Source organism: Parasediminibacterium paludis (assembly GCF_042651445.1).
Classification (GTDB): Bacteria; Bacteroidota; Bacteroidia; order Chitinophagales; family Chitinophagaceae; genus Parasediminibacterium; species Parasediminibacterium paludis.
This window is the reverse complement of sequence record NZ_JBHSDC010000031.1, coordinates 57,672-98,466: the sequence shown is the minus strand read 5'-3', so window position 1 is coordinate 98,466 and position 40,795 is coordinate 57,672. Positions and strand designations below refer to the sequence as shown.

At 36.0% G+C, this 40,795-nt stretch carries 34 protein-coding genes, 1 tRNA gene and 1 riboswitch (1 of these 36 running past the window's edge); of the genes, 19 read left to right on the top strand and 16 right to left on the bottom strand.

Annotated features, from left to right (window positions below; genetic code table 11):
- Window positions 1-136: 136 nt before the first annotated feature.
- The 11 genes from ACFOW1_RS16900 to ACFOW1_RS16850 all read right to left on the bottom strand — a co-directional run bounded on the left by ACFOW1_RS16900 (window position 137) and on the right by ACFOW1_RS16850 (window position 11,931).
- Window positions 137-208: transfer RNA gene (locus ACFOW1_RS16900), tRNA-Arg, on the bottom strand.
- A 24-nt stretch (window positions 209-232) separates the two neighbouring features.
- The gene (locus tag ACFOW1_RS16895; protein ID WP_379015929.1) at window positions 233-811 is read right to left on the bottom strand and encodes a MarC family protein; all 579 of its coding nucleotides are present in this window, start codon (window positions 809-811) and stop codon (window positions 233-235) included.
- Window positions 812-865: 54 nt separating this feature from the next.
- On the bottom strand, window positions 866-1,474 hold the full coding sequence (gene cobC, locus ACFOW1_RS16890) for an alpha-ribazole phosphatase (RefSeq protein WP_379015928.1): 609 nt from the start codon (window positions 1,472-1,474) through the stop codon (window positions 866-868).
- A 49-nt stretch (window positions 1,475-1,523) separates the two neighbouring features.
- Entirely contained in the window at window positions 1,524-2,234 is a 711-nt protein-coding gene (locus ACFOW1_RS16885) for a Dph6-related ATP pyrophosphatase (RefSeq protein ID WP_379015926.1), read from the bottom strand.
- Between the two features lie 150 nt (window positions 2,235-2,384).
- Window positions 2,385-3,548: a glycosyltransferase gene (locus ACFOW1_RS16880; RefSeq protein WP_379015925.1), complete on the bottom strand. Its 1,164-nt coding sequence runs from the start codon at window positions 3,546-3,548 to the stop codon at window positions 2,385-2,387.
- Window positions 3,549-3,581: 33 nt separating this feature from the next.
- A complete protein-coding gene (locus ACFOW1_RS16875) occupies window positions 3,582-4,166 on the bottom strand; it encodes a DedA family protein (protein ID WP_379015924.1) in 585 nt (194 codons plus the stop codon).
- 94 nt (window positions 4,167-4,260) lie between these two features.
- The gene (locus tag ACFOW1_RS16870) at window positions 4,261-5,475 is read right to left on the bottom strand and encodes a hypothetical protein (RefSeq protein ID WP_379015923.1); all 1,215 of its coding nucleotides are present in this window, start codon (window positions 5,473-5,475) and stop codon (window positions 4,261-4,263) included.
- A 420-nt stretch (window positions 5,476-5,895) separates the two neighbouring features.
- Entirely contained in the window at window positions 5,896-7,821 is a 1,926-nt protein-coding gene (locus ACFOW1_RS16865) for a TonB-dependent receptor plug domain-containing protein (protein WP_379015922.1), read from the bottom strand.
- A 118-nt stretch (window positions 7,822-7,939) separates the two neighbouring features.
- Window positions 7,940-8,157, bottom strand: a riboswitch (cobalamin riboswitch).
- Between the two features lie 286 nt (window positions 8,158-8,443).
- Window positions 8,444-8,902 (bottom strand): DUF983 domain-containing protein, encoded by a 459-nt coding sequence (locus tag ACFOW1_RS16860; RefSeq protein ID WP_379015920.1) that lies wholly within the window; start codon window positions 8,900-8,902, stop codon window positions 8,444-8,446.
- 72 nt (window positions 8,903-8,974) lie between these two features.
- The gene (locus ACFOW1_RS16855) at window positions 8,975-10,249 is read right to left on the bottom strand and encodes a UDP-N-acetylmuramoyl-tripeptide--D-alanyl-D-alanine ligase (RefSeq protein ID WP_379015918.1); all 1,275 of its coding nucleotides are present in this window, start codon (window positions 10,247-10,249) and stop codon (window positions 8,975-8,977) included.
- A gap of 128 nt (window positions 10,250-10,377) precedes the next feature.
- A complete protein-coding gene (locus ACFOW1_RS16850) occupies window positions 10,378-11,931 on the bottom strand; it encodes an SUMF1/EgtB/PvdO family nonheme iron enzyme (RefSeq protein WP_379015917.1) in 1,554 nt (517 codons plus the stop codon).
- A 176-nt stretch (window positions 11,932-12,107) separates the two neighbouring features.
- Between ACFOW1_RS16850 and porU the strand changes: the two genes are divergently transcribed.
- From porU to ACFOW1_RS16815, 7 genes are all read left to right on the top strand, one after another.
- A complete protein-coding gene (porU, locus tag ACFOW1_RS16845; protein ID WP_379015916.1) occupies window positions 12,108-15,536 on the top strand; it encodes a type IX secretion system sortase PorU in 3,429 nt (1,142 codons plus the stop codon).
- Window positions 15,537-15,643: 107 nt separating this feature from the next.
- On the top strand, window positions 15,644-16,807 hold the full coding sequence (gene porV / locus ACFOW1_RS16840; RefSeq protein WP_379015915.1) for a type IX secretion system outer membrane channel protein PorV: 1,164 nt from the start codon (window positions 15,644-15,646) through the stop codon (window positions 16,805-16,807).
- An 88-nt stretch (window positions 16,808-16,895) separates the two neighbouring features.
- Window positions 16,896-17,369 carry a 2-C-methyl-D-erythritol 2,4-cyclodiphosphate synthase gene (gene ispF / locus ACFOW1_RS16835; RefSeq protein WP_379015913.1) on the top strand — a complete coding sequence of 158 codons (474 nt, stop codon included), beginning with the start codon at window positions 16,896-16,898 and terminating at the stop codon, window positions 17,367-17,369.
- Window positions 17,370-17,599: 230 nt separating this feature from the next.
- Window positions 17,600-18,325, top strand: a complete 726-nt coding sequence (locus ACFOW1_RS16830) for a sugar transferase (protein WP_379015912.1) — start codon at window positions 17,600-17,602, stop codon at window positions 18,323-18,325.
- A gap of 274 nt (window positions 18,326-18,599) precedes the next feature.
- Window positions 18,600-19,040 (top strand): dUTP diphosphatase, encoded by a 441-nt coding sequence (gene dut / locus ACFOW1_RS16825; RefSeq protein ID WP_379015911.1) that lies wholly within the window; start codon window positions 18,600-18,602, stop codon window positions 19,038-19,040.
- Window positions 19,041-19,046: 6 nt separating this feature from the next.
- Window positions 19,047-19,868, top strand: a complete 822-nt coding sequence (locus ACFOW1_RS16820; RefSeq protein ID WP_379015910.1) for a DUF4292 domain-containing protein — start codon at window positions 19,047-19,049, stop codon at window positions 19,866-19,868.
- A gap of 63 nt (window positions 19,869-19,931) precedes the next feature.
- Window positions 19,932-21,299, top strand: coding sequence for a murein hydrolase activator EnvC family protein (locus tag ACFOW1_RS16815; RefSeq protein WP_379015908.1), 1,368 nt, complete (start codon window positions 19,932-19,934; stop codon window positions 21,297-21,299).
- Window positions 21,300-21,377: 78 nt separating this feature from the next.
- On the opposite strand, the gene ACFOW1_RS16810 is transcribed toward ACFOW1_RS16815, so the two are convergent.
- Complete coding sequence (locus tag ACFOW1_RS16810; RefSeq protein WP_379015906.1) at window positions 21,378-22,277, bottom strand: nucleotidyltransferase family protein; 900 nt, start codon at window positions 22,275-22,277, stop codon at window positions 21,378-21,380.
- A gap of 76 nt (window positions 22,278-22,353) precedes the next feature.
- On the opposite strand from ACFOW1_RS16810, the gene ACFOW1_RS16805 reads away from it, so the two are divergent.
- Together ACFOW1_RS16805 and ACFOW1_RS16800 are read left to right on the top strand one after the other, a co-directional pair.
- Window positions 22,354-23,250, top strand: a complete 897-nt coding sequence (locus ACFOW1_RS16805; protein ID WP_379015905.1) for a 1-aminocyclopropane-1-carboxylate deaminase/D-cysteine desulfhydrase — start codon at window positions 22,354-22,356, stop codon at window positions 23,248-23,250.
- A 25-nt stretch (window positions 23,251-23,275) separates the two neighbouring features.
- A complete protein-coding gene (locus ACFOW1_RS16800) occupies window positions 23,276-24,100 on the top strand; it encodes a hypothetical protein (RefSeq protein ID WP_379015904.1) in 825 nt (274 codons plus the stop codon).
- Between the two features lie 105 nt (window positions 24,101-24,205).
- Here the strand turns inward: ACFOW1_RS16800 and ACFOW1_RS16795 are convergent, their stop codons facing one another.
- Window positions 24,206-25,411 (bottom strand): class I SAM-dependent rRNA methyltransferase, encoded by a 1,206-nt coding sequence (locus ACFOW1_RS16795; protein ID WP_379015903.1) that lies wholly within the window; start codon window positions 25,409-25,411, stop codon window positions 24,206-24,208.
- A gap of 810 nt (window positions 25,412-26,221) precedes the next feature.
- On the opposite strand from ACFOW1_RS16795, the gene yidC reads away from it, so the two are divergent.
- The 10 genes from yidC (at window position 26,222) to ACFOW1_RS16745 (ending at window position 38,693) form a co-directional block, all read left to right on the top strand.
- Entirely contained in the window at window positions 26,222-28,078 is a 1,857-nt protein-coding gene (yidC, locus tag ACFOW1_RS16790; protein WP_379015901.1) for a membrane protein insertase YidC, read from the top strand.
- A gap of 396 nt (window positions 28,079-28,474) precedes the next feature.
- A complete protein-coding gene (locus tag ACFOW1_RS16785) occupies window positions 28,475-28,801 on the top strand; it encodes a hypothetical protein (RefSeq protein WP_379015900.1) in 327 nt (108 codons plus the stop codon).
- Window positions 28,802-28,948: 147 nt separating this feature from the next.
- The gene (locus ACFOW1_RS16780; protein ID WP_379015899.1) at window positions 28,949-29,293 is read left to right on the top strand and encodes a hypothetical protein; all 345 of its coding nucleotides are present in this window, start codon (window positions 28,949-28,951) and stop codon (window positions 29,291-29,293) included.
- A gap of 41 nt (window positions 29,294-29,334) precedes the next feature.
- On the top strand, window positions 29,335-30,465 hold the full coding sequence (locus ACFOW1_RS16775) for a glutathionylspermidine synthase family protein (protein ID WP_379015898.1): 1,131 nt from the start codon (window positions 29,335-29,337) through the stop codon (window positions 30,463-30,465).
- A gap of 227 nt (window positions 30,466-30,692) precedes the next feature.
- Complete coding sequence (locus tag ACFOW1_RS16770; protein WP_379015897.1) at window positions 30,693-32,606, top strand: SPFH domain-containing protein; 1,914 nt, start codon at window positions 30,693-30,695, stop codon at window positions 32,604-32,606.
- 190 nt (window positions 32,607-32,796) lie between these two features.
- Window positions 32,797-33,333: a hypothetical protein gene (locus ACFOW1_RS16765; protein WP_379015896.1), complete on the top strand. Its 537-nt coding sequence runs from the start codon at window positions 32,797-32,799 to the stop codon at window positions 33,331-33,333.
- A gap of 700 nt (window positions 33,334-34,033) precedes the next feature.
- Complete coding sequence (locus ACFOW1_RS16760; protein WP_379015894.1) at window positions 34,034-34,795, top strand: SDR family NAD(P)-dependent oxidoreductase; 762 nt, start codon at window positions 34,034-34,036, stop codon at window positions 34,793-34,795.
- Between the two features lie 526 nt (window positions 34,796-35,321).
- The gene (locus tag ACFOW1_RS16755) at window positions 35,322-35,885 is read left to right on the top strand and encodes a helix-turn-helix domain-containing protein (RefSeq protein ID WP_379015892.1); all 564 of its coding nucleotides are present in this window, start codon (window positions 35,322-35,324) and stop codon (window positions 35,883-35,885) included.
- A gap of 48 nt (window positions 35,886-35,933) precedes the next feature.
- Window positions 35,934-36,293 carry a cupin domain-containing protein gene (locus tag ACFOW1_RS16750; RefSeq protein ID WP_379015890.1) on the top strand — a complete coding sequence of 120 codons (360 nt, stop codon included), beginning with the start codon at window positions 35,934-35,936 and terminating at the stop codon, window positions 36,291-36,293.
- 1,053 nt (window positions 36,294-37,346) lie between these two features.
- Entirely contained in the window at window positions 37,347-38,693 is a 1,347-nt protein-coding gene (locus ACFOW1_RS16745) for an APC family permease (protein ID WP_379015888.1), read from the top strand.
- Window positions 38,694-38,733: 40 nt separating this feature from the next.
- On the opposite strand, the gene ACFOW1_RS16740 is transcribed toward ACFOW1_RS16745, so the two are convergent.
- The 3 genes in view from ACFOW1_RS16740 to ACFOW1_RS16730 are tightly spaced (at most 1 nt apart) and all read right to left on the bottom strand, a layout consistent with a single transcriptional unit that may run on beyond the window.
- Window positions 38,734-39,396 carry a response regulator gene (locus tag ACFOW1_RS16740; protein ID WP_379015886.1) on the bottom strand — a complete coding sequence of 221 codons (663 nt, stop codon included), beginning with the start codon at window positions 39,394-39,396 and terminating at the stop codon, window positions 38,734-38,736.
- 1 nt (window position 39,397) lies between these two features.
- Complete coding sequence (locus tag ACFOW1_RS16735; protein ID WP_379015885.1) at window positions 39,398-40,225, bottom strand: sensor histidine kinase; 828 nt, start codon at window positions 40,223-40,225, stop codon at window positions 39,398-39,400.
- Window positions 40,198-40,795, bottom strand: partial view of a hypothetical protein gene (locus ACFOW1_RS16730; RefSeq protein ID WP_379015884.1) — the 3' portion only. It continues 50 nt past the right edge of the window; the window shows 598 of its 648 coding nt (coding positions 51-648); its start codon lies off the right edge, out of view; it ends in the stop codon at window positions 40,198-40,200. The genes ACFOW1_RS16735 and ACFOW1_RS16730 overlap by 28 nt, the downstream gene beginning before the upstream one ends.

Below are 40,795 nucleotides of genomic sequence, written 5' to 3'. Positions count from 1 at the left end.
ATGTATAACAAAGAAAATAGTGTGGTTCGAACTTCTAAAACTAATAGTTTATTCTCTGCAATCCCAATGGTAGTAATGGATACAACGGAAAATAAAAATGGCGATTCTTCAACGAATCGCCATCAATCTAGCAAAGTGGCCATGCCAAGAATCGAACTTGGATCTGGAGCTTCGGAAACTCTTATACTATCCATTGTACTACACAGCCATTACTGCAAATATAAACCGAACCTTATTTGCCAAATGCAGAAATATTACTACTAAATATTTTTACAGAAATTGCCAGCAGTATTACACCAAAAAACTTTCTTACCGCTAACAAACCTGCCTCACCTAGTACGCGCTCTATAAAATTTAGACTCCGCAACCCGATATAAATAACTATCAGATTTAATAAAATACCTATAACGATTACTATTTCATCGTAGTTGGCTTTTAAACTCATAACGGTGGTAAGTGTACCACTACCCGCTATCACAGGAAAAGCAATAGGCACTACGGTACCTGCTTTACTGTCTTTATCTGCTTTAAATATTTCGTGGCCAAGCACCATTTCTAAGCCAATTAAAAATATAACGATGGAACCGCCCACGGCAAACGAACGTTTATCTAAACCTAATATACGCAAGAAGCTTTCGCCAAAAAAAAGAAATAATATCATTAAACCACCAGAAACCAAAGTAGCTTTAAAAGAGTTAATACCACCCATTTTTTCACGTAATGTAATAAGCAATGGTATTGAACCAACTATATCTATCACGGCAAATAAGGTAAAAGTTACCGTCAATAATTCGTTAATGGTAAAGCTCATACTGACAAATTTTTATAAAGATAATGGGCAAAACTACAATTCTTATTGCTTAATCTACAATACAGATGGTTTATGTTGCTCTGGCTGGAGCGGCAACACATTATGTAATATTTGGTATGTTAGCCCCTCATTGTTATCGGTCATTATCTTTACTACACAGCCATAATACAGCTTAAATACATTAAAAGCTTCAATTAAAGGCGTATTCGTAATATGCGATAAAATACTTCTAATAACACCCCCGTGTGCTACAATAGCTATTGGTTTGGGCTGCTTTGTAATCTGATTAAAGCAGGCTGTAACTCTATTGTAGAGATCAATATAACTTTCGCCGCTAGGCATAGCAACGTTTACGAAATCTGCTAAGAAAGGTTGAAGCGCTTGCTTTGGAATTTCATCCCAATGTTGCATTTCCCAGTCCCCACAATTAATTTCCTGTAAATGTGCATGATAAGTAATAGTATGTGTAGGAAATAACACATTTGCCAGCTTGCTACAACGTTGTAATGGGCTACTATAAACCGTTGTAATGGTAGCTGGTAAGTGCGGCTTTATTTGTTCAACTTCCTGAAAAAAAGTGTCAATCACATCAAGGTCCGTTTGTCCATAGCAAAGCCCTTTTACAATATCGGGAGTCGTATGTCTAATGAGGTATATTTCCATAGCGCGAATTTGTGATATTTAGACCAAGAAACTATTGCACCTTATTGTACTAAATTGGTAAGATATCGCATTGCCAAAAACCAACTGTAGTTATATCGCCGTGTGCATCCATCTTTGGAGCTTTGTAAGTTGTCAGTTCAGTTTGCCCAAGTGTATAAGATAATGGCTGTTTAAAAATGGGTCCATCAACCACAAACGTATGAAACTCACCATTTTCACCACAAGGGTCTACGTTTTTTGGCAAATCGTTCAGAAAGCTAGCATCTAAATATCTACCCACAAAGCTTTTATCAAGTAATTCACTATTGACACAGCAAACGATGGCTCTAAAACCGAGGTTAATAAATTCATGCACCAATTCTGTTGTGTTTTTTTGCCAAAGTGGGAAATGTGCTGTAAGACCAATTGTAGATAGCTGCGCTTCTCGATACTGACGTAAATCCGCTAAAAATATATCACCATAAACCGCATGCGTAAAGCCACGCAACTTCAAATCTTGCATGGTAGTTGTCATCGCATCGTTATAATCATCCATTGAAGGTTGATCATCTAATTGCAATTCTTGTAAAGGCAATCCAATAGCTTCAGCCTGTTGATGCAATAATTCAACTCTAATACCATGCATAGCTACACGATTATATGTATGATTAATGCTGGTTAATAATTGCGCTACGGTATATAGTTTGTTTTGTAATAAATAGTATAATGCTAATGCACAATCTTTACCACCGCTCCAATTAAGCACCGTTTTATTAACCATAAATTACTTTTACATCAACTTATTATATTAACATCCCTTTGAAAGCCCTGCATTTTAAATAATGCAACGCACTTAAAAAAATAAGTACACAAGCAAAAGTCTAGAATTGTATTTATTTTAATTGAAATGTTTTATTGATTTTTTACTATTTTATAATGCAGCCTGCGTTATATATAAATTCTCAAAAGCGCTCAGTGTCGCATTAATATCATGCTTTTGAATACGTTCTAAACTCACACTTCGCATTTGTGCATAAGCATTATCGTCTGTACAAATAGCTGTTATTGCATTAACAATAGCTGGTATATCGCCTTCGTTGTACAAATACCCATTACCGTCAACGAGTTCTACCAAAGCACCTGCATTTACAGCAATAATGGGAAGGCCAGAGGCCATAGCTTGTAGGGTTACTAGGCTCAGTAATTCGGCAATACTAGCAATGATAAAGCAGCGACTTAGCTTGTACATAAATGGTAAATCTTCGTCAGGTACAAAACCAGTGAATATAACATGTTGTGCTATGCCAAGGCTCACCGATTTTTGCTCTAGTTCTTGCTTTTTTGTGCCCTTTCCTACAATTAAAAATGTAAAATTCACCTTTTTAATTGCTACTGACACTGCCTCTAATATTTCATCAATCCGTTTTTCTGGATCAAGCCTACCTACATATAGTAGTATAGGCCTATCTGTAGGTATTTCGTACTTTTCTATAATAGGTTGCACATCGCCATGTGGATTAAATAAACCTAAATCTATCCCACTAGATATAGCTATTGTTTTTACCGCTGGCTTAAGATGCGGCCGCATAATGTTTACACCCGTTTCGGTAGGCGTGGTTACAAGCGGCACTTGGTTGTACACTTTAGTAAACTGACGCCAAAGCCAATTTTCTACCTTCGTTTTTAATCCGTTGCCTTTTACCAGCACAGATATATTCTCAGGCATAAAATGGTTAGTAGCAACCATTGGAATACCAATGGATTTATTTACTGCAATTACAGCTTTACTAATAGCAAAGTGGTCTTGTAGATGTATAATGTCGGGCTTAAATTCTGCTATTATTTTCCTAATTCTTGACTGCATTAATACAGGAAACGGGACACGGATTAATGGATATAATACAGTAGATACCGAAGGCAAACCATATACATCTAGCTCATCAATTTTTTTAAGAGTGGATGACGTTGTAGGCGACGGAGCTATTACGGCTATTTGATGTCCTTTGTTTTGTAACATAGGTCCTACACGACAAACAAAATAATACACACCGTTGATGTGAGGATAATATGTATCTGATACAAATAGAATTCTCATATTGCTGATAATTTAGGGTTAACGACACTGCCATTATTCTTGTATAGTAGCAGCTTTATTTTTAAGTTTTGATTTGATAAATAGCCATAACAATACAGCCAGTGCAGCAAGTATTATTAAAGTGGAGGCCACATCTAAGTATCGACTTATTTGCATATAAGCACTGCCAAATAATAAGCCAATAGTAAGATAGAAGATATATTGTAAGGCCGATGTAGCAAAGCAAACGATGATAAATTTTTTGTACGGAATTTTGGCATTGCCAGCCAAATAGATACCCGCCACACCAATACCAAGTGTAATTTTTGATAAGGAAATGGTTTTTATTGGATTTGTATCAAAATAGCTTCTAACAACCACAATTTTTTCTGGTTTAAACCCCAGTTTTAAGGCTATTTTCTTGATAAAATTAGGTACGCCAAAGCGTCCAAAAAGATAACATAAAGAATCACCAGTAATATCGCCAGCTACGATAATTGGGTAAACCAAAGAAATATTAAGGATTTGATTTGAACATAACAAGCCTGCTATAACAGCCACTATCGGCCCTTCTACTATTGCCAAAGGAAATAATATGAGATATTGATATCGCGACAATAAATGTAAAATATGTTCCAACCTTTTATATTATAACGCTTTTATTTAAGATAAGCGGAAAAGTGAAATAAAGACTTTCATGTTACCTTACTGTTAACTTATGATACAATAGCACTTAAAATACTTCACCAAGATTACCCGAGTAACCCTTAGAACCACCCGTTCCTATACCATAATCGATAGCAATATTTGTCTTCGAAAACTTATTAAATTTAACTCTTAACCCCGCACCAATAGCTGGCGCTAACTTTTCAAATCGGTTACTTGCTAGCTCTGATAGCGTAGTTGTATTTGCAAATATGACACCCCCAAATAAGCCATTTTTAGACAAGTTAAAACGCCACTCAGTTTCTAAAGCTAACATATTTTTTCCAACAAATCTACCTTGTTGATAGCCTCTACTAGTATTATTATAGCTATCTAAACCAGCACCTGCAAGATCTAAATAAGGCGGATTTCCATTTAATGTAAATACACCATAACACCAAAAACCTAATAATGTATGCCAAGGCATTTTAATGTATCTTCTTAAATCTAAAGTAAGCGTTGAATAATTGCTATTAGCACCTAACCATGTGGCATCTTTTAACAACTGAATACTAGCAAATATATTTCCAACCACAGGATTAATAGGATTTTGTCTTGTATCGTACAGCAAAGTAAAAGTAGCGCCAGAAGAAGTTGAAGAATTAGCAAAACCATATTTCTGATAATCTGATACGGTGCCTACAGGCAATCCTTTTTCTGAAATATTCCAATGATAATCTAGTTGATAGCCCAAACCCGCGTACCAATTGTTGCCAATATTTTTCAATACAGTCTCGTAAAACCTGAGGTATTTGTAGTCAATGGTATATTGGTCGGAAAGTTTGGTATAAGTACCATATCCAAAAGCATCTTGTGGAAAATTGAGATAACGCCAATCGCCTATAATTGCAAAAGTGTTTCCAGGTAACCAAATGGTAGATTGTATAGGAAAAAGCAATTGTTTTTTAGTGGTATATTTTAGTGCACCTAGAAATGTAGAGGTATTGGTAGGTAATGAATTACTTGTATTAAAAGCAGCAATGGCATCTACCCCAAATACAAAGTCGGTAGCAACTGTATATTCTATAAGAGGCGCCGGAGATACATAAAGTTTAGTAGTTTGTTTATAGCCTGAGTCGGCTCTAACTGGCGGATTTTTGTACAAAATGCTATGTAAAATATCAATTAAATCCTTTTGCGGTATGGTAGTGTTGGGCGTTATTTGCCTGCCGATACTATCTTGCGAAAATGCCGAGGCACAGCTAAATAGTATCCAAATGAATAAACCACTTTTGTAAAGCATTGATTTAAATGTTTAAAATAAATAATATTTTAGCCAATATACCATTACAACACTACACCCTTTTTCTTAATTAACCTTTATGTTTTTACATTGTAAAACATAATTTAATGCATTCAGTTACGCCATTTTAAGGTTAATATAAATGATATCTTTATTTTGAGTATTAGTTGAAATTAATTAATAAACAAAAAAGCGATACATAGCTAATAAATAATACATTTCTTGCGTATTGTCGACATGTGATGTTTTTAATTATTTAACGAAAACTTTAGTACAAAAGTTTGCTAAAACATCGCAATACTGTGCCAAATATTTGATAAAAACCAAATTCAATTTTTGTTGTAACAAAACATTTATGATATTTCGATAAAGGCGTATGCGTTTTGAAACGCATACGCCTTTATCGAAATGTAAAGTAATTTACCAGTTTACACTAACTCCCACGTTAAACAATGCAGGCAATGTATTATAGCCACGTACATCAAAAAACTGCTTATTGGTAATATTCTGTGCATCAGCAAATAGCTTTACTAGCTTGTTTACTTCATAAGAAGCTGTAGCAGCCATGATAAAATACGCATCTAAGCCTACATCAGCTTTTGCGTAGCCACCTACATCTTTACGATTGCTGACATATTTTCCTGTAACGCTCACATACAACTTGGATAAGGGTTGTACACCAAAAGTTAAGTTAGCAACATGTTTTGGGCGGCGTAATAAATAATCATATGTGACTGTGTCTTGGTTAGTTACACGGTTTTGTGAAGTTTCTTGCCCTATTAGTAATGTGTAATTGGCAGTAACGGTAAGCTTTTCAACTGGTTTTACGGTAAGTTCGTACTCTATGCCATTTACTTGTTGTTTGATATAATTGAAGTATTTAAACGTAATATAGTTATAGTCTATGCCATTATCTATCTTACGATTAAAGTAAACTATACGTGTATTTATATGCTTATTTTGATATTGAACACCTGCTTCATAATTAATAGATTCTTCAGGTAATAATTTCGAATTAATACTTAATTGATACAAACCTGGCGCTTTAAAACCAGTAGCAATGCTGCCGAAAGCTCGCCAATTATCGTTGAAATTATACGCTGGATTAAACGTGTAAGTGTAATTGAAATTATAGCGACTATGCGTATTTAATCTACCACCAAGTTCTACCGATAAATGTTTTTTCGCATCGATAAAACTCAACGATGCATACATACTTGTTTGGCTTACAGATGTATCTCTAAAAGTGCTGTTATAGGGGCCAAAAGATGAGACACTTTTATAATCATTATTGTAACTTCCATATCTATAATCAGCACCACTTAATAAAGTAAAACCTGCACCCAACTTGACATTAGAGTATAGCTCAGCAAACTGACTTATTGCATTGTAAGCATTTAAAGAAAAATATGGCGCACCAGCGGTATAATTGTCGTCGTAAACGCGCTTTAATTTTGTATATTGGTAATTACCTACAAGCGTTACAATATCATTTTTAAAGTTAAAGCCTGCACCACTGATAGCACTTTTGTTATTAATAAAATAAGCTGTTTTATCTACAAAAGGACCAGCATCAATATCCGACCTGTATTGGCTAAACATAGTAAATGCTTTAACGCTCAATTGCTTACTAGCTTGAAATTGCATCGTTGCATTGGCCACATTACCATCATAACCGTCTTTGTCAAAGTTCTTTGTACCAGTACTATCATAAGCACTACTTACACCACTTGTAGTTAATTTAGCATAGCGAGCTGTATAGGTAAATTTATCAAGCTTACCATATAATTGTATGTTAGCTTTATAAGTGTTTAAGCCACCAGCACTAAGGGTTGCTTTTCCTTCAAAAGGCTTGGTAACATTACTTTTCACTGTGATAATATTAATAACACCTGCCACCGCATCGCTACCATATAAAGTGCTTTGTGCACCTTTACAAATTTCTATGCGCTCTACATCGTTAATAGAAAATAAGTTAAGGTCATAATCGTTGGTAATGGTGCTTGGTTCATTTAAAGGAATGCCATCCATCAATATTAAAGTTCTACCAGCACTCGCACCCCGCATGTACACGGTTTGTACACTACCGGTATTATTTAGTGCACCATTCACCACAAGACCAGCTTGTTCGTTGAGCACTTGCGCTACAGATTTGCCAGCGCTTTTTTCAATCTGCTCTTTTGTAATTACGCTTACTACTTTGCCCGTAGTATTTTGTTTTTGCGCCACTTTATTGGCGGTTACAATGACATCGTCTAGCTGTTTGGTAGCCAGCGTGTCTTGCTGTGCAAGCAATCCTGTTGCACATAGCAGTGTTGTTGAAAGGAGCGTTAATTTTCTGCTCATTGTCTTTTAATTTTTTAAAAGTGTAACAATGAGCTTTCAGGACAATAAAAAAACGGAGAAACATAAACGGCTGTCTGCAGCTAGCCCTTTACATTCCATGCTTTTCACCCGAAAGCCGTGAATGATGTTGTAAAAGGCAGGTCTTCTGACTCAGCGTTTATAACTTCACCTTCCCGCTATTAACAGTGGTTTTATTGAAGTCACCTCTTTTCAAGCCCGCCTTTGGAGGGGTTTGGGGGAGGCCGCTTTACAGCTACGGGGATAGTTTTGGGTTTTCACCAAATTCCCTTTTAATCTTTGGGTAATTATTTTATAACCAGCAGTAGTAATACAATGTAGCTTCGTTGCGTCGCACACTTGTAGGCTAAGTACTGTGTTCAGCTATTATCAAAGCGTAGTAATATTTACAATGCCTAAGGCTATAAAATCATTCCTTTAGAACCAAATACAATACAAATGTGATAGTAAGTTACTTAATATACAAATAAGGTTTTCAACAGAGCACATTACTTTTATAAAAACTCAATTTTAAATAGTTCAAAAAGTTTTTAGAAAATAGGATAGTCTATTTACATTAAAAAAGCCCCAAATTGAGGCTTTCCATCTTCGTTCATATTTATTTTTACCAATTATTCATGTGTTCTTTTACCACACGCTCTGCGTCTTTTGGTTTAGAGTGTTGCCAGTTAGCATCGTATTTTACAAACCAACTTAGCCACATACTTCTAGATAAGCGCATGAGTAATGGCTGCATGGCAAGCATTAAAAACGAATTAATACCTAACCACCAAAACAGTCTATTATCATCGATAGAGACACCGATAAGCACCCACCAAGCTACAAATGTAGCTACTGAGAAGGCCACTGTTAACCCATAACTTACATAAGCCGTACCATAGTAAAAGCCTACTTCTATCTCAGTTAATTGCCCACAAGTAGGGCAATGTTCATTCATTTTGGTATTATTCTTAAAATCGTAGGCATTTTTTGTGGTAAACAAATAGCCTTCTCTGCAACGTGGACATTTGTTTTGCAAAACGCTTAGAATGTAATTTGGAGTATTTATTCGTTGATCTGCCATGTGTTATAAGTTGGATGCAAGGTAGCTACATTTGAACATTGCATTTGTAACAATAGTTACTTACTGATTAGCTTATTGTAAAATTTTTTCCATGGCCATGCTTCTAGAGCCTTTGATTAATAAATAAGCATTATTAAAGCCTTGTTCGGCAAACCACCCTTTAGCGTCGGTAGCATTATTAAAGTAAACAAAAGGATGCTCAATGTTACCAAAATCGCCACCTACCAATACCACATTACTCCATTGGTGCTGCTTAATAAGCGAAATAATAGCGGCATGTTCTGCAATACTCTCTTCACCGAGCTCCATCATACCTCCAAGCATTAATACTTTATTAGTTGATGGAAATTTTGCGAAGTTCTCTATAGCTGCTTTCATGCTTGTAGGATTAGCGTTATAAGCATCTAGTATGATGTGGTTGCCATTTTGTTCGATCATTTGCGAGCGACTATTGCTAGGCACATAGTTTTCTATAGCAGCAATAATTTTTTCGTCTGGTACTTTAAAATATTTACCAATAGCTACTGCACAGAGTACATTAGGTAAGTTATAATCGCCAACAAGCTGTGTAACAATGCTAGCCTGCAAGCCTTTGGTCATTAGAACTTTTAAGTAAGGCTCACTTTGCAACGCAATACCTATGATATCACCATTATTGGTGCTGTATGTGTAGCGTTTAGCAATGCCTTTACTCATATCAAGTAAGTAGTCGTAATCGTTACATATAAACGCAAGACCATTATTGTGGCGAATAAAATCATATAACTCACCTTTACCTTTTCTCACGCCCTCTATACCACCAAAGCCCTCTAAATGTGCTTTACCACAATTGGTAATAAGCCCATAATTTGGCAAGGTATAAGTGCAATAACTAGCTATTTCTTTTTGGTGATTGGCACCCATCTCAATAACTGCCATTTCCGCATCTTTACCAACACTTAAAATGGTTAATGGTACACCAATGTGGTTATTTAAATTGCCTTGCGTAGTATAAGTTCTATAGTGCGAAGCCAAGACTGAACTCACCAATTCTTTTGTGGTAGTTTTTCCGTTGCTACCAGTAATAGCTATATATGGTATTGTAAATTGTTGTCTATGGTATTTTGCCAAAGCTTGTAAGGTTTTCAATGCATCTTCTACCAATATTAATTTATCGTTACTATCGCCTACCTGTTCATCAATTACTGCATAAGCGGCACCAAGTTCAAGTGCCTTTTTTGCAAATAGGTTACCATTGAAATTAGGTCCTTTTAATGCAAAAAAAATATCCCCAACTTTTAGCTTTCTAGTATCTGTTTGTATAGATGGATGTAGAAGATATAGTTGATATAATTGTTCTATTGTCATACTTAAAAATTAATTGTACAAAGTAAAGAATTGCAGCAATTACATGCATATAAAAAAACCACCCAAACTAAATTGAGTGGCTTTCATTTTTCCCAATACATTGGGATTACGCTCTATATATCTAAACCTTATCTTCTCGGTTTTCTTTCTGGAAAGCTATTACCAGTTTTTATTTTAGCTTTTGTACCTTCTGGTGCACCTGCATGGCTCATAGCGCAGCGGAAGCCGATTGTGCTACTGCTTTGATCCTCTTCTAAAAAGCGTCTTGTACCTGGGCTTAACCAATATGGTCTATCATTCCAGCTACCACCTTTAACTACTCTTGATTTATCAGAGATTAAAGTCGTTACACCGTAGCCATAAGTTACACCACTTAAGCTATCACCATCTAGATAGTTTAGCGCATAAGCTTTCTGGTAGTTTCTACGATTTTGCAAAATTGAATCGTTTTCCAATTTCATTTTAATTCTACCAAGGCTATCTCTCAAATTACCTTCGCCACCGCTTTTATCTACTGTTTTAAACACGTTACCACGAAATGGATTGAAGTCATCGCCTTCTAAACTTGTTAATGGTCGGTATACATCGGCAACCCACTCACTTACGTTACCGCTCATATTATAGATACCAAATGCATTTGGTAAAAAGGTAGTCACTTCACCTGGTATAGCAGCATTGTCATTTAAACCACCTGCAACACCCATATTATCACCACTACCGCGCTTAAAGTTAGCTAAGAATGCACCTTGATAGCTACCTGGTTTTGTAGAACGCAAATTATCGAAGCCATCGTTTTTCCAAGCATAAATTTGCTTATTTGCTACCACTTCTTCTCCTCTAGTTTTTGCGCTAGCTTTCCTCTGAGGATTTTCCATCACATAGCCATATGCTGCGTATTCCCATTCTGCTTCAGTTGGTAAGCGATAATCACCAAATAAAATACCATCTTCAAAGCGTACAGTTGTTCTTGGTCTACCTTGTGCATCTTTCAATGGATTGCTTTTAGAAGTTGCAAGTTTACCAGGTTGTGCCTGATACTCACCCATCAAATAAGCTTTTGTATTAAAATTTTCTTGACCACCGCCGTTCTCCTCTGTTTTGATGGCATTTGCGTTTAAGTAACCCTTGTTAATTAATTCTAATTGGTTTACACGGTCAGTTCTCCAAATACAATAATCAGTAGCTTGTTTCCAATTAACGCCTACCACTGGATAATAATTATAAGAAGGATGACGGAAATAATATTCTACATAAGGTTCGTTATAAGCCAGTTCGCTTCTCCAAACTAGTGTGTCAGGCAAAGCGCCTTCCAATACTTTTTTATATTGCTCGTCGCTAAATGTATTTTCTAGCCAGTATAAATATTCTCGATAGTGCACATTTGCCACTTCAGTTCTATCAATAAAAAATGAGTTGACTGTCACTCGTTTAGGCGTATTATTAAATTCAGCCATAACATCTTCTTGCGTAGCACCCATTGTAAACGTACCGCCCTGCACAAAAACAAGACCTGGGGCAGTTTTTACGTCCTTAGGTTTCGGCACCGAAAAGCTACCTTGTTTTTTGTCATTATAATTCCAACCAGTAGCAGTAGATTTTTCTTGCTTTGGTTTGCAAGATGCAAAAGCACCTATGGTTGCTGCCAATAAAACACAACTTCTTACTCCTGTTAGCATGTTCATGAGTGATAATTTAGATTCTGTCAATAAAAAATTTGGGGTAGAATTATATGTTCTATGCGAATATAGGAGATTTTAGATAAAATGTAAATTTACAGTTTTCATATAATTGTTATCAAATCCCTAATTTTAGGGTTGTTAGCTTCTTTCGATGATAAAAGAACATCATTTTTGGCAAAATGCGTACTGTAATTTTATTTTTTTTCGTTTTTAACATTTTGTCTGCTGAAAAAACGGCCGCGCAGCGTATATATTCAACAAATTCTATATTGCAAACTGGTAATTTCTTAAAAATTGGTGTAACCCAAGCGGGGATTTATAAAGTAGACGTTGCGTATTTAAATAATAATGGATTTCCTGGTATAACCATTTCTTCAGCCGCAATTAGATTGTATGGCAATGGTGGGCAAATGTTGAGCGAGAAAAATAATAGCTATTATAACGATGACTTAGTTGAGAACGCCATTGAGGTAGTTGATGGTGGTGATGGCTTATTCAATAACAATGACTATTTTCTATTTTATGCACCCGGACCAAATAGATGGCTAGCTGATAGCACCAATAAATCATTTACCTATCAAAAAAATATCTATAGCGATACGGCCTATTATTTTATTACAATCGGTGGTACTGGTAAACGCATTAATACCAATAGTTTTTCGGGTATAGCTACCCAAACAGTTACCACTTACAACGACCACTACCATTACGAAAACGATTTGGTAAATTTTTTAAACAGTGGTAAAGAATGGTACGGTGAAGAATTTAGTAATATCAACGGTAATAATTTATCTAGAAGCTTTACTATTGATTTAAATGGCTTGCTACAATCAGAACCGATTAATGTAATAACCAGTTTTGCAGGCAGAAGTGTAAATAGTACTAGCACATTAGTTGTAAAAGCTAATGGTAGCAATCTTTCTACCCTAACCATACCAGTAAATTCGGGTAATTTCTTAGATGTTTTTGCGGCCAATGTTACTTCCCAAAATAGTTTTTTATCAACTACACCAAATCTCAATCTGACCATCAATTTTACGCCAGCCAACTCAGCTGCGCAAGCTTGGCTAAATTGGTTTGAGGTATATAGCAGAAGGGGCATCATTATGCCATCAACTGGACAATTGCTTTTTAGAGATTGGCAAAGTGTAGGCGCTAGTAATGTAGCTGCTTTTACCATTAGCAACGCCAATAATGCAACTAGCGTTTGGGATGTATCTAACATTTACCAACCACAAAAAATGACAACGCTTTATGCCAATAATCAACTCACGTTTACCAATACAAGTGCTACTTTAAAAGAGTATATTGCTTTTAACAACACATCTTATTTTACGCCTACAGCTATCGGTAAAATAGATAATCAAAATCTACATAATAGCAGCCCAGTTGATTACTTAATTGTTACACATCCTACACTAATTAGCGAAGCTAAAAGACTAGCGCTTTTTCACACACAACAAGATGGCTACAAAGTAATGGTAGCAAGTACTGCTCAAATTTTTAATGAATTTGCAAGTGGCGCAAGTGACCCCACAGCAATTCGCGATTTTGTAAAAATGTATTACGACAAAGCTGGAAACGATTCTACTAAAAGACCAAAATATTTGCTACTATTTGGTAGTGCTTCTTTTGACTATAAAAATCGATTGGCAAATAATACCAACTTAGTGCCTTGTTACGAAAACAACAATTCTATAGATCCTCTGTCTACGTATACATCCGACGATTTTTTTGGCTTACTTAATGATGCAGATGACATTGCCAATACAAATCCTGTAAGCCTATTAGATATAGGTATTGGTAGAATACCAGCGAGCAATATTAACGATGCCAAAACAATGGTAGATAAAATCATCAATTATAAGAGTAAACAATCGCTTGGCCCTTGGCGCAATATGGCCACATTTGTAGCCGATGATAAAGACAACGACACACACTTAAACGATGCTGAATTTATTTCAGCAAATGCTAGTGCAATTGATGGAAATCTTAATAAAAATAAAATTTATTTAGATGCTTTTAATGTTGTAAGTAGTAGCAGCGGCGCTAGATACCCAGACGTTAATACAGCCATTATTAACCAGCTTTTTAGTGGCACATTATTGTTTAATTATACTGGTCATGGAGGCTACCAGCGATTAGCAGATGAAGCCATTTTTGACCAAGATGTTTTAAACAAAATATCAAACCCCAATAAACTCCCTTTATTCATTACGGCTACTTGCGATTTCGCGCCATACGATGACCCAACAAAAACATCTATTGGTGGTGAATTATTAACCCAAACAAACAATGGTGCTATTGCATTAATGACCACCACACGTATTGTATTTGCATATAGCAATAAAATAATTAATAATAATTACCTAACAATTGCACTACAGCCCGATGCAAGTGGCAAATATTTAACATTAGGCGAAGCCGTAAAACGTGCCAAAAACTATACTTATCAAACTTTTGCCGATATTACAAATAATAGAAAATTCACATTACTTGGCGACCCCGCCTTGCGACTAGCATTTCCAGAAAATAAATTACAAATTACAACTATTAACAACCTACCCACTTCTAACGCTGACACATTAAAAGCACTTGGAAAATATACATTTGGTGGTTTAATTACCGATGCTACCGGCAATGCTTTAAGTAATTTTAACGGAACGGTAAATGCCATTGTTTTTGATAAACCACAAACGATTACTACAAAAGGCAACGACCCCGCTAGTCCAATTACAAGTTTTAGCCAACAAACCAATTTTTTGTACAAGGGCAAGGCAACGGTTACAAACGGTAATTTCAGTTTTTCGTGCATTATACCTAAAGACATTAATTACCAAGTAGGGCAAGGCAAAATAAGCTTGTACGCAGATGATGGCAATGCAAAAGATGCAGCTGGCTACAACACAAATTTTTTTATTGGTGGTAGTAGCAATGGCACATTTAGCGATAAAGAAGGCCCCAACATAAAAGCCTACTTAAACGACGATAAATTTGTAAATGGTGGCTTGACGAATGAAACACCCATTTTGATACTAAAACTCACAGACTCTTCTGGCATTAATACCGTTGGTACGGGTATTGGTCATGATATAACGGCTATTTTAGATGGCGACGAGAAAAATATTATTAAACTAAATGACTATTATGAAGCAGCTTTAAATAGTTTTCAAGAGGGGCAAATTAGATACCAACTTGCTACGCTTAGCGAAGGCTTACATACACTCAAAATCAAAGCTTGGGATGTGTATAACAACTCAAGCGAAATAATTATAGAATTTACTGTTGCTAAAAAACAACAATTACAGATAAGCCACGTTTATAATTATCCAAATCCTTTTACGAGTAAAACAACCTTTTGGTTTGAACACAACCAACCAGGTGAAAATTTAAACGTTCTAATCAATATTTTTAGCGTTACAGGTAAATTGGTACATCAAATAAAACGCACAGTGAATACAGCGGGAAATAGAAGCGCAGAAATAGAATGGGACGGAAAAGATAATTATAGCAGCGAAAAAATTGGTAGAGGTGTCTATATCTATCGTATTATTGTAACTTCAAACAGTGGTAAAGCTGAATCAACCCAAAAATTATATCTACTTTAAATAGCATTAATGGCGTAATTTCTACCTAATTTGATTACATTTTTCGAGTAATATTGATTATATGTAATTGTTTTCTTTCTTTTGTGAATATAAATTTAATCAATTAGATGAAAAATTCATCACTATCAAAAGTGCTATTTACTTTAATAGCATCTAGCGTTGCCATAGTTGCGAAAGCCCAAACTAGCGATTTAAACGTAGTTACATCTGCTGTGCCTTTTTTACGTATCTCGCCAGATGCGAGAGCAGGCGGTATGGGTGATGTAGGTATTGCCACCACGCCAGATGCCAATGCTGGTTATTGGAACTTAGCGAAAACGCCGTTTAATAAAGCCAAATCTGGCGTAAGCTTTACATATACACCTTGGCTGAAAGACCTTGGCCTTAACGATGTATACCTAGCTAGTGGTACAGGCTATTATAAATTAGACGAGGATCAATCATTATCAGCCACATTACGATATTTTAGTCTTGGTAATATAGAATTTACCGATTTTGCTGGTAATACTTTAAACAGTTTTCGCCCAAGAGAACTTGGTTTTGATGTGGGGTATTCTAGAAAATTAAAAGAAAATTTAAGTTTAGGTGTTGCATTGAGGTATATCAGTAGCAGTCTTGCAAATGGCACTTACAGCGGTGTTACTTACAAAACTGGTACTGCTGTTGCAGGCGATATTTCATTATTTCACGATGGCACCAATAAAGAAGGCGCTGGATTTAATTATGGTATCGTATTATCGAACCTTGGTTCCAAAATTGGCTATACCAACGATGCTAACAATAAAGATTATATACCTGCAAATTTAGGCATCGGTATCGCCTACACAACAGTATTTGACGAAACCAATAAACTAAGTTTTGCACTAGATGCAAACAGGCTGCTGGTTCCAACGCCACCATTAGCCACAGGCAACACAAGTACCGATTCTGCATCGCTAGCAGGTTACAGAAACAAGAGTGTTATCAGTAGTTATTTTTCATCGTTTGGTGATGCTGGTGGTTTTGGCAATGAACTAAAAAAGTTTCAAGTATCGCTTGGTGCCGAATACATTTACAGCGATCAATTCGCTGTTCGTGCAGGATATTTTTACGAAGATGTAAGCCAAGGTAATCGAAAATATTTCACATTTGGTGCAGGTTTAAAATACAATGTCATTGGCATTAACTTCTCGTACTTAGTACCTTCTGGCCAAGGTATTACACGTAATCCGTTATCAAATACATTACGTTTTGGCATCACTTTCGATCTTGATGGCAATTCTGAAAAATAAGCGTTTGTAAAAAAATTTTCCTCATTAAACCAATTGGCTGTTTCATGCTCAAAGGCAAGTAACAGCCAATTTTTATTAAAACAATATTATGAGAATAGGTTTTGGTGTAGATTTTCATCAACTAGTAGAGGGCAGAGATTTATGGATTGGCGGCATTAAAATACCGCATACCAAAGGCGCACTTGGTCATAGCGATGCAGATGTATTGCTACATGCTATTTGTGATGCGATGCTTGGTGCAGCCTGCTTAGGAGATATAGGTGTTCATTTTCCAGATACATCCCAAGATTTTAAAAATATTGACAGCAAAATTTTATTGAAGAAAAGTTACGATTTAATAACCGCTGAAGGGTATACCGTTGTAAATATTGATGCGTCTCTTTGCTTAGAAGCACCAAAAATAAAACCATACGTTGCGCAAATGCAGGCAACAATTGCTGGTATTCTGAATCTTACTGTAAAAGATGTATCAATTAAAGCAACAACTACTGAAAAAATGGGATTTGTTGGAAGAGCAGAAGGCTTAGTTGCTTATGCAACTATTTTATTAAAAAATATTTAATTATGTAATACTCCAGAGTGATGTTAACAACTTTGAAATATTTATAATGAACTAGCGGAGATTTGGCACATTATTTTCTTTTTCTATTATTGACTTTCATAGAAAAAAAGAGATTTTCGGTATTATTTTTGAGTAAATTAGTGAAATTAAGACAACTCAATTGAAAAAAAATTCGTACATTTGAATGGATTGATACTATTTCTAGTTATTAATTTAAAAATGCATCCTATATGTTAACAAGAATTTTACCCAGTAAAATAGCTGAAAGACAGATAGTTAGAATCACTGGTTCTACCTTTGAAACACCAATTGATTTTGATTTTCTAGAAAATAGAAGTCAAGCCATCAATTCTAACATTGCAAAGAGAGCCTTCGATTTAGCAATTGCATCGTTTGCCATCTTGTTTATATTTAGTTGGTTGTTTCCTATTATTGCTGCCGTTATCAAATTAACATCTAAAGGACCTGTTTTCTTTTTGCAAGAAAGACATGGTGTAGGTAATAAGGTTTTTAAATGTATCAAGTTTCGTACGATGAAAACTGATAGTGAACATTTGGATGAAAATGGAAAGTTCAAGCAAGCATCTTTAAATGATGAACGTATTACTAAAATTGGTTCTTTTTTAAGAAAAACAAGTTTAGACGAATTACCGCAATTTATCAATGTTTTAAAAGGCGAAATGTCAATTGTTGGGCCGCGACCTCATGCAGTTTTGATGAATGCAGAAGTTGAACAACATATTGAAGAATATAATCTTAGACATCTTGTAAGACCAGGCATAACAGGTTTAGCGCAAGTCAATGGCCATAGAGGTGAAACCAAAGAAATTGAAATGTTACAAACAAGAGTTGATAATGATCTTAGATATATTGAGGTTTGGAATAATGCGCTTGATTTTCACATTGTAGTTAAAACTGCAAAAAATATGATAGTTGGAGAAGAGAATGCTTTTTAAGCGTTCTTTTTTTTAAAATGGTATAAATTATTAGTACCAATACATAAATAGTTGGGCTAAAAAGCACTACTATAATAATAAGACTAGAAATTGTCCCTAATGATACTACATAAGATTTAAAGCTTCCTCAAAGCTGGCGATGACAGAACAAAGCGCAATGCCTATATCGCATAATAAATGTCTTATGGCAATTTCCTCGTAAACCACACAAGCCATATTATTTTAATCTCATCAAAGTAAAGCGTTCAATGGGTTTCGAACTTATTTTTGCCAAATGCAACTTAAAGTTCCTATTATCAATAACTCTAGTAACGCACTACCTACCTATGCTACAAATGGCTCATCTGGCATGGATATCAGGGCATATATTCAAGCGCCAATACAACTTGCACCTCTAGAAAGAACCTTAGTACCTACTGGCTTATTTTTAGAAATTCCCGAAGGCTACGAAGCACAAATAAGACCAAGAAGTGGTCTTGCCATTAAACAAGGTATTACTTGCTTAAATACACCTGGCACAATAGATGCTGACTATCGAGGTGAAATAAAAGTGATTCTTATCAATCTTTCTAATGAAATACAAACCATTACTAATGGCGACAGAGTTGCCCAAATGGTTTTTCAAAAAGTTGAGCAAGTAGAACTTGTTGCAGTTGAAAATATTAACGAAACAGTAAGAGGTGCTGGCGGTTTTGGCAGTACTGGAAAACAATAACTTCGCATGATGAAATATATAATAGCAATAGGCACTATTGCCACCTTTGCGTTTGCATGTAAACCTGTAAAAAAAGTGCAAATAATCAATGCAGCTATCAGCAAAAAAGATACTGTACAAACGATTGTTATAAAAGAAGCTGAAAAAGTAGATTCTTCAGCAATTGTAAGAGACATCATGAGTAAGGTTGTAAAGAAGAAAATAGACTTTACCACGTTTAATGCCAAAATAAAAGTAGACTACGAAGGACAAGAAACTAGCCAACATGCAACTGCATATCTAAGCATGAAAAAGGATAGTATTATACTTATTAAAGTTGTTGGTCCGTTAGGCGTAGTGGCATTACAAGTTCAAATCACGAAAGATAGCGTGGTTGTCATGAACAAGTTAGATAAATCCGTTCGCTTACGTTCTATCAGTTATTTGCAAGAAGCTTCACAAATACCATTTGACTTTTCTACACTTCAGGACGTCATTATTGGTAACCCCGTATTTATTACAAATAATATTCTTTCATACAAATCTTATAATGATCAGTTTTTAGTATTTATGACTGGTAAATTATTCAAACACTTAATTACATTGGATAACACAGACTTCAAACCATTGCATAGCAAGCTAGACGACATCGACCCCTTACAAAATAGAACTTGTGACATTACTTTTAGCAATTATGAAACAAAAGGTAATTTAAATTTTGCTACTTACAGAAGTATTTCTGTTTCCCAAAAATCTAAATTGGATATTTACTTAGATTTTAAAGATTATAAGTTTAACGAACCGTTAAACTATCAGTTTTCAGTACCCAAAAATTACAAGCGTCTATAATTTATTAGCATCTTTATCGTTATATAGTTTGACCCTTGTTTTACGCTTTAAATGTTTAATTGCATGTTACAGAAACTGTTGTTGGCTTTGGGATGTATTGTTTTCGCATTTAGTACACTAAATGCGCAAACGCGTGATGAATTACAAAAGCAACAACAACAGATTCAACGTGAAATTAACGACCTTAACAATGAACTAGCATCTATTAAAGGTAATAAAAAAGCCGCCCTTCGTGCTTATCAAGCGGTACAGAGTAAAATAAGAGCTCGTGAAAACCTTATCAATAATATTAGAAAAGACGTTAAACTACTTGATGAAACAGTCTTTAGAAACGAACGTGAAATTTATAGACTTAACAAAGAGTTAGATACATTAAAAATGAATTATGGCAAAAGCATTGTCTTTGCTTACAAAAACCGCGGCAGTAACGAGTATTTAAACTTCCTCTTCTCAGCCGATAATTTTAATGATGCTATTAAACGTATGGCTTATTTAAAAAGCTATCGTCAAAATAGGGAAACACAAGCGCAAACCATTACCAAAACGCAAGATTTACTAAAACAAACCACAATTACACTTGCAAATAATAGAAAGGAAAAAGCTGGTGCCTTACAAAGTGAAAGCAGCCAATTGCAAGTATTAGAAGCAGATAAAAAAGAAAAAGACCAAGTTGTTACACAACTTAAAGACCAAGAGAAAGATATTACTGCTCAAATTGCCAAACGCCAAAAAGAAAACCAAAAATTAGCTGCAGCAGTAAAAGCCGCAATTAGAAGAGACATTGAGGAAGCACAACGCAAAGAAAAAGAGCGCTTAGCAAAATTAAAAGCTGCAAGCATTGAGGAGCAAAAGCGTGAAAAAGAGCGTCTAGACAAAGAAAGACAAGATGTATTGGCCAAAAACAGTGCTAAAAGTACTGCTAATAAACCAAAACCTACCGATGCTACAACTGGCGTAACAGCGGCAAAACCAATTGAAAGAAGCGAAAGTGTATTTGAGTCTACCAAAGAAGGTTTAACCATGAGTTTAAACTTTGAAAATAACAAAGGCAAACTACCATGGCCAATAGATGGCGGGAAAGTAACAGGTGAATTTGGCATACAAACGATACCCGGTACACTTTTAAAAGCAGATAATCAAGGCATATTTATTGTTTCAAATGTAGGTGCAAATATCAAGTGCGTTGCCGACGGAGAAGTGAGTACTATTTTAGATGTAGACGATTACCAAGCCGTTATTGTAAAACATGGTAAATATTATACGGTTTACAACCGATTATCTTCCGTTAATGTAACGAAAGGGCAGACCGTTAAAGCTGGCACATTAATAGGTAAAGTTGGCGCAAATCTTCAAAATGAAGGCGAGTTCGAGTTTCAAGTAATGAATGAGAAAACACAATACCAAAATCCACGTAACTGGTTAAAAAGATAATGATAGCTATAGCTATCAAGAAAAAGGGTTTCAATAATTGAAACCCTTTTCTGTTTATGATAAGCTTTAAAAACAATTTTAACCCCAAAGGCTTACTGGATATTCGCCAGCATCTACCAAAGCATGTACACTTGCTTTTACACCTTCTGCATCTTCTTTGTAAGTAACGCCAAACCACTTAGCAGCGGTACCAATTACTTCTACTTTACCTCTACCGCTTTTAATAAATTCATCTGCTATTTTAGGTATGTAGAACTCAGATTTTGGCACAGCAATTTGTGTATCAAGAAATACTTCGAACAATTCTTCGGCTAAAGCAATAAAGCTTTTGCCAAAACAGAAAAAATTCATACTTACGTTTGTTTCTGGAGCCAATGTTTTTGTACCACCTTCAATATCGGCCACTATTTCACCGTCTTTTTTATAAATAGCAGTTGTTTCGTCTATGCCAAGTAAGTTGCCGTCAGCATCTATTTCACACACGCCTCTACTTACACTACCATTATCGCTTAATGTATTTACTAAGCTATAACCCATTACTGCATATAAGTCATCTGAACATTTGGTGTTTAAAAAATCGGCCGCCTTTACAAAACCATCTTTGCCATAAAAATCATCTGCATTAATAACTGCGAATGGCCCATCAATCACTTCTTTGCAGCAAAGTAATGCATGACCAGTGCCCCAAGGTTTGGTTCTATCAGCAGGAATGGTTCTGCCGCCAACATAACTCTCTAACTTTTGGTATACATATACTGTTTCTATTTTACCGGCCAATTTTGGCTCAAAAATGGCTTTAAAAGCGTCTGCAAAATCCTCTCTAATAATAAAAATTACCTTACCAAAGCCTGCTGCTATCGCATCGTATATTGAATAATCCATAATGGTTTCGCCACTCGGACCAAAAGCTTCCACTTGTTTCATGCCGCCATATCTACTAGCCATGCCGGCTGCTAAAATTACTAAGGTTGGTTTCATAAAATCAATTTGATATTTGCGAATTTAATGGTTATAATACTAGATGCCAATATAAGTTCATTAATTCTACATCACCATGCAAGCAATTTGTTACGATAAGGTTTATGTGCAGTCCATTTCATTGATATCTACCTCAAAAAATATCACACTTGATGTACTTAGATTAGATAAATTACACGAAGTAATAAGTGGCAACAAATGGTTCAAACTACAACTACAAATTAAGGCTTGCAAGCAAGCTAATAAAACCACAATTGCTACATTTGGTGGCGCTTATTCAAATCATATTGTTGCCACTGCGTATGCTTGCAAACTTGAGGGCTTGCAAAGTGTAGGCATTATAAGAGGCGATGAACCCAAACAAATGAATCATACATTACAACAAGCACAAAGTTTGGGTATGCAGTTATTATTTGTAAGTAGAAGCGACTTTAGTAATAAAGAGCAGCTAAAACAAAGCTTTCACCAAGATAATTGGTATTGGATAAACGAAGGCGGCTATGCCATACTTGGCGCAGAAGGCGTAACAGATATGTACCACTGGATAGATAAGAGTTACACACATGTTGCTTGCGCTACAGGCACTGGTACTATGATGGCAGGCCTAATAAAAGGTGCTGCGCCACACCAACAAGTTATTGGCATTACTGCGCTAAAAGGCCATGATAGTTTACAAGAAGAAATTAGCCATTTGCTGACTCCAAAAGAAACCGAAAAGCCTTTTACCATTTTTAATGCGTATCATTTTGGTGGCTATGCGAAACACCCAAAAACTCTGTTAGATTGGATGAATTATTTGTACAATACGTATCAACTACCTACAGATATTGTGTACACTTCTAAAATGTTATATGGTGTTTTTAATTTAATTGAAAGCGGCTATTTTGCCGATGGTAGTAAAATAATGGCGATACATAGTGGTGGCTTGCAAGGCAATTTATCGCTACCAAAAGACAGTTTAGTATTTGCGTAATGTCTGCAAACTTTATATTTGACCAATGAAATTGTTGACCCCTCTATTTCTAGTTGGTTTGTGGTGCTGTACAACAGCACAAGCACAAGATACTTTGCCTAAATTTAGTGCAAGAGATATTGGTAGAGAGAAGATATTAATTAGCTGGACCAATCCTTTCCCTAATTGTATTCAACTAGCCGTGCAGCGCTCTTTTGATAGTACCAAGTACTTTACAACCATTTATTCTGCTGTATCGCCAGAATTACCGCAAAATGGTTTTACGGATGCTAAAATGCCTGCCGGTGTAAAAGTATATTACCGTATTTTCTATGTGCTGGAAGGCGGTGCGTATTTCTTCTCGGTATCAAAGCCCATTGGTACAAGCAATAAGCCCGGTGCAGCCACTTTACCGGTTAAAGAAGTGCCTAAAGTAAAAGATAATAAGCGCTATATAAAAATTTACAACAGAGATAAACCTACAGATGTCATTGAGCTTGAAATCAGTCAATACAAAAAATACAAAGATTCAATCACTACCAAAACCAAAGACACCATTTTTACTGTAAGCGAAGATGCCGTCATGCTTAAGCCCTATATTCCAAAACCTACATGGAAACCTTCTATCTATATTTATACCAATACAAAAGGAAGTGTAGATATGCATTTCCCTTCAGTAAAACAGCACAAGTATAAGGTAGTGTTTTACGAAGAAGACGGCACGGAACTTTATACAATAAAGCAAGTGAAAGAAGCTGACCTAACGATTGATTATGGCAATTTCCCACATGCGGGCTGGTACCACTTTGACATTTACGAAGACGATAAACTAAAAGAGAAAAACAAGTTTCAATTGCAAAAGTTATTTTAAATAAGTGGCTCGGAGATACTGCTCATTGACGAGCACTAAATAGATAGCCACAGATTATTGGTAAAGCTTAGTCTGTGGCAAATAATTATTTTTTCTCTTATTTCATCATCGATTGGTTACCTCTACTATTAAAAACTTTAGATAGTTGGTATTTTCCATACCCCAAATGATAGGATGGTCGCTGGCTTGCGCTTTAAAAGTTACCTGACGAATACGCTTTTTAGCATCTTTTGCGGCCGATTCTATTGTGTGCAAAAACAAATCTGGATTTACCAAATTGGTACAGCTACTTGTTACTAAAAAGCCGCCATCTTTAATTAACTTCATACCACGCAGATTAATTTCTTTATAGCCTATTACGGCTTTATCTATGCTTTCTCTGCTTTTGGTAAATGCTGGCGGGTCTAGCATTACCACATCGTACAACTTTTCTTCTTTATCCCATTGCTTTAGGGCGTCAAAAGCATTCATGGCTTCAAACTTACAAATCTTGTCTAGCCCATTTAAAGTGGCATTTCTATTAGCTTGTTCTACTGCTTGCTCGCTAATATCTATACCCAAAACACTTTTAGCACCGTAATGTGCCGCATGTATTTCAAACGTGCCCGTGTAGGTGAATGCACCCAATACATCGGCGCCTTTTACAATGTTCTTAATGGCTCTCCGATTGTCTTGCTGATCTAAGAAATATCCCGTTTTTTGGCCATTCTCAATATCAACATGAAACTGTAAACCATTCTCGTTAATAATAATATTGGTATCAAACGGTGCAGATAAAAAGCCCTTTTGCTGCTGTAAACCTTCTAGTTCGCGTACAGGTACATCGTTACGCTCATAAATACCTTTTGGGTTAAATATGCTTTGCAAAGCTGATACAATTGCAGGCTTCCATTGTTCTATACCATACGATAGCGTTTGGATAACGAAGTAATCATTGAACTTATCAATAATTAACGCAGGTAAATAATCGGCTTCGCCAAATACTAAGCGGCAGTTGTCTGTATAGCCTATTTTTTGACGATACTGCCAAGCTTTTAGTATGCGATTATAAAAAAAGGGCGCATCAATCTCCTCACGGTCGCGCTTGCGGCTAAGAATGCGCACGGCTATTTGCGATTGCTGGTTGATATAGCCTCTACCAGCATATTTATTATCAAAAAAGTGTACATCTACTATAGTGCCAGGTGCCACAGGTGTTGCTAACGCATTGCCATCTTCACCCACTATTTTCTCTATCTCATTGCCGTAAACCCATGGGTGACCATTCGCGATACGTGGCGCAATCTTACGCTTTAAAAACACTTTTATCATTGGGCAAATATAGAACTGAAATAGCCAGAGGTGGTATTTAGATTGATGGTTAGCAGTTTATATTGGGTGTATCAGATATATTAATTTCAAAATCATAGTAGGGTCATCGCTCATTTTTACTTGTCTACATCTTACAATAAATACTTTTCTCATTAGCAATTTTAGGAATCGCTTACCCATTCTTGGTATTTAATTACAACATCTCACTAGCCTTATCTAGGCTTTTGCATAGCTTATGAGTGCTCTTATCCCTACTTTAGCAACGAAGGATAAACGAAGGATGATAGCCTAACATTTAATTTTAATGTACGTATGCTCTATGAATAGTAACGCTATGGTTATTATCAAAAAATGACTTAGACGATCTGCAAAGCAGATAGGCAAATAATTGGTACCTAATCAATATAGTAAAAAAATATATCATCATATCTCAATTACGTAATATTGTACCTAGTGATTTGAAATGGTGAGTTGAGATATTGGGCAAATCTCAAAGTTATGCGCGTTTCAGCTTCCATCAAGTTACCGCTTTGATTATCGGATTTATTCTACCATGCAAGATTTGGCTGAGCCGCTATCGTTTATTAGCTATGCTTCTATTTAAGAAAATCAAATACAATCTATCCCTTTGGGAAAAGGTTTAGCCAGATATGCAAATATTAACAAAAGTGAATTTAGCAGCATGAACACTCAAAAGTATCCATCTATCGGTTTTATACTACACACAATATGACTATAAAACACCATCAAAATCGACCTACCCTACTTTGCAAGCAACCCTTACCTTTGCGGCTCATTTAAAAAAGGGACATGAACACGGATAAGAATACAGTCATTGGGATAGTATTGTTGGCGATACTTTTCGCTGGCTTTTTTTACTTTACCAACAAACAACAGCAAGCGGCTGAGGATTACCAAAAACACATTAAAGATTCAACCGATAGGGTAAACGCAGCGAAGGTAAAACCGATAGATACAGTCGTACTTAAACAACTGGACTCGGCTAATAAAGTGGCGGCGGCTGGCTCATTTACAACTGCAGCAATAGGTACTGAACAATTGCAAACTGTAGAAAATGAAGTGATTAAAGTCACATTCACGAATAAAGGTGGTGCTATCAAACAAGTAGAACTTAAAAATTACAAATCATCGTACAACGACAAGCCCGTCGTGTTGGGTGGCTCGGCTAAAGACAATATTAGCTACACCATCAATACGGCAAACAATGCTACTAACCTAGTATCTAACCTATACTTTACGCCTTCAGCGGTAGTAAAAAATGCTGATGGTAGCCAAACGGTGAGCTTCAGCATTGCAGGGGGTAATGGCCAAGCCGTAACACATGTATATACGATTAAGCCTAATAATTATTTGATTGACTGGAACATTAATCTAACACGTGCCGATCAATTACTTACTAATGGCAATCTTAACCTAACTTGGAACTGGCAAACGAAACAAGCTGAAAAAACAGCCTTGTACGAGCGCCAAATGAGTAATATTTGCTTTAGTGAGGGTGGCGATTTTGACTATATCTCTCAGAAAAAAGAGCACAAGTTTGAAAAGCAAGGTCAGTGGATAGCGGTGGTACAGCAGTTTTTTAATACAACAGTTATTGCAAAAAATGGCTTTAATAATGGCAATATTAATTGGGCTCGCAGTCTTGACACAGATACGACTAACACACTTGCCACAGTAGACAATACGAGTTTCAGTGTAACCGTACCGGCAGCAGCGACTGCTACGGTACCATTTGCCCTATACTTTGGCCCCAACGATTATAAAATTTTGCAATCTGCCGCACCAAACATGGACAAGATTGTTAACCTCGGTAGAGATATGTATGCGTTTGTACGTCCCATAAACGTATATATTATAAAAAATGTGTTTAATTTTTTCATCAGCTTTATCTCAAATTACGGTTGGGCTATTTTAATGCTGACCTTGTTTATTCGCCTGTTTACCGCACCACTAATGTACGGTAGCTATTTAAGCGGTGCTAAAATGAAAGCGCTTCGCCCAGAATTGGATACCTTGAAAAAGAAATTTGGCGATGACCAACAAGGTTTTGCCATGGAGCAAATGAAACTGTTTAGAGAAGCTGGCGTAAACCCGCTTGGTGGTTGTATTCCTGCCTTATTGCAAATTCCTATCTTCTTTGCGTTGTATAGTTTCTTCAACTCTAATATCTCATTGCGTGGTCAAAGTTTTTTGTGGAGCCACGATTTATCAGCTTACGATTCTATCTTCCATTTACCGTTCTCAATTCCAATGGGTTTTGGCGATCATATTAGTTTATTTACCATTACAGCGGTATTAACGAGTTTTGCTATCTCTTTGTACAATATGGGCAATACGCCTACGCAGGATAATCCGGCCATGAAATACATGCCGTATATTTTCCCGTTCATGATGTTGTTTTTCTTCAATCGTTTGCCTTCGGCTTTAACTTGGTATTATACCGTATCTAATACTATCACATTGCTATTACAATTTGTGATTCAAACCTATATTATAGACCACGATAAAATTTTGGCAAAAATGCAAGCATCACGCAGTAAGCCGAAAGTAAAAACCAAAAGCAAATGGCAAGAACGTTACGAGCAAGTAATGGAAAGCCAAAAGAAAGTTCAAGAACTCAAGAATAAAACTCAAAACAAGAAATAAGCTAAAGGCCCCGCATTAGGCGGGGCTTTTTTATGTGGCTATTATAATTTTTGCAACATAGTAGCAAATACATTAGTACTAAAAATAATAATTGCCACTCATCACACATACTTTACCACTGGTGAAACCGCAAGTCCCACTGTTCACGAATTCATTTCGTAAGCGTTTCGCCGTGTATATATCTTTACATGGTCAATGTAAATGTAGCCTCGCTACAATGTAAAATGAACCACGCTTTTAACAGCAACCAACTACTACTTTCCTCTCTTATTCTTGTAGCCAATCAACGCAAAGAGTTGTCGTAGCAATGCTTTCGGCAAATATTTCTATACCAATTTGTTTGCTAAACAAATTTGGGTATAAACCTATATATTTAATCCATCAAAACAAAATACCATGAATTTGAAACTAACTGTTGCTGCCGCAACGATGCTATTGCTGGTAAGCGCTTGTAACAACAATGAGAAAGAAGATGTGACTTCTGATGTCAACAAAGCTGGATCCGTAGAAACAGCAGTTACCGTTAACCACCTAGATAGTGCTTACGATGTAATAGTAACCACGCATAAAGTGTGGCGCAACTTTAATGAATTCAAAACTATCGAATACCGAGATACCATACCTGCCCTTGGTGAAACAACCACTGAAGCTGAAAATGCCGATGGTGACACTAAAAATGTGAAGGTGAAAAAGGACTATGAGATTTTTATAACGGTGAAATAAATAGCGGTCGACCGTCCACCGTCGATAGACGATGGTTTATTAAAGCGAAGAAAGAGGTTGACCGTCAACAGTCTACGGACGACAGATTACCATAGCAAAACAATACAATATTAAATATTAAAATTTCCCACTTTAGGGGCCAGGGACATGAAAAAAACAAAACACATACAACTGATATTGATTACGGCGGCTTTGGCTAGCTGTAACCAACCTAAACCAAAAGACGAATGGGAAAGCGGTAACAAAACACATATTCGTGCTGATAGTACCGCACCTTATACAAACGTGTATCACCACCACAGTAGTGTAGGTAATGCCTCGCTATGGTACTATGCGTTTAGACCTTATGGCAATTATTACAATGGTAGTTATGAACGCGCTGGCTATTATTCTGATGCGATACACCAAAGCTCTAACATTGGCAGCAATGGTTTTAAAAGCAGTGTGGTGCGTGGGGGTTTTGGTAGTGGTGGCTATAGTGTGAGTAGCTAAACACAATTTCAAATTTGAAATTTCAAATTATTAATTAAACAATGAAACGAGTAACAACAACACCGCGCAATCATTGGCAAGCAGCAGTAGAAGCATTAGGCTTTGGCTTTCATACCACCAATGTGCCTTACTGGGACGAATCGGTGTATTACAGCTTTACCATGGATGAAGTATTGCAAATAGAAAAGGCAACGGCTGAACTGTGGGACCTTTGCCTTGGCGCAGTGCAGCATGTAATGGATAACAACTTGTACAACCAATTTGGCATACCAGAAACATATATCAAGTATATAGAAAAAAGCTGGACAGAAGACCATCCTGCTATTTATGGTCGCTTTGATTTTTGCTATAAAAATGGGCAGCTAAAATTGCTAGAGTTTAATGCCGATACACCTACCAGCTTGTATGAAGCAGGTATTGTACAATGGTTTTGGCTACAAGACTTTGACAAAAGCAAAGACCAGTTTAATAGCATACACGAAAAGCTGATTGCTTATTGGAAATACTTGGGTGCCTATTTAAACCCTGGTTCGCTACACTTTACTTGCTTAAAAGAAACCCTTGAAGACCTTACCAATACCGAATACATGCGTGATTGCGCTATGCAAGCAGGGCTTGATACCAAATTGGTATTTATAGATGATATTGGCTGGGATAGCGATTTAAGCATATTTAGAGATTTAGAAGACAAGCCCATCAGAAACATCTTCAAACTATACCCTTGGGAATGGCTATTGAACGATGCATTTGGCAAGCATATTTTAGAAGATACCAACCGCACATTATGGGTAGAACCAAGCTGGAAAATGATACTATCTAACAAAGCGATACTACCAATATTGTGGGAATTATATCCTGATTGCCCATATATATTACCTAGCTATTTTGAAAGTGGTAAGCTACTGAACTATGTAAAAAAACCCATCTTATCAAGAGAGGGCGCTAACATAGACATCGTACAAAACAATACTACCATACAAAAAACAGAAGGGCAATATGGCAAGGAAGGCTATATCTACCAAGAGCTGTTTACACTGCCAGCATATGATGGCAATTATCCAGTCATTGGTAGTTGGGTAATAGGCCAAGAGCCAGCAGGTATGGGCATAAGAGAGGCCAATGGTTTGGTTACTAACAATACCAGCCGCTTTGTGCCACACCTGATAGATTAATTGTCTGAACGAGTCCCGATAGCTATCGGGTTTGTAGGATTTAAAAGATTTTTAAGATTGAACGTGAATCTTATGAATCCAAGCAATCCCCAAAATCATCGTTCAGGTAATAACTAACAACATAAATCATTATCAAACACACTTATCCCCTTAAGGGGCTATGGGTAAAACAATTATTATTAATTTCTCTAACTCCCATTCAGGGGTTGGGGGCAAACAAAAACACAATGGAACCAAGAGATTTATTAGCGCACTACTGGTGGTTACTAGTATTGGTACTAGGCATCATTTTTTACAAATTTATATTGAGGGTTTTCTTTGGTATGGTCATCGTACCAGAAAATAGAATTGGTTTGGTCACTAAAAAGTTTGTGCTTTTTGGTGCTGATAAAAGCCTACCAGATGGTAGAATTATTGCGACCAAGGGCGAGGCGGGTTTTCAAGCAAAAACACTAGCACCGGGCTTGTATTGGGGCATGTTTCCTTGGCAGTATGGTGTGGATATGCAGGGCTTTACGGTAATACCAGAAGGTAAAATAGGCTTGGTATTAAGCAACGATGGCGCTGAAATACCTACAGGTGCAATATTGGCTAGAAAGGTAGACAGCGATAATTTTCAGGATGCTGAAAAATTCTTAAACAATGGCGGGCAAAAAGGTAGACAAACGGCCTACATTACAGCAGGTACTTACCGTATTAATACCTACGCCTTTACCATCACCATCGCAGATATGGTAATTATTCACGAGAATATGGTGGGTATTGTAACCACGTTGGATGGTCACCCGATAGATGGTGGGCAAATTGCTGGTAAGCACATAGAAGGGCACAATAATTTCCAAGACTTTGATACCTTCTTAAAGAACAATGGTAACAGAGGTTTGCAGCCAAGTATTATACTAGCAGGTAGCTACAATATTAACCCATGGGCCATTCAAATAGAAGAAATACCGATGACAGATGTGCCTATTGGTTATGTAGGTGTGGTTATCAGTTATATTGGCGAAGATGGTAAAGACCTTACTGGTGATACCTTTAAGCATGGTAATATTGTAAGCAAAGGACAACGCGGTGTATGGATAGAACCATACGGTCCAGGTAAATATCCTATTAACAAATACACATTGAAAGTAGAGCTAGTGCCTACTACCAACTTGGTACTTAACTGGGCTAATGCACGCAGTGAAAGCCACCAATTAGATAAAAACCTAAGTACCATCACAGTGCGTTCTAGAGATGGTTTCCCTTTTAACTTAGACGTAAGCCAAATTATACATATACCAGCCAATGAAGCGCCTAAAGTGATTGCCCGATTTGGCAGTATGGGTAATTTGGTAAGTCAAGTATTAGAACCAACCATTGGTAACTATTTTAGAAATAGTGCACAAGACAGTGATGTGATTTCTTTCTTATCAACCAGAAAAGAAAGACAAAGTAGTGCCAAAGAACATATTAAAGCAGTACTAGATGATTACAACGTAAACGCTGTAGATACCTTGATAGGCGACATTGTACCGCCTGAAGCTTTGATGAAAACATTGACTGATAGAAAGATTGCTGAAGAGGAGCAAAAAACCTATCAAACACAAAAAATGGCGCAAGAGCAAAGGCAGGGTATGGAAAAAGAAACCGCTATTGCCGACATGCAGAAAGAGATAGTAAAAGCACAGCAAAGCGTAGAAATTGCACAACGCACAGCAGACGCTACCGTGAAAAAAGCTGAGGGCGATGCCAATAGTTTAAAACTACAAGTAGAAGCCGAAGCCACAGCTACTAAAATGCGCGCCAATGCCGAAGCCGAAGCTACCAAAGCAAGGGCTGGTGCACAAGCTGAAGCGACCAAACTAAATGCTAGTGCCGATGCTGAACGCATTAGTAAAACAGGTTTGGCAGAAGCAGAAAAAATTATGGCAATAGGTAAAAGTACCGCTGAAGCTTACGAGCTACAAGTAAAAGCTATGGGTGGCGATAACTTTACCCGCTTTAAAGTAACCGAAGAAATAGGTAAAGGCAACATTAAAGTAATGCCAGACATTTTAATAGGCGGTGGCAATGGCAGCGAAGGCGGCATTAACGGCTTATTGGGTATGAAATTAATGGAACTAATGGATGTGAAAAAGAAGGCAGAAAAGAGTGAGTAGTATTTGATTTCACTAGCAGCTAAACGTCCGAGGTTTTGAAACCTCGGACGTTATTTTGTTAACGAAAAACTTAAATTCTAGATGATGTATAATAGCACCTGAGATACCTTTTATATATGCTAACAAATAAGATTTTACCTTTAAGTAAATTACGAAGACTTTAATTTTAACTCAACCAAATCTAAGTACAATGACAAAAGTTGAAATAATAACCAACATCTTGTGCAGTATAACTGCATCATTCATTTTTCTATTTATAGTATTAATACTTTTTAAGCCAAAAATCAGAATTAGTCCATTTGTTTGTAGGGGTAAATATATGGAAGGCGATGACAACGATTATTATTTTATAAAACTGATAAATATATCATTGTTTAGCGCTTATGATGTTTCTGTAGAATTATTGGAGGTTGATAGATATCCCACTACAAATGGACAGATGAATAATAGATACAGACCCCTTACAGTTGTATTAAGCCATGTTTCAAACATTCCAGGCTATCGACCTAGCTGGTTGCGTAGAAATGCCCCATATGCAGTCAGAATAAGAACAACCGAAGATTTTAGCAAAATATTAACTAGTGATTACAAATCTGTCATGGTAAAAATTAGTCTTAAACATGGTCTTACTGGACTTGTAAAGGTGGTAACTAAAGAATATATAGATTGCTCTCAAATAAAAAATGGAAAATTTGATTATGGTCTAAAATTTGGTTCTATAAACTAAAACACCTTATTTTACGTTAATTATTAAAACTGACAACAATGAAAAAAATGAAAGCCTTCCACTACGACACTGACCTTGGTTAAAATTGATTTAAATAATAAAATAAAGGAGGCATATATGCCTCCTTTTTACTTCCTTATCGGCGGGTATTTTCCCCCGCCGATTTCCTAATCACTATTTTTCAACTACCCTGTTTCGGTTAGTGAAGATATTAAACCGATAAAAATTCCCCTTCGGGGGCTAGGGGCTACTTCATCACTATTTCCTTCAATAAATCCTTTTCTTTTTTTATATCTTTTTATTGTTTATAGGACACTTTTTAAGATACTTCATGGATTCTTTAAAAAATCGGAGATATATCATTATAATAATACGGAAATTCTTCGCTTGAATAGCAGTAATTATTACGAAATCGGGATAGCGTTGTAATTAACCATTTCCCTCGCCACAAAAACCTGTGATATGCATAAACCTTATTGGTATTTATGTAACAACAAGGCCTGTAGCTAGGTCTAGTTTTGCAATAGAAAAATTTTAAAAGTAATAAACATAAATAATCGCTCTAGTGATTATTGGTTTTAATACTTAATAATAGTGTAAAAGTGGGTACTAGTGATGACAAAAAGCCAACAGGAGTAATTATTACCAAGTTTACCAAAGACAACCAATTCATTATTTTTCAATCAATAATATTATCACCATGAAACAATTAGAAAATAAAGTAGCCATCATTACGGGTGGCGCTGGTAGTATCGGTAAAACAACAGCCAAGTTATTTTTAGAAGAAGGCGCCAAAGTTTTGTTAGTAGATATAGATGAAGTTTTATTAAAAAGCACCTTAAACGATTTATGTAATAGCAATGTAGCCTATTGTGTGGCCGATGTTTCTAAAGCGGTAGACGTAGAACGGTATGTGAATAAAGCTGTTCAATTATATGGCAACATAGATGTATTTTTTAATAATGCAGGAATAGAAGGGGTGGTAAAACCTATTATCGATTATCCCGAGGAAGTGTTTGACAAAGTAATTGCAGTAAATGTGAAAGGCATTTGGCTGGGTAATAAGTATGCATTACCCAAAATGAATAAGGGTGGCAGTATTGTTATCACTTCATCTGTTGCTGGGCTTGTTGGTTTAGCAAATTTAGGGGCATACGTTACTAGCAAACATGCAGTTGTGGGTATTATGCGTACAACGGCTATTGAAGCTGCGCCACTAAAAATTCGCGTTAACACGATACATCCCGCCCCAGTAAACAATAGAATGATGCGCTCAATAGAAGAAGGTGCTTCTGCAGGGCATGGTAAAGATGTACAAAAGCAATTTGAGGCAGCTATTCCGTTAAACAGATATGCCGAACCAATAGAAATAGCAAGATTGGTTGTGTTTCTTGCAAGCGATAATAGTCAATATATTACTGGTACAACGCAAGTAATTGATGGTGGTATGTGCGCCCAATAAAGCTTTGCCCCAAAGGTTACTTATAGTGTATATTTTCTACTCGTGTAGATGACCAATCGTAACTAGGAGATAATTTTATATTTATTGATAAACATCATTACCTATCAATTATTTTACTACCCTACCATCCTACAGAAATGTGGCTGGTGAATAGTAAATCCATTTGTAGCGATTTCTCAATATGATCTTTAGGTAAATAATCTGTAACAATCTATTTAGCGGCAAGTCTATGTTTCTACCAATATTGCGCAAAAGAATGTTTGCGCATTTTTGTGTATAATATACTATTTATATTTTTAATACCTAAGCGTTTAGCCACGGCATTTATCATAATAGGATTAGTGGTTATTTTTTGAGCATTTTGCTAATATAAGTTTCTGCGTAAGTCAATGGTTATAGCGTATTCAAGTCTATTCCAACATTATTCCTTCTCAGCCAATATATTAACCGACTAACTACCTAAAAAAAACTAAATACCATTACCAATTAATAAGCAACTACCTTGCAGGTAACCAATGCATTTACTATGAAGCTGTACATTAAATACATGGTTAGCCTGCGCTGTAAAATGATGGTGAAAGAAGAGCTGCTAAAACTGGGCTTGCAATACGTCATTATTGAGCTAGGCATGGTAGAAATGCTTGAAGAAATTACGGATGAACAGCGCACGCAACTAGGGATTAACTTGCTAAAATCGGGCTTAGAATTATTGAATGATAAACGTGCTATTTTAATAGATAGAATTAAAAGTGTTATAATCGAAATGATTCATTATGATGATGAATTGCCAACCATTAATTACTCAGATCATATTAGCCAAAAACTTAACCACGACTATACCTATTTATCTAATATTTTTTCTGAAGTAAAGGGTATTACCATACAACAGTTTATCATTATTCATAAAATAGAACGTGTGAAAGAACTACTGCTATACGACGAATTGAACCTTACAGAAATTTCGTACAAACTTAATTATAGCAGCGTTGCACATTTATCCAATCAGTTTAAGAAAATAACAGGCCTCTCGCCAACTTATTTTAAAAAACTTAAACAAAAAAGGCATAGTACACTAGAAAATATTTCTTAACTGCACCAACTACTTACAGCACTAACTTCGCTAAACCCCTAAAAACGAATGATGAACAATAAGCACGAATCTGCAGAGTTAGAAAAATCAAAAGCCCACATTATCGTTGAGATTATAGAATATATACCCAATGCGGTACTTAGCAAAACCATCATCAAAAAAATTACGGGTAATATTACCGCTTCCGCGCTTGATGCGGGCGAAGAAGTGGCTGAAAAAACAGTACCATTTGATACCTATATACAAATTATTGATGGCTCGGCCAAGCTTACCATTTCTGACAAAGCTTATATATTAAACTTAGGCGATGGTATTATTATTCCTGCACACGCCAAACACCACTTTAATGCCAACGTACAGTTTAAAATGTTAAGTACCGTTATTAAAAGCGGCTACGACATTAGTTAAACCCATAATTTTTGCCCATTACCATTCGTTTACTAATGATTCCAAATCGTGATCTTAGGTAGGAAGTAGAACCATCATGAAAAGCAATAGATAATGTTATGTCACAGCCACAAAAGCAGCTTTATTGAAGGGTCTTTCAATATGCTCAATATAGTATTTGCAAAATAGTATACTAATTTGCAACATGAGATAGATGTAACAATTAGAGTGTTATGTATAATAGCCACACCAATAAAATGTTAGACATTTGTTAAGTAAACAAAACCTAGCATTATGACAAACTTTATCATTCTTTTTTCATCGGCGTTATTTGTAATAGTAGCAATAGCTACTAGTTTTAAAAGAGCTATACAATAAGCTAGTTCCCACATCGCATGCTATTAATTACAACCATTAGTAGATTTAAAAATCTTTCTGCGTCTGTTGTATGTAGTATATTTTATACTGCATTTTTATGCGTTCAAACATTGACCTCATATTGTCTATCTTCTCGCTATCATAGCATTATTGTATAAAAATATAGGTATTTTTTATTGCATCTATATCAAAAATTGCCCAGTTCAATTATACATGTCTTACTATTTATTGCGTATTTGTAATTTGCAACGCTTTGCGGTGTATTTTTCTGTAAAACAACATCCCATTTTACCTGTAGCTTCACCGATATAAACAACCTAAACCAATGCTACTCATGCATGCATTACTGAATCTTTCAGTATTAATTCCAATAATACGCCTTATAGCTATTGTCAGTGATATGCCTTTCAGCAATAAACTTCTATCAATTCCTACTATTTTATAAATCTTACTATTTAATATTAGCTGCTGATTCAACCCTAAACCAACAACAAACAGAGCCCTGTTAGCTAAAGCTAGCAGGGTTTGTTATTTCAAAGCGCATCTTTCAATTGGTGCTCTTTATAGCAAGTTCATCAGTACTTAGCTAAATGAATACAACCATCAAACACCTTTTTTACAAATAAATGTGCATGCTCTCATTAAAATTCTTATTTTCCAAGTTCATCAAAAAGCCAGGTAAAAGGCAACTGCATTATGAAGCAAAAACTCAACTTGTTTTCTTTTACAATGATTGTAGTAGGTGTGGTCATTGGTATGGGTATTTTTCGTACGGCTGCTACGTCGGCTAAAGATGCGATTGCACCTTCGGTATATTTTGCCGCTTGGATTATTGGTGGCCTAGTAGCGCTTTGCGGGGCGCTTACTTACGCAGAAATAGGCAGCCGATACCCGGTTACTGGCGGCTACTACAAAGTATTTTCATACGCTTACCACCCAAGTATTGCTTTTGGTATTAATTGCATTATACTAATCTCTAACGCTGCAAGTTTAAGTGGTGTAGCATTGATTGGAAGCGGTTATATAGCCAAGCTATTTCCACAATTACAATGGAACGATACTGACAAAGCCCTGCTTAGTTGCGCAGCCATCTTTGTATTTTATGGTATTAATCTGATGGGCTTACGCATGAGTAGTAAAGCACAGAATATACTCATGCTTATAAAAATGGGGATGATTGTGGTGCTGATAAGTGCCTTATTTTTCCCGCATCATTATGCTAACCAAACGCAAATTATAGCGCAAGTTGCAGCTACTACTAATACTGCATCTAATATGAGCTGGATACAAAGTCTTGGTGTAAGCCTTATTGCGGTGTCATTTACCTATGGTGGCTATCAACAAACCATCAATTTTGGTAACGAGGTAGATAAACCTGCATCTAATATTCCTAAAGGTATTTTTATAGGCATAGGTATTATTATCGCTTTGTACTTACTAGTTAATCTCAGCTATTATATAATAATCGGTTTTAATAATATGAAGAACGAGCATGAAATTGCTTATGTGGTTATTAATAAAGTATTTGGGTCACGTGGTGCAGATATATTTTCCTTCTTTTTGTTTTTTGGTGTATTGGCTTATGTAAATGCGTTGCTGATGAGTAATCCAAGGGTAATGTACGCCATGAGTACAGAAGGTGTATTGCCTAAAATATTTTCTAAACAAACTGGTAAAAACGAGGTACTTACAGCCTCATTAACTGTGTTTGCAGCAATGTGCATCATCATACTATTTTATGCTCAAACATTTGAAAAGATACTCAACTTTAGCATCTTTTTAGATTGTTTTGGTATGATTGCGTCGAGTGCTACCATTTTTAAATTACGAAAAGAAACAAAGCACCTAGACGGTACAGGCATTTATAAAATGAAGTTGTATCCATTGCTACCGCTCATTTTCATGGGTACTTACTTATTTGTGGGCTTAAGCATTGCAAGAAAAGACTGGCAAACTGCGGCTACAGGTGTGGTGGTATTAAGCGGATTTATTATTATTTATTTCTTATTTATGAATAATAAGAAGGCTAAAGCAGTGCTTTAGCCTTTAATTAATACGATAATATCGCATTTAAAGAATTATATTAAAATAAATCGTTTCTTATGGCGTAAATAGCCAAGCCCATACGGCTATTTACTTGCAGTTTTTTAAATAATCTTTCTCTATAATCATCTACCGTGCGTGGACTTACACTCATTTTTTTAGCAATTTCTACATAGTTAAAATCTGTAGGAATCAATGCTAGGAATTCTTTCTCCTTATCGCTTAATGAAGATACTGGTACCACTTCCGATAAATCGTGCTGTAGGCCCGACACAAGCTTGCTAGATACTTCATCTGGCATATACATGTTTTTCTCAGCCATCGTTTTAATGGCTACCTGTAATTCTTGTGGCGATACATTTTTAGACAAATAGCCTCTTGCCCCGTTTCTAAACATTTTTACGATACTACGTTCGTCGGTTAGCATGGTTAGGGTGAGAATACGAACTAAAGGAAAATGTTTTGACACATACACTGCTGTTTCAAAACCATCCATTACAGGCATACTAATGTCTAACAATAACACATCTGGCAATAAATGTTTATCTAAAAAATCAATACAGTGTCTGCCATTATCTGCTTCAAATAAGACACTACAATTTGGAAAAGAAGCAACTAGTTTAGAAAGAGAGTTGCGGATTAGTATGTGATCATCAACTAGCGCAACTTTAATATCATTCTTATTGATGGTGGATACTGCCATACTATTCGTTTAAAAGTGTGTCTTCATCAGGTATTGGAATGGTTATTTTTACAGTGGTGCCTTTGCCAATGGCACTATCAATGGTAATTGTAGCACCTATTAGGTTAGCCCGGTTCATCATACTTTTAACACCTACACCGCCGCTTTTGTCTTTTTTGGCTTTCTCTTCTGCCAAGTTAAAGCCCTTACCGTTATCCTGTATTTCGATAACAAAAGTATGGGCATCGCTACAATACACTTTAATATTTACATGAGTGGCCTGCGCGTGTTTTAAAATATTTTGTAAGCTCTCTTGCAACATTCGATACAAGAAAATAGTTGTTTGTCCATCAAAATAATTGTAGTACAAATCGCTATCATAAGTAACATTTAGGAAACCCAAACGGTTGATATTGGCTACTTCTGACTTAATGGTTGGTATTAAGCCTTCCTCGGCTATTCTCTCAGTGTGTAAGGTATTGGACAAATGTTGAATATCACTAATCGCTTTATCAATAAACACACCCGTGGTAGAAAGTACATTTTTATCTTCCTCAGAAGACGTAGTATAAGCCAAAGTACTTAAAGATCTACTCACAAATACCAATTGCTGTTTCACATTGTCATGCAATTCTTCGCCAATTAATCGCATGGTATTTTCTTGAATTTCTATTTGGCTACTCAATAACTCTTGATTAAACGCCTCACGCAACCTCGATAATTCTTTTTCCTGTTTGTGCTGTCTGCGTTGGTATAAAAACAAAGTAGTAATAACAAAACCTACCAATAGTAAGGCGATGATGCCGCCAATAACGATGATGATTAAGATTTCTTGATTTTTATCCTGCATAAAAACGCAATACTGAACAGTAAATATAGAAAAACATTGACAACAATTAATAGATACTGGACATTATTTGCTAAAATCGGGGGAAAAGACTTCATCAGATTAGCAGCAGCATAAAATGGAAATGTGACACTATAGAAAAGTAATAAGCCTGTACATATCCAAAAATCTGGTTCTCTTGTAAGGATGATGGCTTTAGGCTTGGCAAATAATTCATAGAAGAAAAGAATTGTAAAAAATACGATCAATAAGCAACCGAAAGCATAACCAACTGAGTGAAAATCCTCTTTTCCTTGGATGAAAATTATATCTACAAATGAAATAATTGGATAAACTGCAGTTGAGATTAAGAGTATTTTTTTTGAAATACTACCCCTTGTTATATTATACAATACCCATAAATAAAACGTGATTTCTATGGTAGTTGATATATTGTATATAAGTGTTGTAGAGCTATTTTTTTTAATCAACCACCCCGCTGCAACTTCAACGAGAAGACTTAGAAATAGGAAAGGTGTAAATCCTTTCAAATATTTAGGCGTAGACTTTTTGAAAAACAAAAGCAGGTTCAGC

Excerpts from the sequence above, each read along its gene's own strand:
- ACFOW1_RS16895 (WP_379015929.1), bottom strand. The coding sequence starts at position 811 with ATGAGCTTTACCATTAACGAATTATTGACGGTAACTTTTACCTTATTT.
- cobC (WP_379015928.1), bottom strand. The coding sequence starts at position 1,474 with ATGGAAATATACCTCATTAGACATACGACTCCCGATATTGTAAAAGGG.
- ACFOW1_RS16885 (WP_379015926.1), bottom strand. The coding sequence starts at position 2,234 with ATGGTTAATAAAACGGTGCTTAATTGGAGCGGTGGTAAAGATTGTGCA.
- ACFOW1_RS16880 (WP_379015925.1), bottom strand. The coding sequence starts at position 3,548 with ATGAGAATTCTATTTGTATCAGATACATATTATCCTCACATCAACGGT.
- ACFOW1_RS16870 (WP_379015923.1), bottom strand. The coding sequence starts at position 5,475 with ATGCTTTACAAAAGTGGTTTATTCATTTGGATACTATTTAGCTGTGCC.
- ACFOW1_RS16865 (WP_379015922.1), bottom strand. The coding sequence starts at position 7,821 with ATGAGCAGAAAATTAACGCTCCTTTCAACAACACTGCTATGTGCAACA.
- ACFOW1_RS16860 (WP_379015920.1), bottom strand. The coding sequence starts at position 8,902 with ATGGCAGATCAACGAATAAATACTCCAAATTACATTCTAAGCGTTTTG.
- ACFOW1_RS16855 (WP_379015918.1), bottom strand. The coding sequence starts at position 10,249 with ATGACAATAGAACAATTATATCAACTATATCTTCTACATCCATCTATA.
- ACFOW1_RS16850 (WP_379015917.1), bottom strand. The coding sequence starts at position 11,931 with ATGAACATGCTAACAGGAGTAAGAAGTTGTGTTTTATTGGCAGCAACC.
- porU (WP_379015916.1), top strand. The coding sequence starts at position 12,108 with ATGCGTACTGTAATTTTATTTTTTTTCGTTTTTAACATTTTGTCTGCT.
- porV (WP_379015915.1), top strand. The coding sequence starts at position 15,644 with ATGAAAAATTCATCACTATCAAAAGTGCTATTTACTTTAATAGCATCT.
- ispF (WP_379015913.1), top strand. The coding sequence starts at position 16,896 with ATGAGAATAGGTTTTGGTGTAGATTTTCATCAACTAGTAGAGGGCAGA.
- ACFOW1_RS16830 (WP_379015912.1), top strand. The coding sequence starts at position 17,600 with ATGTTAACAAGAATTTTACCCAGTAAAATAGCTGAAAGACAGATAGTT.
- dut (WP_379015911.1), top strand. The coding sequence starts at position 18,600 with ATGCAACTTAAAGTTCCTATTATCAATAACTCTAGTAACGCACTACCT.
- ACFOW1_RS16820 (WP_379015910.1), top strand. The coding sequence starts at position 19,047 with ATGATGAAATATATAATAGCAATAGGCACTATTGCCACCTTTGCGTTT.
- ACFOW1_RS16815 (WP_379015908.1), top strand. The coding sequence starts at position 19,932 with ATGTTACAGAAACTGTTGTTGGCTTTGGGATGTATTGTTTTCGCATTT.
- ACFOW1_RS16810 (WP_379015906.1), bottom strand. The coding sequence starts at position 22,277 with ATGAAACCAACCTTAGTAATTTTAGCAGCCGGCATGGCTAGTAGATAT.
- ACFOW1_RS16805 (WP_379015905.1), top strand. The coding sequence starts at position 22,354 with ATGCAAGCAATTTGTTACGATAAGGTTTATGTGCAGTCCATTTCATTG.
- ACFOW1_RS16800 (WP_379015904.1), top strand. The coding sequence starts at position 23,276 with ATGAAATTGTTGACCCCTCTATTTCTAGTTGGTTTGTGGTGCTGTACA.
- ACFOW1_RS16795 (WP_379015903.1), bottom strand. The coding sequence starts at position 25,411 with ATGATAAAAGTGTTTTTAAAGCGTAAGATTGCGCCACGTATCGCGAAT.
- yidC (WP_379015901.1), top strand. The coding sequence starts at position 26,222 with ATGAACACGGATAAGAATACAGTCATTGGGATAGTATTGTTGGCGATA.
- ACFOW1_RS16785 (WP_379015900.1), top strand. The coding sequence starts at position 28,475 with ATGAATTTGAAACTAACTGTTGCTGCCGCAACGATGCTATTGCTGGTA.
- ACFOW1_RS16780 (WP_379015899.1), top strand. The coding sequence starts at position 28,949 with ATGAAAAAAACAAAACACATACAACTGATATTGATTACGGCGGCTTTG.
- ACFOW1_RS16775 (WP_379015898.1), top strand. The coding sequence starts at position 29,335 with ATGAAACGAGTAACAACAACACCGCGCAATCATTGGCAAGCAGCAGTA.
- ACFOW1_RS16770 (WP_379015897.1), top strand. The coding sequence starts at position 30,693 with ATGGAACCAAGAGATTTATTAGCGCACTACTGGTGGTTACTAGTATTG.
- ACFOW1_RS16765 (WP_379015896.1), top strand. The coding sequence starts at position 32,797 with ATGACAAAAGTTGAAATAATAACCAACATCTTGTGCAGTATAACTGCA.
- ACFOW1_RS16760 (WP_379015894.1), top strand. The coding sequence starts at position 34,034 with ATGAAACAATTAGAAAATAAAGTAGCCATCATTACGGGTGGCGCTGGT.
- ACFOW1_RS16755 (WP_379015892.1), top strand. The coding sequence starts at position 35,322 with ATGAAGCTGTACATTAAATACATGGTTAGCCTGCGCTGTAAAATGATG.
- ACFOW1_RS16750 (WP_379015890.1), top strand. The coding sequence starts at position 35,934 with ATGATGAACAATAAGCACGAATCTGCAGAGTTAGAAAAATCAAAAGCC.
- ACFOW1_RS16745 (WP_379015888.1), top strand. The coding sequence starts at position 37,347 with ATGAAGCAAAAACTCAACTTGTTTTCTTTTACAATGATTGTAGTAGGT.
- ACFOW1_RS16740 (WP_379015886.1), bottom strand. The coding sequence starts at position 39,396 with ATGGCAGTATCCACCATCAATAAGAATGATATTAAAGTTGCGCTAGTT.
- ACFOW1_RS16735 (WP_379015885.1), bottom strand. The coding sequence starts at position 40,225 with ATGCAGGATAAAAATCAAGAAATCTTAATCATCATCGTTATTGGCGGC.